The 55,110-nt window shown below is 71.8% G+C and carries 55 protein-coding genes and 1 tRNA gene (1 of these 56 only partly in view); 24 read left to right on the forward strand and 32 right to left on the reverse strand.

Features of this window, described 5'->3' with window-relative positions:
* Positions 1–91 precede the first annotated feature (91 nt).
* The 7 genes from N1F89_RS09610 to N1F89_RS09640 form a co-directional block, all read right to left on the reverse strand.
* Positions 92–973, reverse strand: a complete 882-nt coding sequence (locus N1F89_RS09610; RefSeq protein WP_290083711.1) for a 3-hydroxybutyryl-CoA dehydrogenase — start codon at positions 971–973, stop codon at positions 92–94.
* A 110-nt stretch (positions 974–1,083) separates the two neighbouring features.
* Positions 1,084–2,013 (reverse strand): electron transfer flavoprotein subunit alpha/FixB family protein, encoded by a 930-nt coding sequence (locus N1F89_RS09615; RefSeq protein ID WP_290083712.1) that lies wholly within the window; start codon positions 2,011–2,013, stop codon positions 1,084–1,086.
* Between the two features lie 24 nt (positions 2,014–2,037).
* Positions 2,038–2,787, reverse strand: a complete 750-nt coding sequence (locus N1F89_RS09620; protein WP_290083713.1) for an electron transfer flavoprotein subunit beta/FixA family protein — start codon at positions 2,785–2,787, stop codon at positions 2,038–2,040.
* A 193-nt stretch (positions 2,788–2,980) separates the two neighbouring features.
* A complete protein-coding gene (locus N1F89_RS09625) occupies positions 2,981–3,751 on the reverse strand; it encodes a rhomboid family intramembrane serine protease (RefSeq protein ID WP_290083714.1) in 771 nt (256 codons plus the stop codon).
* Positions 3,752–3,806: 55 nt separating this feature from the next.
* On the reverse strand, positions 3,807–4,385 hold the full coding sequence (locus tag N1F89_RS09630) for a cob(I)yrinic acid a,c-diamide adenosyltransferase (protein ID WP_290083715.1): 579 nt from the start codon (positions 4,383–4,385) through the stop codon (positions 3,807–3,809).
* A gap of 18 nt (positions 4,386–4,403) precedes the next feature.
* Complete coding sequence (locus tag N1F89_RS09635) at positions 4,404–4,595, reverse strand: twin transmembrane helix small protein (protein ID WP_290083716.1); 192 nt, start codon at positions 4,593–4,595, stop codon at positions 4,404–4,406.
* 24 nt (positions 4,596–4,619) lie between these two features.
* Positions 4,620–5,453 (reverse strand): SDR family oxidoreductase, encoded by an 834-nt coding sequence (locus N1F89_RS09640; RefSeq protein WP_290083765.1) that lies wholly within the window; start codon positions 5,451–5,453, stop codon positions 4,620–4,622.
* Positions 5,454–5,542: 89 nt separating this feature from the next.
* Here N1F89_RS09640 and N1F89_RS09645 point away from each other — a divergent pair, with 89 nt between their 5' ends.
* On the forward strand, positions 5,543–6,394 hold the full coding sequence (locus tag N1F89_RS09645; protein WP_290083717.1) for a YihY/virulence factor BrkB family protein: 852 nt from the start codon (positions 5,543–5,545) through the stop codon (positions 6,392–6,394).
* Here the strand turns inward: N1F89_RS09645 and N1F89_RS09650 are convergent.
* Positions 6,361–7,248 (reverse strand): DMT family transporter, encoded by an 888-nt coding sequence (locus N1F89_RS09650; protein WP_290083718.1) that lies wholly within the window; start codon positions 7,246–7,248, stop codon positions 6,361–6,363. The genes N1F89_RS09645 and N1F89_RS09650 overlap by 34 nt on opposite strands.
* Before the next feature lie 251 nt (positions 7,249–7,499).
* Here N1F89_RS09650 and N1F89_RS09655 point away from each other — a divergent pair, with 251 nt between their 5' ends.
* Positions 7,500–7,787, forward strand: coding sequence for a hypothetical protein (locus tag N1F89_RS09655; protein WP_290083719.1), 288 nt, complete (start codon positions 7,500–7,502; stop codon positions 7,785–7,787).
* Positions 7,788–7,790: 3 nt separating this feature from the next.
* Here N1F89_RS09655 and gluQRS read toward each other — a convergent pair whose 3' ends face one another.
* Positions 7,791–8,669 carry a tRNA glutamyl-Q(34) synthetase GluQRS gene (gluQRS, locus tag N1F89_RS09660; RefSeq protein WP_290083720.1) on the reverse strand — a complete coding sequence of 293 codons (879 nt, stop codon included), beginning with the start codon at positions 8,667–8,669 and terminating at the stop codon, positions 7,791–7,793.
* A gap of 87 nt (positions 8,670–8,756) precedes the next feature.
* Here gluQRS and N1F89_RS09665 point away from each other — a divergent pair, with 87 nt between their 5' ends.
* Entirely contained in the window at positions 8,757–9,401 is a 645-nt protein-coding gene (locus tag N1F89_RS09665) for a DNA-3-methyladenine glycosylase 2 family protein (protein WP_290083766.1), read from the forward strand.
* Between the two features lie 221 nt (positions 9,402–9,622).
* Positions 9,623–10,180, forward strand: coding sequence for an HNH endonuclease (locus N1F89_RS09670; protein WP_290083721.1), 558 nt, complete (start codon positions 9,623–9,625; stop codon positions 10,178–10,180).
* Between the two features lie 19 nt (positions 10,181–10,199).
* On the opposite strand, the gene N1F89_RS09675 is transcribed toward N1F89_RS09670, so the two are convergent.
* Positions 10,200–10,724: a disulfide bond formation protein B gene (locus N1F89_RS09675; RefSeq protein WP_290083722.1), complete on the reverse strand. Its 525-nt coding sequence runs from the start codon at positions 10,722–10,724 to the stop codon at positions 10,200–10,202.
* A gap of 7 nt (positions 10,725–10,731) precedes the next feature.
* Entirely contained in the window at positions 10,732–11,313 is a 582-nt protein-coding gene (locus tag N1F89_RS09680) for a YqaA family protein (RefSeq protein WP_290083723.1), read from the reverse strand.
* Between the two features lie 280 nt (positions 11,314–11,593).
* Here N1F89_RS09680 and N1F89_RS09685 point away from each other — a divergent pair.
* Positions 11,594–11,678, forward strand: a tRNA-Leu gene (locus tag N1F89_RS09685).
* Between the two features lie 139 nt (positions 11,679–11,817).
* Here N1F89_RS09685 and N1F89_RS09690 read toward each other — a convergent pair.
* Positions 11,818–13,311 (reverse strand): MFS transporter, encoded by a 1,494-nt coding sequence (locus N1F89_RS09690; RefSeq protein WP_290083724.1) that lies wholly within the window; start codon positions 13,309–13,311, stop codon positions 11,818–11,820.
* Positions 13,312–13,399: 88 nt separating this feature from the next.
* Here N1F89_RS09690 and N1F89_RS09695 point away from each other — a divergent pair, with 88 nt between their 5' ends.
* The gene (locus tag N1F89_RS09695; protein WP_290083725.1) at positions 13,400–13,972 is read left to right on the forward strand and encodes a TetR/AcrR family transcriptional regulator; all 573 of its coding nucleotides are present in this window, start codon (positions 13,400–13,402) and stop codon (positions 13,970–13,972) included.
* A gap of 147 nt (positions 13,973–14,119) precedes the next feature.
* Positions 14,120–15,766, forward strand: coding sequence for an AMP-binding protein (locus N1F89_RS09700; RefSeq protein ID WP_290083726.1), 1,647 nt, complete (start codon positions 14,120–14,122; stop codon positions 15,764–15,766).
* Positions 15,767–15,791: 25 nt separating this feature from the next.
* Here N1F89_RS09700 and N1F89_RS09705 read toward each other — a convergent pair whose 3' ends face one another.
* From N1F89_RS09705 to secA, 4 genes are all read right to left on the reverse strand, one after another.
* Entirely contained in the window at positions 15,792–17,012 is a 1,221-nt protein-coding gene (locus tag N1F89_RS09705) for a PLP-dependent aminotransferase family protein (RefSeq protein WP_290083727.1), read from the reverse strand.
* Between the two features lie 87 nt (positions 17,013–17,099).
* Complete coding sequence (locus N1F89_RS09710; RefSeq protein ID WP_290083728.1) at positions 17,100–18,383, reverse strand: GNAT family N-acetyltransferase; 1,284 nt, start codon at positions 18,381–18,383, stop codon at positions 17,100–17,102.
* Entirely contained in the window at positions 18,383–19,798 is a 1,416-nt protein-coding gene (locus N1F89_RS09715; protein WP_290083729.1) for a lipopolysaccharide biosynthesis protein, read from the reverse strand. Before N1F89_RS09715 ends, N1F89_RS09710 begins: the two co-directional genes overlap by 1 nt.
* 106 nt (positions 19,799–19,904) lie before the next feature.
* Positions 19,905–22,646, reverse strand: a complete 2,742-nt coding sequence (gene secA / locus N1F89_RS09720) for a preprotein translocase subunit SecA (RefSeq protein WP_290083730.1) — start codon at positions 22,644–22,646, stop codon at positions 19,905–19,907.
* Between the two features lie 372 nt (positions 22,647–23,018).
* Between secA and N1F89_RS09725 the strand changes: the two genes are divergently transcribed.
* From N1F89_RS09725 to N1F89_RS09750, 6 genes are all read left to right on the forward strand, one after another.
* Positions 23,019–23,879, forward strand: coding sequence for a peptidylprolyl isomerase (locus N1F89_RS09725; protein WP_290083731.1), 861 nt, complete (start codon positions 23,019–23,021; stop codon positions 23,877–23,879).
* A gap of 257 nt (positions 23,880–24,136) precedes the next feature.
* Positions 24,137–25,333, forward strand: coding sequence for a bifunctional glutamate N-acetyltransferase/amino-acid acetyltransferase ArgJ (gene argJ / locus N1F89_RS09730; RefSeq protein ID WP_290083767.1), 1,197 nt, complete (start codon positions 24,137–24,139; stop codon positions 25,331–25,333).
* A gap of 10 nt (positions 25,334–25,343) precedes the next feature.
* Positions 25,344–26,120 (forward strand): GNAT family N-acetyltransferase, encoded by a 777-nt coding sequence (locus N1F89_RS09735; protein WP_290083732.1) that lies wholly within the window; start codon positions 25,344–25,346, stop codon positions 26,118–26,120.
* Positions 26,121–26,122: 2 nt separating this feature from the next.
* Positions 26,123–26,536, forward strand: coding sequence for a (deoxy)nucleoside triphosphate pyrophosphohydrolase (locus N1F89_RS09740; protein WP_290083733.1), 414 nt, complete (start codon positions 26,123–26,125; stop codon positions 26,534–26,536).
* Between the two features lie 113 nt (positions 26,537–26,649).
* The gene (locus N1F89_RS09745) at positions 26,650–26,976 is read left to right on the forward strand and encodes a hypothetical protein (RefSeq protein WP_290083734.1); all 327 of its coding nucleotides are present in this window, start codon (positions 26,650–26,652) and stop codon (positions 26,974–26,976) included.
* 85 nt (positions 26,977–27,061) lie between these two features.
* Positions 27,062–27,229 (forward strand): Flp family type IVb pilin, encoded by a 168-nt coding sequence (locus N1F89_RS09750; protein ID WP_354670317.1) that lies wholly within the window; start codon positions 27,062–27,064, stop codon positions 27,227–27,229.
* A gap of 31 nt (positions 27,230–27,260) precedes the next feature.
* Here N1F89_RS09750 and N1F89_RS09755 read toward each other — a convergent pair whose 3' ends face one another.
* Entirely contained in the window at positions 27,261–28,136 is an 876-nt protein-coding gene (locus tag N1F89_RS09755; protein WP_290083736.1) for a methyltransferase domain-containing protein, read from the reverse strand.
* Positions 28,137–28,249: 113 nt separating this feature from the next.
* Here N1F89_RS09755 and N1F89_RS09760 point away from each other — a divergent pair, with 113 nt between their 5' ends.
* From N1F89_RS09760 to N1F89_RS09785, 6 genes are all read left to right on the forward strand, one after another.
* Complete coding sequence (locus N1F89_RS09760; RefSeq protein ID WP_290083737.1) at positions 28,250–29,020, forward strand: ComF family protein; 771 nt, start codon at positions 28,250–28,252, stop codon at positions 29,018–29,020.
* Positions 29,021–29,075: 55 nt separating this feature from the next.
* Entirely contained in the window at positions 29,076–29,351 is a 276-nt protein-coding gene (gene grxC, locus N1F89_RS09765; protein ID WP_290083738.1) for a glutaredoxin 3, read from the forward strand.
* Positions 29,348–30,220 (forward strand): carbon-nitrogen hydrolase family protein, encoded by an 873-nt coding sequence (locus N1F89_RS09770; RefSeq protein ID WP_290083739.1) that lies wholly within the window; start codon positions 29,348–29,350, stop codon positions 30,218–30,220. The genes grxC and N1F89_RS09770 overlap by 4 nt, the downstream gene beginning before the upstream one ends.
* Positions 30,217–30,642 (forward strand): DUF1178 family protein, encoded by a 426-nt coding sequence (locus N1F89_RS09775; RefSeq protein WP_290083740.1) that lies wholly within the window; start codon positions 30,217–30,219, stop codon positions 30,640–30,642. Before N1F89_RS09770 ends, N1F89_RS09775 begins: the two co-directional genes overlap by 4 nt.
* A 37-nt stretch (positions 30,643–30,679) precedes the next feature.
* Positions 30,680–32,164 carry a protein adenylyltransferase SelO gene (locus tag N1F89_RS09780; RefSeq protein WP_290083741.1) on the forward strand — a complete coding sequence of 495 codons (1,485 nt, stop codon included), beginning with the start codon at positions 30,680–30,682 and terminating at the stop codon, positions 32,162–32,164.
* A gap of 111 nt (positions 32,165–32,275) precedes the next feature.
* Positions 32,276–33,097, forward strand: a complete 822-nt coding sequence (locus N1F89_RS09785; protein WP_290083742.1) for an IclR family transcriptional regulator — start codon at positions 32,276–32,278, stop codon at positions 33,095–33,097.
* 118 nt (positions 33,098–33,215) lie between these two features.
* Here N1F89_RS09785 and N1F89_RS09790 read toward each other — a convergent pair whose 3' ends face one another.
* The 12 genes from N1F89_RS09790 to acnA all read right to left on the reverse strand — a co-directional run bounded on the left by N1F89_RS09790 (position 33,216) and on the right by acnA (position 46,946).
* Positions 33,216–33,716, reverse strand: coding sequence for a RidA family protein (locus N1F89_RS09790; RefSeq protein WP_290083743.1), 501 nt, complete (start codon positions 33,714–33,716; stop codon positions 33,216–33,218).
* 46 nt (positions 33,717–33,762) lie between these two features.
* Positions 33,763–34,728: an oligopeptide/dipeptide ABC transporter ATP-binding protein gene (locus N1F89_RS09795; RefSeq protein WP_290083744.1), complete on the reverse strand. Its 966-nt coding sequence runs from the start codon at positions 34,726–34,728 to the stop codon at positions 33,763–33,765.
* Positions 34,725–35,723, reverse strand: a complete 999-nt coding sequence (locus N1F89_RS09800; protein ID WP_290083745.1) for an ABC transporter ATP-binding protein — start codon at positions 35,721–35,723, stop codon at positions 34,725–34,727. Before N1F89_RS09800 ends, N1F89_RS09795 begins: the two co-directional genes overlap by 4 nt.
* Entirely contained in the window at positions 35,720–36,847 is a 1,128-nt protein-coding gene (locus N1F89_RS09805; protein ID WP_290083746.1) for an amidohydrolase family protein, read from the reverse strand. The genes N1F89_RS09800 and N1F89_RS09805 overlap by 4 nt, the downstream gene beginning before the upstream one ends.
* Before the next feature lie 17 nt (positions 36,848–36,864).
* Positions 36,865–37,716 (reverse strand): ABC transporter permease, encoded by an 852-nt coding sequence (locus N1F89_RS09810; RefSeq protein WP_290083747.1) that lies wholly within the window; start codon positions 37,714–37,716, stop codon positions 36,865–36,867.
* A complete protein-coding gene (locus N1F89_RS09815) occupies positions 37,709–38,629 on the reverse strand; it encodes an ABC transporter permease (protein WP_290083748.1) in 921 nt (306 codons plus the stop codon). The genes N1F89_RS09810 and N1F89_RS09815 overlap by 8 nt, the downstream gene beginning before the upstream one ends.
* A gap of 37 nt (positions 38,630–38,666) precedes the next feature.
* On the reverse strand, positions 38,667–40,262 hold the full coding sequence (locus N1F89_RS09820) for an ABC transporter substrate-binding protein (RefSeq protein WP_290083749.1): 1,596 nt from the start codon (positions 40,260–40,262) through the stop codon (positions 38,667–38,669).
* Positions 40,263–40,285: 23 nt separating this feature from the next.
* Positions 40,286–41,350, reverse strand: a complete 1,065-nt coding sequence (locus tag N1F89_RS09825; RefSeq protein WP_290083750.1) for a pyridoxal-phosphate dependent enzyme — start codon at positions 41,348–41,350, stop codon at positions 40,286–40,288.
* 244 nt (positions 41,351–41,594) lie between these two features.
* Complete coding sequence (locus N1F89_RS09830; protein WP_290083751.1) at positions 41,595–42,323, reverse strand: isochorismatase family protein; 729 nt, start codon at positions 42,321–42,323, stop codon at positions 41,595–41,597.
* Positions 42,324–42,336: 13 nt separating this feature from the next.
* Complete coding sequence (locus tag N1F89_RS09835; protein WP_290083752.1) at positions 42,337–43,698, reverse strand: amidohydrolase family protein; 1,362 nt, start codon at positions 43,696–43,698, stop codon at positions 42,337–42,339.
* On the reverse strand, positions 43,695–44,093 hold the full coding sequence (locus tag N1F89_RS09840) for a nuclear transport factor 2 family protein (protein WP_290083753.1): 399 nt from the start codon (positions 44,091–44,093) through the stop codon (positions 43,695–43,697). Before N1F89_RS09840 ends, N1F89_RS09835 begins: the two co-directional genes overlap by 4 nt.
* Positions 44,094–44,249: 156 nt before the next feature.
* Positions 44,250–46,946, reverse strand: coding sequence for an aconitate hydratase AcnA (gene acnA, locus N1F89_RS09845; RefSeq protein ID WP_290083754.1), 2,697 nt, complete (start codon positions 46,944–46,946; stop codon positions 44,250–44,252).
* A 174-nt stretch (positions 46,947–47,120) separates the two neighbouring features.
* Between acnA and N1F89_RS09850 the strand changes: the two genes are divergently transcribed.
* Together N1F89_RS09850 and N1F89_RS09855 are read left to right on the forward strand one after the other, a co-directional pair.
* The gene (locus N1F89_RS09850; protein WP_290083755.1) at positions 47,121–47,768 is read left to right on the forward strand and encodes a GntR family transcriptional regulator; all 648 of its coding nucleotides are present in this window, start codon (positions 47,121–47,123) and stop codon (positions 47,766–47,768) included.
* A 23-nt stretch (positions 47,769–47,791) separates the two neighbouring features.
* Entirely contained in the window at positions 47,792–48,730 is a 939-nt protein-coding gene (locus N1F89_RS09855; RefSeq protein ID WP_290083756.1) for an isocitrate lyase/PEP mutase family protein, read from the forward strand.
* Between the two features lie 124 nt (positions 48,731–48,854).
* On the opposite strand, the gene N1F89_RS09860 is transcribed toward N1F89_RS09855, so the two are convergent.
* Positions 48,855–49,811 (reverse strand): tripartite tricarboxylate transporter substrate binding protein, encoded by a 957-nt coding sequence (locus tag N1F89_RS09860; RefSeq protein ID WP_290083757.1) that lies wholly within the window; start codon positions 49,809–49,811, stop codon positions 48,855–48,857.
* 16 nt (positions 49,812–49,827) lie between these two features.
* Positions 49,828–51,243, reverse strand: coding sequence for an FAD-binding protein (locus N1F89_RS09865; protein WP_290083758.1), 1,416 nt, complete (start codon positions 51,241–51,243; stop codon positions 49,828–49,830).
* Between the two features lie 399 nt (positions 51,244–51,642).
* Here N1F89_RS09865 and N1F89_RS09870 point away from each other — a divergent pair, with 399 nt between their 5' ends.
* Genes N1F89_RS09870 through N1F89_RS09880 form a run of 3 tightly spaced genes read left to right on the forward strand, consistent with a single transcriptional unit; the run spans position 51,643 to position 54,349 of the window.
* Positions 51,643–52,404, forward strand: coding sequence for an SDR family oxidoreductase (locus tag N1F89_RS09870; protein WP_290083759.1), 762 nt, complete (start codon positions 51,643–51,645; stop codon positions 52,402–52,404).
* Complete coding sequence (locus N1F89_RS09875; RefSeq protein ID WP_290083760.1) at positions 52,394–52,837, forward strand: tripartite tricarboxylate transporter TctB family protein; 444 nt, start codon at positions 52,394–52,396, stop codon at positions 52,835–52,837. Before N1F89_RS09870 ends, N1F89_RS09875 begins: the two co-directional genes overlap by 11 nt.
* A 6-nt stretch (positions 52,838–52,843) precedes the next feature.
* Positions 52,844–54,349 (forward strand): tripartite tricarboxylate transporter permease, encoded by a 1,506-nt coding sequence (locus N1F89_RS09880; RefSeq protein WP_290083761.1) that lies wholly within the window; start codon positions 52,844–52,846, stop codon positions 54,347–54,349.
* A gap of 520 nt (positions 54,350–54,869) precedes the next feature.
* On the opposite strand, the gene N1F89_RS09885 is transcribed toward N1F89_RS09880, so the two are convergent.
* Positions 54,870–55,110: the 3' end of a hypothetical protein gene (locus tag N1F89_RS09885; RefSeq protein WP_290083762.1), read on the reverse strand. The gene runs 719 nt beyond the window's last position; 241 of the gene's 960 nt are visible here — the last part of the coding sequence; its start codon lies off the right edge, out of view — the gene reads right to left on this strand; the stop codon is at positions 54,870–54,872.

Here is a 55,110-nt window from a genome sequence, read left to right on the forward strand (position 1 = left end):
CCAGGCGAAGTGGAAACCGGTTCGCCGTTCGGAAACGCGGGAAAACAATGAGTTAGAGCCGGTCTGCGATTCCGTGAAACGCAGAACGGCTCTAGCGGGTCGGCACCGGCTTGTCGCCGCGGTAGTCGTAGAAGCCGCGGCCGGTCTTGCGGCCGAGCCAGCCCGCCTCGACATATTTCACCAGCAGCGGGCAGGGGCGGTACTTGGAATCGGCCAGCCCCTCGTAGAGCACCTGCATGATCGACAGGCAGGTGTCGAGGCCGATGAAGTCGGCGAGCTGCAGCGGCCCCATCGGATGGTTGGCGCCGAGCCGCATGGCGGTGTCGATCGCCTCGACCGAGCCGACGCCCTCGTAGAGCGTGTAGATCGCCTCGTTGATCATCGGCAGCAGGATGCGGTTGACGATGAAGGCCGGGAAGTCCTCGGCCACGGTGATCGTCTTGTCGAGCCGCTCGACGAAGCCGCGCGCGGCCTCGAAGGTGAGGTCCTCGGTGGCGATGCCGCGCACCACCTCGACCAGCTTCATCAGCGGCACCGGGTTCATGAAGTGGATGCCGATGAAGCGCTCCGGCCTATCGGTCTGGGCTGCCAGCCGGGTGATCGAGATCGACGAGGTGTTGGAGGCGATGATCGCCTCGGGATTGAGCGTCGGGCAGAGCTGGGCGAAGATCTTGCGCTTGACGGTCTCGTCCTCGGTCGCCGCCTCGATGACGAGGTCGGCACCCGACAGATCCTCCAGCGAGGCGGCGGGGGCGATGCGCGTCAGCGCGTCCTGGCGCGCCGTCTCGTCGAGCTTGTCGGAGGCGACCTGGCGGGCCATGTTGCCGCTCACCGTGGCGATGCCCTCCTCGATGCGCTCGGACGACACGTCGTAGAGCAGCACCTGATAGCCGGCGAGCGCCGTCACATGCGCGATGCCGCTGCCCATCTGGCCGGCGCCGATGATGCCGACCGTCTCGATCTTGCCCGTCATGATCTCTGTCCCGTCGCGCCGCGGCGCTTGATGTTGCGCTGCAAACTATTGGGGCGGGGCGACGTCGTCCACCCCGCCCCGCCAGGATTCTGCGCCCGCACGGGGCAAAGTCAAAGCGCCTTCTCGAGCTCCGGCAGGGCCTCGAACAGGTCGGCGACGAGGCCGTAGTCGGCGACCTGGAAGATCGGCGCCTCCTCGTCCTTGTTGATGGCGACGATGATCTTGGAGTCCTTCATGCCGGCGAGATGCTGGATCGCGCCGGAAATGCCGGCGGCGATGTAGAGGTCGGGCGCGACCACCTTGCCGGTCTGGCCGACCTGCCAGTCGTTCGGCGCGTAGCCGGCGTCGACCGCGGCGCGGCTGGCGCCGACGGCGGCGCCGAGCTTGTCGGCGACCGGCAGCAGCACCTCCTCGAACTTCTCCGCCGAGCCGAGCGCACGGCCGCCGGAGATGATGATCTTGGCCGAGGTCAGCTCGGGGCGGTCGCTCTCGGCGATCTTGTTCTCGACGAAGCTCGACACGCCCGGATCGGCCGGCGCCTCGACGGTCTCGACCGAGCCGGAGCCGCCCTCGCCGGCGGCCTGGAAGGCCGAGGTGCGCACGGTGACGACGCGCGTCGCGTCGCCCGACTCGACCGTCTGGATGGCGTTGCCGGCATAGATCGGCCGCTTGAAGGTCTTGGCGTCGATCACCTCGGTGACGTCGGAGACCTGCATCACGTCGAGCAGCGCGGCGACCCGCGGCATGATGTTCTTGCCCATGGTGGAGGCCGGCGCGATCAGCGTGTCGTAGCCGTCGGCCAGCGACACGACGAGCGCGGCGGTCGGCTCGGCCAGGCGCTGCTCGAGACCGTCGGCCTCGGCCAGCAGCACCTTGCGCACGCCCTCCAGCTTGGCGGCGGCATCGGCGGCCGGCTTGGCGTTCTTGCCGGCGATCAGCACGTCGACGTCCGAACCGATCGCGAGCGCGGCGCTCAGCGTCTTGGCGGTCTGGTCCGACAGCGTCTCGTTGTCGTGTTCGGCGAGAAGAAGGATGGCCATGGTGTTATCTGTCTCCCTTGCGGCTCAAAGCACGCCGGCTTCGTTCTTCAGCTTGTCGACCAGCTCGGCGACGTCCTTGACCTTGACGCCCGCCTTGCGGCCGGCCGGCTCCTCGGTCTTGACGACCTTGAGGCGCGGCGCGGCGTCGACGCCGTAGTCGGAGGGCGCCTTCTCGTCGAGCGGCTTCTTCTTGGCCTTCATGATGTTGGGCAGCGAGGCGTAGCGCGGCTGGTTGAGGCGCAGGTCGGTGGTGACGATCGCCGGCAGCTTGAGGTCGACCACCTGCAGCCCGCCGTCGATCTCGCGCGTCACCTTGGCGCTGCCGTCGCCGAGCTCGACCTTGGAGGCGAAGGTGCCCTGGCTCCAGCCGAGCAGCGCGGCGAGCATCTGGCCGGTCTGGTTGGCGTCGTCGTCGATCGCCTGCTTGCCGAGGATGACCAGCTCCGGCTTCTCCTCCTCGACCACGCCCTTGAGGATCTTGGCCACCGCGAGCGGCTCCACGGCCTCGTCGGTCTTGACCAGGATGCCGCGGTCGGCGCCCATGGCGAGCGCCGTGCGGATGGTCTCCTGCGCCTGGGCCGGGCCGATCGAGACGGCGACGATCTCCTCGACCTTGCCGGCCTCCTTGAGCCGGATCGCCTCCTCGACCGCAATCTCGCAGAACGGGTTCATCGCCATCTTCACGTTGGCGAGCTCGACGCCCGAGCCGTCGGCCTTCACCCGCGGCTTGACGTTGGCGTCGATGACCCGTTTCACCGGTACCAGGACTTTCATGCGCTTTCACCTTTCTGACGGAACTGGACGGCGCCGCGGCGGGCGTGCGGAACGCCCGCGGGTGCCGGGCAAGGCCGGAAACGAGCGGCTCGCATGGCCGTTCGAGACGGGCGGCGGGCCGGGAGCGGCGGGACCGTAGTGAGGCTTCCCGGTGCCGTCAACACGCAATGTGGCCGCGCCGGCCCGGTCCCTCTCATTGCCGGCCCCAGGGCCCGCGTCCGGCTGCCGGGCCGGCGCTGTCGGTGCCGTCCGGCCGCACCTCGGCGGCCTTGGGCGGCACGAGGCGGCGGTCGAGCAGCGGCACGCCGGGCCGGCGCAGGATGAGCACCAGAACCGCGCCGGCGATGATGCCGCCGACATGGGCGGCCCAGGAGACCTGGCCGTCGAGATCGACCGCGAGCATGACGAACTGGAAGCCGATCCACAGCACGAGCGGGATGTAGGCGGGAATGCGCAGCGGCAGCCGCGCCAGCACCAGCACCCACACCTTCACCCGCGGATGCAGCAGCAGATAGGCCGCGACGATGCCGGCCACCGCACCGGAGGCGCCGATCAGCGGCGCCTCCGACTGCGGGATGATGGCGCCGTGCAGGAAGGCGCCGGCCGCCGCGCAGGCGAGATAGAAGACGAGGAAGCGGAAATGGCCGAGCGCGTCCTCCACATTGTCGCCGAAGACCCAGAGAAACAGCATGTTGCCGGCCAGGTGCAGGAAGCTGCCGTGCAGGAAGGCGTAGGTGATGTAGGTCAGCGGCTCCGGCACCAGAACCAGCTCGGGCGGCAGCACCGCGAAGTCGAAGGCGACCGAGGGAATGTAGCCGAGGCCGACGGCCATCGCCTGGGCGAAACCGGTGCCGCCGAGCGCCGTCATCAGGTAGATCAGCGTGTTGACGGCGATCAGGCCGAGCGTGACGTATTGCCGCTCGATGTGCTTGAGCTGGTTGGCGTCGTGCAGCGGAATGAACATCGGCCTGCCCCCGGATCCCCTCCCGCGACCCGGCGCGGCCTTGCCCGCTCCAGCGCTAGCGGTTCTTGCCGGGAACCCATAGCACGTCGGCCGTGCCGTTGGAATTGGCGACGCGGGCGGCGACGAACAGCAGGTCCGACACGCGGTTGACATAGCGCAGCGCGGCGTCGCCGACCGTCTCGTGCGGGCGTTGCGACAGCTCGACCATCAGCCGCTCGGCCCGGCGCGCCACCGTGCGCGCCAGATGCAGCGCGGCGGCGGCCGGCGAGCCGCCCGGCAGCACGAAGGAGCGCAGCGGCTCGAGTCGTTCGTTGAGCGCGTCGATCTCGCGTTCCACGCGCTCGACCTGGGCGGCGGCCACGCGCAGCGGCTCGTAGGACAGCGGCGCGTCGGTCTCCGGCGTGGCGAGGTCGGCGCCGAGGTCGAACAGGTCGTTCTGGACGCGCGCCAGCATGGCGTCGAGCTCGGGCAGGTCGGCGGTGTGCAGCCGCGCCATGCCGATGCAGGCATTGGCCTCGTCGACCGTGCCGTAGGCGGCGACGCGCAGGTCGTGCTTGGGGCGCCGCTCGCCGTTGCCGAGCCCGGTCGTGCCGTCGTCGCCGGTGCGGGTGTAGATCTTGTTCAGCCGGACCATCCGTTCCTCCTCAGCCGCTCAGCCGCGTGTGAAATACATCGCCAGCACCAGAAACACGATGGCGACGAACTGCAGCAGCACGCGCGCCTGCATCAGCTTGTTCGACGTGTTGGCGGAGCCGCCGCGCATCATGTTGACGAGCCCGCGCAGGAGCACGAGGGCGACGGCCACCATGACGAGGATGGCCAGGATGTTGAAGGCGGTGGACATGGGCGGTTCCGTTGCTGGTGGCGATCAGCCCTGGCCGGCGAGGACGCGGTAGAAGGCGCGGGCCGGCAGCAGGCGCTTGAGCAGGACGCCGGCGCGCGCCGGCACGGTGACCACATAGTGCGGCCGCGGGCGCGGGTGAAGAAGCGCGTGTTCGAGCGCGCGGTGAACGGCCTCGGGGCCGAGCTTGAGCCGCGAGCGGCTGCCGCCGGCCCTGAGGCGGGCGAGCTGCGCGGCATAGGCCTGGCGGTGCACCGAGCGCTCGTGGTCGATGTGGCGCTCGAACCAGGCGAGCCCGTTGGCGGCCATGCGCGATTCGATCGGCCCGGGCTCGATCAGCGAGACGTGCACGCCGGAGCCGGCGAGCTCGGCCCGCTGGCACAGCATCAGCGCCTCCAGCGCATGCTTGGAGGCGGCGTAGGCGCCGCGGAAGCGGACCGGCACCAGGCCGAGGATCGAGGAGCAGTGGACGAGGCGGCCGGCCCGCTGGTCGCGCATCACCGGCACGATGCGCTGCGTCAGGTCGTGCCAGCCGAACAGGTTGGCCTCGAACTGCTCGCGCAGCGCGGCGACCGGCAGGTCCTCGACCGCGCCCGCCTGGGCGTAGGCGCCGTTGTTGTAGAGCGCGTCGAGCCGGCCCTCGGTGCGCGACAGCACGGCCTCGACCAGCGCGGCGATCGATCCGGGCTCGCGGTAGTCGAGGTAGAACGCCTCCAGCCCGTCGGCCGCAAGCCGGGCGAGATCGCCGGGCTTGCGCGCGGTGGCGAAGACGCGCCAGCCTTGCGCCGCGAGCGCGCGGGCGCAATAAGCGCCGATGCCCGACGACGCGCCGGTGACGATGATGGTGCGCGGCTGGCGCATGGTCGAAAACCGCATGGTCCGTCGCGGCTTGCCTGCCGCGGCTTTCCCTTCCCATATTCGCGGGCCGTGCACAACGAGAGGGAGGCGGGGTGCGCATACTGGTCGCCGTCCGGCGCGTGCTGCGCGATGCGCTGGGACATTTCGATGCCGACGACGGCTGGTCGATGGCCAGCCACCTGGCGATCACTGCGCTGATGGCGCTGTTTCCCTTCCTGATCTTCGCCACGGCGCTGGCCAGCTTCCTCGGCGCCAAGGCGTTCTCCGACACCGCGGTGCACATCGTCTTCGACACCTGGCCGGACCAGATCGCCGAGCCGATCGCGCGCGAGGTGCTGAGCGTGCTCAGCGTGCCGCGCGGCGACTTCGTCACCTTCGGCGTGGTCGCCGCGGCGGTGTTCGCCTCGAACGGCATCGAGGCGCTCAGGACCTCGCTCAACCGCGCCTACCGGGTGACCGAGACGCGCTCCTTCGTCTTCCGGCGGCTGCAGAGCCTGGCCTTCGTGATGATCGCCACGGTCGGCTTCCTGGCGATCAGCGTGCTGCTCGTCTTCGCGCCGATCCTGGCGCGCATCGCCGAGGCGCAGTTCGCCTGGCTCGGCCCCTACATGGGCACCATCACGATCTGGCGCTACGTCATCGCGTCGGGCGTCATCGTGCTCGGCCTGGTGGCGGTGCACGTGTGGCTGCCGGCCGGCCGGCGCCGGCTGATCGACATCGCGCCGGGCATCGTCTTCACGCTGGTCGCCTGGCTGGTCGGCTCGACGCTGTTCGCCGCCTATCTCGACCGCTTCTCGTCCTACGTGTCGACCTATGCCGGGCTCGCCTCGATCATGGTCGCGGTCGTCTTCCTCTACATCGTGTCGGCGATCTTCATCCTCGGCGGCGAGCTCAACGCGGCGATCCGCCGCTACCGCGAGGCGCGCCGCCGCGTCGAGGGCTGAGCGGTGGCGAGCGCCACGCCGAGGGTGGCGAGCGCCATGCCGAGGACCTGCAGCGGCGTCAGCGTCTCGCCGAACAGCCACCAGGCGAGCAGCGCCGTGACCGCCGGCACCAGGTAGAACAGCGAGGCGACGCGGGCGACCTCGCCCTCGCGGATCAGGTACATCAGCAGGAAGACGGCGCCGATCGACAGCACCAGCACCAGCCAGGCCATGGCGAAGAGGAGCTCGCCCGTCGGCACGAAGCGGCCGGTCTCCAGCGCCAGCGCGGCGAGGCCGGTGACGAGGGCGCCGCCGAGATACTGCCACAGCGTGCCGGTGACGAGGTCGGCGCGCGAGACGAAGCGCTTCTGCCAGACGGTGCCGGCGCTCATGGCGACGACGGCAAGCCCGGTGGCGGCGAGCGTGGCGGCGGTGACGCCGCCGCCGGCCTCGGCCAGGCTCGGCGAGAAGACGATTGCGACGCCGGCCAGGCCGATCGCCAGCCCGGCCCAGTGGCGCGGCAGGATGCGCTCGCCGAGAAAGCTGCCGGCCATCAGCGCGGTGATCAGCGGCTGCAGGCCGATGACGAGCCCCGCGAGCCCGGCCGACATGCCGTGGTCGATCGCCCAGAACACGCCGCCGAGATAGACCCCGTGCATCAGCCCGCCGGCGAGCGCGGCGTGCGCGGCGTCGCGCGGGGCAAGCCGCCGCCGCCGCATCGCGGCGACGAGGGCGGCCAGCAACAGGCCGGTGATGACGAAGCGCGCGGCGAGGAAGGAGAACGGCTCGGCCCACGGCATGGCATAGCGCGCGCCGATGAAGCCGGTCGCCCACAGCAGAACGAACAGGGCGGGGACGAAGCGGGCGGGATGCATCGATCGGGCCTGACGGGCGGGGCGGGACGCCGGTGGCCCGCCCGTGCGACCACGATGCCATCGCGCCGTGATCCATCGCGTTGATCTTGCCGCATGGCTGCGACGCCGGGCGATCCGGCCCGGCTGCGACATCCTCTAATGCGCAAAGGCGCGGCAAGCAAAACGAAAGATTTTCAACCTAGCATCAACGCCGGTGCGGCGAAGGGCGGAGGCCCGCGTCGCCGGCGGTCCGTGCAAGGGGGTGCGCAGCCATGCTGTCCGACCTGTCGACGAGCTGGTTCCTGATGGCCGTCGCCACCGTGGCGATGCTGTCCTACATGTTCGCGCTCGGCCTCGACGCGATCATGCGCCGCGACGGCTTCGGCGCCTTCGGCAACGCCGCCGTCATCACCGTCGGCTTCTTCGTCACCATTTCGGCGGTCAACGCCTACGGCGTGCGTTTCGACGACATGATGGAGGCGATGCTCGCCGGCCTCGGCGGCGCCTTCCTGAGCTTCACCGTGCTGGCCCTGCTCAAGGCGGCCGTCGACCGCATGTAGCGCTCAGGCGAGGCCGACCATGCGGCGGATGTCGGCCGGTGCGGCGCCGGCCGCGCGCAGCGCGGCGATGCCGGTGTCGCCGCGGCTCTTCGACAACTTGTGGCCGCTCGCGTCGAGCACCAGCCGGTGGTGCTCGTAGCGCGGCGCCGGCAGCCCGAGCATCTCCTGCAGCAGGCGGTGGACGGCGGTGGCATGGAACAGGTCGCGGCCGCGCACCACGTCGGTGACGCCCTGCAGCGCGTCGTCGACCACGACGGCCAGGTGATAGCTGGTCGGCGTCTCCTTGCGGGCGAGCACGACGTCGCCCCAGTCCTGCGGCCGGGCGGCGACGACGCCGCTCTCGCCGTGCGGCCCGGCGCCCGCCTCCTGCCAGTCAAGCCCGGCGCCGTAGCGCGCCGTCGCGGCGGCCATGTCGAGGCGCCAGGCGAAGGGCTCGCCGGCGGCCATGCGACGGCGGCGCTCGCCGTCGGCGCGCTGCCGGTCGACCGCCGGGTAGAGCGGCACGCCGTCGGGATCGCGCGGCCAGGGCGTGCCGTCGGCCTCGGCCTCGGCGATGTGGGCGCGCGCCGCGCCGCGGCTCATGAAGGCGGGGTAGACCAGCCCCTCGTCGGCCAGGCTCTCGAGGGCCGCGCGGTGGTCGGCGAGATGCTCCGACTGGCGCCGCACCGGCTCCTCCCAGGCAAGGCCGAGCCAGGCGAGGTCCTCGAAGATGGCGCGCTCGAAGGCCGGCGTGCAGCGCTGCGTGTCGATGTCCTCCAGGCGCAGCAGGAAGCGGCCGCCGGCGGCTTCCGCACGGGCGAAGTTGAGCAGCGCCGAATAGGCGTGGCCGAGATGCAGATGGCCGTTCGGGCTCGGCGCGAAGCGGAAGACCGGCCGGCTCATCGGGGCGCGCGGAATCGGGTTGTGGGCGGCATCGGCCGATTGCTACGGTTTCCCCGTCCCGACCTCAAGCCGCGAGTGGCCACCGCCGTGCAGCGCATCGACAGCGAACAGGACCTGGCGGCCGGCCTCGACGCGCTGGTCGCCGCCGACGCGCGGCTGGCCGCCATGCGCGCGACGGCCGGTCCGGTGGCGCTGCGCCGCGTCGCGCCGGGCTTTGCCAGCCTGGTCTCGGTGATCGTCGCGCAGCAGGTCTCGCGCGCCAGCGCGGCGGCGATCCTCGGCCGGCTGAGCGCGGCCTGCGCGCCGCTCGCGCCCGAGACCGTGCGCGCCGCCGGGCCCGACGGGCTCGGCCGCGCCGGCCTGTCGCGCGGCAAGCAGCGCGCGGTGCTCGCGCTCGCGGCGGCGGTCGCCGACGGCACGCTCGACCTCGACGGGCTGACGGCCCGCGAGGCGGGCGCGGCGATCGCCGCGCTGACCGCGCTGCCGGGGGTCGGACCGTGGACAGCCGAGGTCTATCTGCTGACGGCGGCCGGCCATCCGGACATCTTTCCCGCCGGCGACGTGGCGCTGCGTGCGGCCGCCGCGCACGGGCTGGCGCTCGGCCGCCGTCCGACGGCGCGCGAGCTCGCGGCAATCGCCGAATCATGGGCGCCGTGGCGCTCGGCGGCGGCGCGGCTTTTATGGGCGCATTACCGCACGATCGCCGGCCGCGAGGCGCTCCTCGCGCCCTAACCGTACTGCTTTTCACGGAATCGCAGATCGGCTCGAGCCTGTCGTCTTGACGCGTTTGCCGACGGCGAAGCGGTTTCCACGTCGCCGGGAAACGCTCTAAGTCGGTGAAATGGCCGTCTTTTGCGGCGCGGCAGATGCGCTTTGCCGCTTCACATTGGTGTCATCACCGGCTTACAGTATCCGCATCGTTCGATCCGCCACCGCAGAGGAGCGCCGAGAACGTGACGATCGCTGTCTCGCCAGATGGCATGCCCGCCCTGGTGCTGAACGCCGATTACCGCCCGCTCAGCTACTATCCCTTGTCGCTGTGGTCCTGGCAGGACGCGATCAAGGCGGTGTTCCTCGACCGCGTCAACATCGTGGCCGAATACGAGCACGCGGTCTCCTCGCCATCCTTCTCCATGAAGCTGCCGAGCGTGGTGAGCCTGAAATCCTATGTCAGGCCGTCGCGCTTTCCCGCCTTCACGCGCTTCAACGTCTTCCTGCGCGACCGCTTCGCGTGCCAGTATTGCGGCACGCATGAGGACCTGACCTTCGACCACGTGGTGCCGCGGCGCTGCGGCGGCGTCACCTCGTGGGAGAACGTGGTGGCCGCCTGCTCGTCGTGCAACCTGAAGAAGGGCGGCCAGATGCCGGCCGAGGCGCGCATGTGGCCGCTGCAGAAGCCGTTCCGGCCGTCGGTCCACGAGCTGCACAACAACGGCCGGCTGTTCCCGCCGAACTACCTGCACGAAAGCTGGATGGACTATCTCTACTGGGACGTCGAGCTGGTGCCGTAGCGCCCGATCCAGCCCGCGCTCAGCGGCGGGCGCGGCCGCCGGCCAGCGCGCCGGCCAGCGCGATCGCCGCCAGCGCCAGGCTGGCCAGCACGTTCCAGCCGGCGAAGGACAGGCCGAGGAAGCGGCCGGCCGCCTCGTCGCAGGACGGCGGCACGAAGCGGTCGAGCGCGTCGAGGATGCCCTGGCCGCCGGTGTCGGCCGGGGCGGCGACGGCGCCGCAGTCGGTCGGGCCGGCCCACCAGCCCCACTCGACGCCGGAATGGTAGACGCCGAGCCCGAGGCCCCACAGCATCAGCCCGCCGGCGGCGACAAGCAGCAGCCGGGTCAGCGCACCGGGACCGCCGAAGGCGGCCGAGGCGAGCGCCAGCGCCGCCACCGGCATGCCGACATAGTAGGGCACGCGCTGTTCGAGGCACAGCTTGCACGGGATGAAGCCGCCGATGTGCTGGAAGCCGAGCGCGGTGCCGACGGTCAGCGCCATGCCGACTAGCACGGCGAGGGCGGCGAGAACCTGCATCTGTCCGGTGCGGCCGGTCAGGGTCATGACAACCTCAGAAAACGTAGCGGATGGCGACGAAACCGCCGATCAGCAGCACCATGAAAAGGGTGAAAAGAAGGCCGAGATTGTTCTCGATGAAGTCGCGGATCGGCGGTCCGAAGCGGTACAGCAGGAAGCTGACGAGGAAGAAGCGCAGGCCGCGGCCGATGATCGACACGACGACGAAGACGGCGAGGTCGAGGCCGGTGGCGCCGGAGAAGATGGTCAGCACCTTGTAGGGGAACGGCGTGACGGCGGCGAACAGCACGCCCCAGCCGCCCCAGGTGTTGTACCAGCCGGCGACCTGGTCGAAGGAATCCTGCTTGCCGTAGAAGGCGAGGATCGGCTCGCCCACCGCCTCGTAGAGGAAGGCGCCGATGGCATAGCCGAGCAGCGCGCCGAGCACCGAGGCGAGGGTGCACACGACGGCGTAGCGCAGCCATTTCAGCCGTTCGGCCAGCACCATGGGGATGAGCAGCACGTCGGGCGGGATCGGGAAGAACGAGCTTTCCACGAAGGAGACGGCGGCCAGGCCGCGCTCGGCGTGGCGCGTCGCGGCGAGCGACATGGTCCAGTCGTACAGTCGGCGAAGCATGCGGCTGGCCCTCGGATGGCGCTCCGTCCAGGACCAGGAGGCCGAAAGGCGTGCCGCGGTCCCCGGACGACGTCTCGATCTAACTCGTTGATTTTGCCGCATGACTGCGACGCCCGGTGATTCCATCCGGGTGCATCATGCTCTAGCGCATTCGGCGGGCGAGCGGAATCGCTTTCGCGTCGCATGGTTGATCGGCGGCCGCGCGGCGGGCCGCCGGCGCGCGGTTGACGGCGGCCCGGGCGGCCTTATAGTCCGCAGCCGCCCGGGTCCGCCCGGCGCGGCCCCTGTGGCGGAATTGGTAGACGCGACCGACTCAAAATCGGTTTCCGCAAGGAGTGCCGGTTCGAGTCCGGCCAGGGGCACCATCCCGCATTCTTGTCCGCTGGAGCCGTTCTGCTTTTCGGGGGAACGCAGATCGGCTCCAACTTACTGTCTTGCCGCGTTTGCGGACGGCGGACCGGTGTCCACTTCGCCTGGAAATGCTGTCGCCGCTTCGGGCGGCGCTCACGGTCCGGCCGGTGCGCGCCGGCGCGTCGTGCGCAGCCGCACGGCCGCGGCGGCCAGAAGCAGAACGGCCGTCAGCGTGATGCCGACGGCGAGGAAGGCGAGATCGTAGGCGTGGCGCGCTTCCGCGACGAGCACGGCGGCGGCGTCGGCGCGCATGGTTTCGGCGGCGAGCAGCGCGCCGTCGATGCTGCCATGCGCGGCCGGCGGGACGGTGAGGCCGGCCGGCAGGGCCAGCGACAGGCTGTAGACGGCGGTCAGCATGGAGCCCAGAACGGCGATGCCGAGCGCGCCGCCGAGCTCGTAGGAGACCTCCTCGATGGAGGCGGCCATGCCGGCGCGCTCGCGCGGGGCGTGCAGCATGATGGCGCTCGAGGCCGCGCTCATGGCCGCGCCGAGGCCGAGGCCGAGCAGCACGAAGCCGGCGACGGCGCCGGCCGTGGCGGCCTCGAAGCTGACGAGATAGAGCGCCAGGCCGAGACCGGCCAGGGCGAGCCCGCCGGACAGCACGTTGGTCACCCCGAGGCGCGGCAGCGCGAGGCCGGCGAGCGGGCTGGCGACGACGGCAGCCAGCGGCACCGGCATGATGAGGATGGCGGCGTCGAGCGGCGACAGGCCGACCACCAGCTGCAGGCGCTGCAGCACGGCCAGCTCGACGCCGACCACGGCCAGCGAGGCGACGAGGGCGGCGGCCACGCCGGCGGCGAAGCCGGCGTCGCGGAACAGCGAGAAGTCGATCAGCTTGTGCCGCAGCCGGTTCTGCCGCGCCGCGAAGGCGGCGAGCGCGAGCGCGCCGGCGAGCGCGGCCGCCATGGCGGTCTGCCAGGTGCCCTCGGCGCGCGCCACCTCCTTGATGGCGAAGGCGACGGCGACGAGGCCGACGAGGAGCTGCAGCGAGCCGACGGCATCCCACGGCCGGTCAGCCCGGCCGGGCCGGTGGTCGATGGCGCGCAGCGCCAGGACGAGGGCGACCAGCACCACCGGCACGTTGACCAGGAAGACCGATCCCCACCAGAAGAACTCGAGCAGGACGCCGCCGACGACCGGGCCGAGCGCCGCGCCGCCCGAGGCGATGGCCGCCCACACGCCGATCGCCAGCGCGCGCTCGCGCTCGTCGTCGAAGGTCAGGCGGATGATCGACAGCGTCGCCGGCATCATCATCGCCGCGCCGACGGCGAGCAGCACCCGCGCGCCGATCAGCACCGCCGGCGCCGGCGCGAAGGCGGCGACCAGCGACGCTGTGCCGAACACGGCGAGGCCGCCGACGAACAGCCGCTTGTGGCCGAAGCGGTCGCCCAGCGTGCCGAAGCCGGGCAAGAGGCCGGCCACCACCAGCGGATAGGCGTTGACGATCCACAGTTTCTCGGCCGCCGAGGCGGCGAGATCGTGGGTGAGGCGCGGCAGCGCGGTGTAGAGCACCGTCATGTCGACGGTGATCAGCAGCAGGGCACTGGACAGGATCGCCAGGACGACCCAACGATTGCGCAGTTTCATCGCATCCACCGGAGGCAGGTCATGACCGACAAGCAGGCGCGCGCCGCACCGTTTGCACGACACGGGCGCAGGGTTTAAATACATACGTATGGAAAATAAAGACGACCCGCAAGAGCCGCGCCGCCTCGGCCGGCCGCGCACCATCGACCGCGAGCGGCTGCTCGACGCGGCCGAGGAGATCGTCACCCAGAGCGGCGCGGCGGCGCTGACGATCGATGCCGTGGCGCGCGCCGCCGGCGTCACCAAGGGCGGGGTGCAGTACGCCTTCGGCAGCAAGGAGGCGCTGATCCAGGCGATGTTCGATCGCTGGGACCAGACCTACGAGGCGATCTTCCGCAGCATGGCCGGGCCCGACGCGACGCCGGCGCAGGCGGTGCGCGCGCATGTCGAGGGCATCTACGGCTCCGACGACAACGCGCACGCCAAGGCGGCGAGCCTGCTGGCCGCGCTGATCCGCACGCCGGAGCATCTCGCCGCCACGCGCGCCTGGTATCGCCAGCGCATCGCCGCGCTCGACCTCGACCGGGAGGAGGACCGGCGCGCCCGGCTCGCCTTCCTCGCCGCCGAGGGCGCCTTCATGCTGCGCTTCTTCGGGCTGATGGAGATCGACGAGGCGGAGTGGCGCGACATCTTCGCGGACATCCGCCGCTTCACCGCCTGAGCGCCCGAGCGTGCCGGCGAGGCGGCCCGGCGGCAGGATGACCCGCTGCGGCAAACCCGCTATAAGCGGGCCGCGGCCGCGGCGGCTGCCGGCCCGCCGGCGCCCGGTTCGGTCGCGGGATGATCGTCGGCGGGGAGCGGCAGGGCCATGCTGGAACGGCGCGACAGCTACGCGGCGCTATACCGCGACTTCCGCTGGGACATTCCCGCGCGCTACAACATCGCGCAAAGCGTGTGCGACCGCTGGGCGGCGGCCGAGCCCGAGCGCGTGGCGCTGATCGACCACCGTGTCGACGGCGCGCCCGACACGCTGTCCTACGGGGCGCTGCGCAGCCGCTCGGCGCGGCTGGCGCGCGTTCTGGCGGCGGCCGGGGTGCGGCGCGGCGACCGCGTGGCGCTGCTCCTGCCGCAAGGCTTCGAGACGGCGATCAGCCATGTCGCGATCTACCGGCTCGGCGCCGTGGCGGTGCCGCTGGCGCTGCTGTTCGGCGTCGAGGCGCTGGAATACAGGCTCGCCACCGCCGGCGCGCGCGCGGTGGTGACGACCGCGGCCGGGCTGGCCAAGCTGAAGCCGATTCGCGACCGGCTGCCGGCGCTCGAGACGGCGGTCTCGGTGGACGGCGCGGAGGCCGGCGCGCTCGACTTCCAGGCGGCGGTGGCCGAGGGGCCGGACGACCTGCCGCCGGCCGACACCGGCCCGGACGACCCGGCGCTGATGATCTTCACCTCCGGCACAACCGGCCCGCCCAAGGGGGCGCTGCACGGCCACCGGGTGCTTCTCGGCCATCTGCCCGGCGTGCAGATGCATCACGACTTCCTGCCGCAGGCGGGCGACCGGCTGTGGACGCCGGCCGACTGGGCGTGGGCCGGCGGGCTGCTCAACGTGCTTCTTCCCGGCCTGCATCTCGGCGTGCCGGTGGTGGCCGGCCGGTTCGAGAAGTTCGAGGCCGGCAGCGCGCTGGGGCTGATGGAGAAGACCGGCGTGCGCAACGCCTTCATCCCGCCGACGGCGCTGCGCATGCTCAAGACGGTGGAGGGCATCGGCCGGCGCTTCGCGCTCGACCTGCGCAGCGTCGGCTCGGGCGGCGAGGCGCTCGGCCGCGAGACCTTCGAATGGGCGCGCGCCGAGCTCGGCCTGACGATCAACGAGTTCTACGGCCAGACCGAGTGCAATCTCGTGCTGTCGTCCTGCGCGGCGATCGGGGTGAGCCGCGCCGGGGCGATCGGCCTGCCGGTGCCGGGCCACCGCGTGGCGGTGATCGACCCGGCGGGGCGGCCGCTGCCGGCCGGCGAGGCGGGGCAGATCGCCGTTGCCAGGCCCGACCCGGTGATGTTCCTCGAATACTGGAACAACCCGGAGGCGACGCGCGCCAAGTTCGTCGGCGACTGGATGACGACCGGCGACCAGGGCGTGGCCGACGCCGACGGCTACGTGCACTTCTTCGGCCGCGACGACGACGTCATCACCTCGGCCGGCTACCGCATCGGCCCGGCCGAGGTCGAGGACTGCCTGGTCGGCCACCCGGCCGTGGCGCTGGCGGCGGCCGTCGGCAAGCCCGATCCGGTGCGCACGGAGATCGTCAAGGCCTATGTCGTGCTGCGCGAGGGGCAGGCGCCGAGCGCCGCGCTCGCGGAGGAGATCGGCCGCTGGGTGCGCGAGCGGCTGTCGGCGCACGAATACCCGCGCGAGGTCGACTTCGTCGATTCCATGCCGCTGACGACGACGGGCAAGGTGATCCGCCGCATCTTCCGCGACCGGGCGCGGCGCGAGGCGGAAGGGCGCTCCGGCCCCTGAGCCGTCGCCGACGGTCAGAAACGCCCTATCCGGCGCGCCCGGCGATCAGCCGGCCGAGCCGGGCGATGCCGGTCTCGATGGCGGCCGGGTCGGCGCAGGAGAAGCTGAGGCGCAGCGTGTCGGCGCCGCCGCCGTCGGCATGGAAGGCGCGCCCCGGCACGAAGGCGACGCGCGCCTCGGCGACGGCGCGTTCGAGCAGACGCGCGGCGTCGAGACCGGCCGGCAGGGCGAGCCAGACGAACATGCCGCCCTCCGGCCGCGTCCATTCCACGCCGGCCGGCATGTGGCGGGCGAGGGCGTCGAGCATGGCGTCGCGGCGGGCGCGATAGGCGTCGCGCAGCGTCGCCACCTGGTCGTCGAACAGCCGCTCGGCGACGTGGTGCATGGCCATCTGGTTGATCGTCGGGGTGTGCAGGTCGGCGGCCTGCTTCATCAGCACGAGCTGGCGCACCACCGGCTTCGCCGCGCAGATCCAGCCGAGCCGCAGGCCGGGCGACAGCGTCTTGGAAAAGCTGCCGCACTGGATGGTGCGCGCCGTCTCGAGCGTGCGCCCGCCGGCCAGTTCGAGCGCGAGCAGCGAGGCGACCGGCGCGCCGTCGTAGCGCAGCGCCCGGTAGGCCGTGTCCTCGACCACCGCCAGGTCGAGCGTCTCGGCCAGATCGAGCAGGCGCCGGCGCCCCGCCCGGTCGAGCGTGTGGCCGGTCGGGTTGGCGAAGTCGGGCGTCACATAGGCAAGCTTGGCGCGCCCGCCGGCGGCCGCCGCGGCGGCGCGAAAGCGCTGAGGCGTCGTGTTGCCGCCGTCCGGCGTCAGCGTCTGGTAGGCGGGCTCGTAGGCGTTGAGCGCCTGCAGCGCGCCGAGATAGGTCGGCCGCGCGACGAGCACGGAACCGCCCGGCGACAGGAACAGCTTGCCGAGATAGTCGAGCGCCTGCTGCGAGCCCGAGGTGACGAGGATGTTGTCGCGGTCGCAGGCGATGCCGTCGGCGGCGAGCCGCGCGGCGATCCAGTCGCGCAGCGGCGCATGGCCCTCGCTCGGTGCGTATTGCAGCGCGGCCGCCGCCTGCTGGCCGCAGAGCAGCGCGCCATAGGCCTCGGCGAAGGCCGCGGTGGGAAACAGCGCCGGATCGGGAATGCCGCCGGCAAACGAGATGATGTCCGGCTGGTCGAGCAGCTTGAGCAGCTCGCGGATCTCGGAGGCGCGCATGCGGCCGGCGCGCGCGGCGAAGAGCTGGGCGAGGTCCGCCATGGCGTCGATCCCGTTCGTTGCGGGAACGATGCGCGCGGCGATCAATTATGTCAATAATGCTGACGTATTTTTCCGAATCGGTCGCCCTCAGCGGCGCGACACCAGCCGGCGCCAGCGCTGGCGCAGCAGGCGCGCCATGTTGCGCGTCTCGCGGTACAGGTGGAGCTGCGAGGCGGCCTGGCGCACCGCGCGATCGGCGCCGGAATCGAGGCCGACGATCAGCGTGCCGATCGGCCGGCGCTCGGTCCACAGCCGGCTCAGCACCGGGTGGTCGGGCACCGCGCAGGAATCGGTGGCGACGATGTTGGGGTCGGCGAGATGCGTCTTGGTGACCTCGATCATCAGCAGCGTGCCGGGCGAATAGGCCTGCAGCGTCTCGTCGAAGGCGGTCTTCCAGGTGTAGGCGATGCCGGCCTCGACGAAGACGATCAGGCTGGCGATGGCGCGTCCGTCGAGCCACAGCGTGTGGACGCGGCACAGGTCGCGCTCGGCCAGCCGGTGCACCGCCTCGCGGGCGAAGGCGGCGCGGTAGCGGTCGATCGCCATGGCGGTGCGCGCGCGGCCCTTCCAGCCGGCCGCCTCGAGCGCCAGGAAGGTCTCGACCCCGGCGCGGATCTCGTCCGGCCGGCGCGCCACCGTGTGCTCGAGCCGGCCCACGTCGCCCAGCCGGCGCTTCAGCCGGCGGAACTCGCGGTAGTGGTGCGCGCGCAGCGCCCGGCGCAGATAGGCCTCGCCGTCGAGCTCGCTCTCCAGGAAGGGCCGCTCGACGGCGTTGGCGGTCAGAAGCGGCAGGTCGCGCTCGGCGGCGAACGTCTTGAGCATCGCCGCGAAGGGACCGTCGAGGCGCGTCTCCGGCATGACGAAGACGCGCGGCAGGTCGAGATGCGGCCGCGCCAGGATGGCGAAGAAGTCCTCGACCACGCCGGCCGGGTCGTCGCAGTCGATCAGCGGCGTGCCGAGCGGGCCGAACGGGCTCGACCAGGTGCGCATGACGCGCATGCCGAGCGGGCCGGCCGGCTTTTCCACCGAGAAAGGCACGAGCAGGCGCAGCCGGCTGCGCGTGTCGTCGCCGTCGCGGATGACGGCGAGCCGCACCTCGCGGTCCTCCAGCCGCGGCATCGCCGGGGCGAGGAAGCGCGGGTTGAAGAACACGTTGGGCTCGATCGAGCGGGCGCACAGATGGTCGAGCTCCTCGACCAGGTCGAAGCCGGCGGAGGCCGGGTAGATGGCGAGCTTGCGCAGCGTGCGGTCCTCGCCGGCCAACTCCACCTGGGCGGCGTCGCGGTGCGGCGCGGTCCAGTCGGCGAGCTGGTCGATCATGCCGCCGGACGGGCTGATGGACAGCTCCTCGAGAATCGGCGTGGCAGCCATCAGGCGACCTCCTTTCGCACGAAGCCGGCCGGCAGGACGATCGCCATGCCGATGCCGAGCTTGCGCCACACGGTGACGGCGAGGGCGCTCGCCTCGAAGCACACGGCGATCGCGGTGGCGATCGCCGCGCCCCACAGGCCGAGCACCGGGATGAGCAGCACGTTGAGCCCGACGTTGACGGCGAGCGTGGCGGCATAGACGGCGGCACAGACGTTCTGGTGGCCGCTCATCGTCAGCAGGCTCTCGGCCGGACCGACGGCGGCGCGCACCACCACGCCGGCGACCAGCACGAACAGCAGCGGATAGCCGGCGTCGAAGCCGGGGCCGAACAGCATCAGCATCGGCTTGCCGAGCGCCAGCACCGCCAGCCCCATGGCGAGCGAGGGCCAGAAGGTCCACGACACGGTCTCGCGCGCGAAGGCGGCGAGCCGCATGCGGTCGCCGCCATGGGTGATCGCCGCATAGCGCTGCGCCACGCCGGCCTTGACCGCGAAATAGACGAAATGCACCAGCGCCAGCGTCTTGACCGTGGCGAAGTAGACGGCGACGTCGTCGGGCGCCATGTAGCGGCCGACCATCAGCACGTCGGCGTTGGTGAGCAGGAAGAAGAAGCTCTCGACCAGGAAGATCGGCAGCGACACCACCAGCCAGTGGCCGAGCCGGTAGCGCGCGCGGCCGGCGGGGATGCGCGCCTCGACGCGCGCGGTCACGCTGACGAGCTGGAAGACGGTGGTCGCATAGGTCGCCACGATCGCCGCCAGGATGGCGGTGCGCGCGCTCGCCTCGAAGCCGAGCGCCAGCGCGCCGGCCATCGCCGCCAGGATGAGCACCGGACGCACCAGATAGGTCGGCGCCAGCGCCCAGATCGCCCAGGCGTTGGCGCGGGCGATGCCCTGCAGCACGTCGGACAGGGCGATCATCGGCAGGCAAACCAGGCCGAGGAAGAACGGCACGACGTAGTAGCTCTCGACCCGGTCGGCCAGCAGCCACAGGCCGAGCGCGCCGGCGGCGGCGATCAGGCTGGAGGCGACGAGCACGAACAGCCGGCTGGTCAGAAGCACGCCGCGCAGCGTTTCGAGCGATTGCGTGCCGTTGTACTCGGAATAGAAACGGATGATCGAGGTGTGGAAGCCGAGGCAGGAGATGTTGCCGGCGATCACCATCGTCACCCAGACGAGGACGAAGATGCCGTACTCGAAGCCGCCCATCCAGCGCGCCAGCAAGACCTGGCTGGCGAACGCGATGACGGCGCTGACGATGCGGATGACGAAGGCGATCAGCGACATACGCCCGGCGCGGCCGCGCTCGTCGGCGCCCGAAAGCAGCGCGTCGAGGCCGGCCGCGACCGGCTGGGCGCGCGCGGCAAGACGTTCCGGCAGAAGCCGTTCAGCCGTCGTCGCTGCGGAAAAGCGCAAGCCGTGGTCTCCGTTCTCGGGTCGCGGGCGACCCTAGCGGAGACTGCTTAAGAAACGGTTGGGCGGCGGGCCGGCGCGGCCGGCCCGCGGGCGGCGGCGGCGCCGCTCAGGCGAAGGCGCCGTGGCAGTGCTTGTACTTCTTGCCGGAGCCGCAGGGGCACGGCTCGTTGCGGCCCACCTTGCCCCAGGTCGACGGGTCGGCGGGATCGCGCGCCTCGGCCGGCACGACGCGGTTGTCGGCGCGCGGCGGCAGCGTCATGGTCGCCGCGTCGCCGTCGTCGCCCATCTCGTCCTCGCCGGTGCGCGCGTCGATGTGATGCGCCTCCATCTCCGGCGTCTCGGGCGGCGGCGCGTCGGCCGCCTCGCGCACCAGCTCGACGCGCATGAGCTGCGCGGTGACCGCCTGGCGCAGATTGGCCAGCATCGCCTGGAAGAGCTCGAAGGCCTCCGACTTGTACTCGTTGAGCGGGTCGCGCTGGGCGTAGCCGCGGAAGCCGACGACCGAGCGCAGATGGTCGAGATTGACGAGATGCTCGCGCCACAGATGGTCGAGCGTCTGCAGCACCACCGACTTCTCGACATAGGTCATGATGTCGGGGCCGAAGCGCTCGGCGCGCTCGGCGGCGGCGGCGTCGGCCGCCTCGGAGATGCGCTTGTGGATGTCGTCCTCGGCGACGCCCTCCTCGCGCACCCACTCCTCGATCGGCAGGTCGAGGTTGAGATAGCTGCGCACGCCCTCCTTGAGGCCGGCCGCGTCCCACTGCTCGGCATAGGTCTTCTCGGGGATGTGGCGGGCGACCAGGTCGTCGATCACGTCCTGGCGCATCTCGGCGACCGTCTCGCCGATGTTGTCGCCGTCCATCAGCTCGAGGCGCTGCTCGAAGACCACCTTGCGCTGGTCGTTCATCACGTCGTCGTATTTGAGGACGTTCTTGCGGATGTCGAAGTTGCGCGCCTCGACCTTCTTCTGGGCGCGCTCCAGCGCCTTGTTGATCCACGGATGGACGATCGCCTCGCCCTCCTTGAGGCCGAGCTTCTGCAGCATCCCGTCCATCCGGTCGGAGCCGAAGATGCGCATCAGGTCGTCCTGCAGCGACAGGTAGAACTTGGAGCGCCCCGGGTCGCCCTGGCGGCCGGAGCGGCCGCGAAGCTGGTTGTCGATGCGGCGGCTTTCGTGGCGCTCGGTGGCCAGCACGTAGAGCCCGCCGGCGGCGATCGCCTCGGCCTTGAGCGCCTCGACCTCCTCGCGGATCGCCTTGGCGCGCGCCTCGCGCTCGGGGCCCTCGGGCATGTCGCCCAGCTCCTGGGCGATGCGCATGTCGGGGTTGCCGCCAAGCTGGATGTCGGTGCCGCGGCCGGCCATGTTGGTGGCGATGGTGATGGCGCCGGGCTTGCCGGCCTGGGCGACGATCTGCGCCTCGCGCTCGTGGTGGCGGGCGTTGAGCACCTCGAAGTCGGTGACGCCCTCCTTGCGCAGCCGCTCGGCGAGCAGCTCGGACTTCTCGATCGAGGTGGTGCCGACGAGGATCGGCTGACCCTTGTCGTGCGCGGTGCGGATCTCCTCGACGATGGCCTTGTACTTCTCCTCCGTCGAGCGGTAGACCTCGTCGTCCTCGTCGAGCCGCTTGATCGGCAGGTTGGTGGGAATCTCCGCCACCTCGAGGCCGTAGATGTTGGCGAACTCCTCCGCCTCGGTCGAGGCGGTGCCGGTCATGCCGGCGAGCTTGTCGTACATGCGGAAGTAGTTCTGGAAGGTGACCGAGGCGAGCGTCTGGTTCTCGGGCTGGATCTTGACGTTCTCCTTGGCCTCGAGCGCCTGGTGCAGGCCTTCCGAATAGCGCCGGCCGGGCATCATGCGGCCGGTGAACTCGTCGATGATGACGATCTCGCCGTTGCGCACGATGTAGTCCTTGTCGCGCTGGAACAGGACGTGCGCGCGCAGCGCGTTGTTGACGTGGTGGACGATCGCCACGTTCTCCACGTCGTAGAGCGACTCGCCCTTGAGCAGATCGGCATCGCGCAGCAGCGTCTCGATCTTTTCGGTGCCCTCCTCGGTGAAGGTCGCCGTGCGCTGCTTCTCGTCGACCTCGTAGTCGTCCGGCACCAGGTGCGGCACGAACTTGTCGATCGTCGTGTAGAGGTCGGAGCGGTCCTCCAGCGGACCGGAGATGATGAGCGGCGTGCGCGCCTCGTCGATCAGGATGGAATCGACCTCGTCGACGATGGCGTAGACGTGGCCGCGCTGCGCCATCTGGGCGCGCTCGAACTTCATGTTGTCGCGCAGATAGTCGAAGCCGAGCTCGTTGTTGGTGCCGTAGGTGACGTCGCAGGCATAGGCGGCGCGGCGCTGCTCGTCCGACAGGCCGTGCACGATGACGCCGGTCGACAGGCCGAGGAACTCGTAGACGCGGCCCATCCATTCCGCGTCGCGGCGGGCCAGGTAGTCGTTGACGGTGACCACGTGCACGCCGCGCCCGCCGAGCGCGTTGAGATAGACCGGCAGCGTGGCGACCAGGGTCTTGCCCTCGCCGGTCTTCATCTCGGCGATCTTGCCCTCGTGCAGCACCATGCCGCCGATCAGCTGGACGTCGAAGGGGCGCAGGCCGAGCACGCGGCGCGCCGCCTCGCGCACGGTGGCGAAGGCCGGCGTCAGCAGCTCGTCGAGGGAGGTGCCCTCGGCGACCTGGGCGCGGAAGGCGTCGGTGCGCGCGCGCAGCGCCTCGTCGGACAGCGCCCGCATCTCGTCCTCGAGCGCGTTGATGGCGTCGACGCGCGGCTGCATGCGCTTGACGCGGCGGTCGTTGGAGGAACCGAAGAACTTGCGGGCGAGGCCGCCGAAACTGACCATCAGATGGTCCTTTCCATCGCGAGGCCGCCGGCCGCGCGGGCGGCGTGCCGTTTCATCGTTGCGGGGTCGGTGGGCCGTCTCCGGGCGTCGCTCACGGTTGCTGCCGGATACGAACCAGGGGCTGATCGGCCGTCGTTCAAGACCACGAACGCTCCAAAATCAGACACGCCCTTCTATCCGTCGCGACCGATCCCGGACGGACCGAAAGGCGAGAAAAAACGTCCGGAAACGGTTGTGGACGCAAGGTTGAAGGACAGATAAGAGGGGGCATCGGCGATGTCAACGGCGCGCGTCCGGGCGCCGATGCGCCTATTTCGGCCACATTTGGGCTGATTTCCATCGTTTCCCGCAATCACCCGACCGGAGCTGACCATGTTACACAAGATTCGCCGCCTGCCGCTCGTGCGCGCCGGTCTGGCCTGCGCCGCCCTCGCGCTGGCCGCTCCGGCGCTGGCGCAGGACGGCGGCGCCGAGGCGGTGCTGGCCACGATCAACGGCGAGCCGGTGACCGAGCGCGACCTCGAGATGGCGCTCACCGACCTCGACCCGCAGTTCTCGCGCCTGCCCGACGCGCAGCGCCGCGCGGCGGCGCTTTCGGCGCTGGTCGAGATCAAGCTGCTCGCCGCCGAGGCGCGCGAGCGCGGCCTCGACGAGACCGAGGCCTTCAAGAACCGGATGGCCTTCCTGCGCGAGCGGGCGCTGCATCGCGATTTCGTCGAGACCGAGGTCGCCGAGACGGTCAGCGAGGAGGCCGTGCGCGCGCGCTACGACCAGGAGGTCGCCGACACCGGCGCGAGCAACGAGGTGCGCGCCCGCCACATCCTGGTCGAGACCAGGGAGGAGGCCGAGGCGATCATCGACGAGCTCGACGCGGGCGGCGACTTCGAGGCGCTGGCCAAGGAGCACTCGACCGACGGCGCGGCCGCCCAGGGCGGCGATCTCGGCTATTTCGGCCCCGGCCAGATGGTCGAGCCGTTCGAGAAGGCGGCGATGGCGCTCGAGGTCGGCAGCTACACGGCCGAGCCGGTCGAGACGCAGTTCGGCTGGCACGTCATCAAGGTCGAGGACCGGCGCGTGCAGCAGCCGCCGCCCTTCGAGCAGGTCAAGGACCAGCTCCGCTCGCTGCTGATCCGCGAGAAGTATCTCGAGGCGGTGACCGGCCTGCGCGAGGCGGCCGAGATCGACGTCAAGGATCCCGCGCTCGCCGAGGCGCTCGGCGAGATCACGCGCTAGGCGACGACGCCGCAACGGCGCGCCCGGGTTCCGGCGGGCGCGCCGCGCCACCGTACGATGCCGACGGCGTCTCGGCCCGTGCGCACGGGCGCGCGGCGCCGTCACGGCCTGGCGGCCGGGCGGGTTCCCGTCCGGCCGCAGCCTCTTCGGCGCGGCTTGTCAGGGCGCGCGCGATAGGGCAAACGGGCGCCTTGTCCCGACCGCCGAGGTTTGCCTTGACCACCGTCTCGCCGCTCGCTCCCGCCTCCTTTCCCGACATGCCCGCCATCGAGGGCGTGGCGCTCGCCAGCGCCGCCACCGGCATCAAGTATGCCGGCCGTCCCGACGTGATGATGATGACCTTCGCCGAGGGCACGGCGGCGGCCGGCGTCTTCACGCGCTCGAAGTGTCCGTCGGCGCCGGTCGACTTCTGCCGGCGCAACCTGCCCGGCGGCCGCGGTCGCGTGCTGGTCGTCAATTCGGGCAACGCCAACGCCTTCACCGGGCGCAAGGGGGCGGCGGCGACGGCGGCGACGGCCCGCGCGGCGGCGGCCGCGGCCGGCTGCGGCGAGGAGGCCGTCTTCCTCGCCTCGACCGGCGTGATCGGCGAGCCGCTGCCGGCCGAGCGCTTCACGCCGCACCTGGCCGGCATGGCGGCGGCGGCGCGGCCGGACGGCTGGCTCGAGGCGGCCAGGGCCATCATGACCACCGACACCTATCCCAAGGTCGCCACAGCCCGCGCCCGGCTCGGCGGCACCGAGGTGACGATCAACGGCATCGCCAAGGGCGCCGGCATGATCGCGCCCGACATGGCGACGATGCTCTCCTTCGTGGCGACCGACGCGCCGATCGCCGCGCCGGCGCTGCAGGCGCTGCTCAAGCGCGCCGTCGGCGGCAGCTTCAACGCGATCACCGTCGACAGCGACACCTCGACCAGTGACACGCTGATGCTGTTCGCCACCGGCGCGGCGGCCGCGCGCGGCGCGCCGCGGATCGAGGCGGCCGGCGACCGCCGGCTGGCCGGCTTCCGCCGCGCGCTCGACGCGGTGCTGCGCGACCTGGCGCTGCAGGTGGTGCGCGACGGCGAGGGCGCGCGCAAGCAGATCGCGATCACCGTCACCGGGGCGGCGTCTGCCGGCTCGGCCCGGCGCGTCGCCCGCTCGATCGCCGACTCGCCGCTGGTCAAGACGGCGGTCGCCGGCGAGGACGCCAACTGGGGCCGCGTGGTGATGGCCGTCGGCAAGGCCGGCGAGCCGGCCGACCGCGACCGGCTGGCGATCTGGTTCGGCGACATCCGGGTCGCCGCCGAGGGCGAGCGCGACCCCGCCTATTCCGAAGCCGCGACCTCGGCCTATATGCGCAACGACGAGATCGCCATTCGCGTCGACCTCGGTCTCGGCCGCGGCAAGGCCACGGTGTGGACCTGCGACCTGACCAAGGAGTACGTCGCCATCAACGGCGACTACCGGAGCTGAGCATCGGCCGATGACGAGGAGGGTGTCCGCCCCGGCCGATCTGGCCACCATCCGCCGGTTCGAGGCGGCCGGCTTCCGCGCCTGGCCGGCCACCTCCGTCCACTATGACGGCACCTGGGCGATCCGGCTGACGGCCAGCCACCCGGCGCGCCGGCTCAACTCGGTCAACCCGCTCGACCCGGGCGACGACCGGCGCATCGGCGAGCGCACGCAGCGCGCCGCGCGCCGCTTCGCCACCTACGGCCGGCCGCTCACCTTCCGCCTGTCGCCGCTCGCCTCGCCGGCGATCGCGCGCCATTTCGACGCCGAGGGCTGGTCGACGCTGTCGCACTCGATCGTCATGCGGCTGGCGCTCGACGAGGCGGTGATCGACGAGGCGCTCGACCAGATCCCGCTCAAGGACATGAACCGCTTCATCAACGCCGCGCTCAAGGTGCACGGCCAGAGCGACAGCCTGCGGCCCGGGCTGACCGAGGTGATCAGCTCGATCCGGCCGGAGGCCGGGCTGTTCGCGCTCGAGGAGGACGGCGAGCCGGTGGCGACCGCCGTGTGCGTGCTCGACGGCGAGCTCGCCGGGCTGTTCGAGATCGCCAGCGACCCGGCCTGGCGCGGCCGCGGCTACGGCCGCCGGGTGCTCCTGTCGGCGCTCAAATGGGCGCATCTGCGCGGCGCCCGGCTGGCCTGGCTGCAGGTCAAGGCCGACAACACGGCGGCCTGCGGCCTCTACCGCTCGCTCGGCTTCGCGGAGGTCTACCGCTACCACTATCGCCAGCCGGCCGGGAGCTGACGATGGCGCAGGACGACAGGCGCCTGCTCCTGGTTGCGGCCTGCGCGCTGGTCGACGCCGACGGACGCGTGCTGATCGCCCAGCGCCCGCCGGGCAAGGCGATGGCCGGGCTGTGGGAGTTTCCCGGCGGCAAGCTGGAGCCCGGCGAGAGCCCGGAGGACGCGCTTATCCGCGAGCTCGACGAGGAGCTCGGCGTGACCACGCGCGCCGCCTGCCTGGCGCCGCTCACCTTCGCCAGCCACGCCTATGACGACTTCCACCTGCTGATGCCGCTGTTCGTGTGCCGCCGCTTCTGGGGCGTGCCCGAGGCGCGCGAGCACAGCGCGCTGAAATGGGTGCGCCCGCGCGACCTGCGCGGCGTCGCCATGCCGCCGGCCGACGAGCCGCTGATCGCGACCCTGACCGACCTCTTGTGAGACCGCGGCCGGCCGTCGCCGCAGCGTTAATCGAACGTTCAGCAAAAGCTGAAAACTTGAACCGGGCGAAAGGCCGCAGGCGCGGTCCGGCCGGGGGTTCAGGAGCGGGAACGATGGCGCTTTATCTCGACGAGGACTGGCAGAGCGGACGCAGCGCGGCGTGGTCGCGGCTTGGCGGGGCCGGCATCGGCGCGCTGCGCGTGACGCTGCTGTTCGGCGCGGCGGCGGTGGCGCTGGCGCTCATCGTCGCGCCGATCGCCGACAAGCGCACGCGCGGCTTCGACTATCAGGCGCGCGCGCCGCTCGGTCTCGACAGCATGGCCACCGGCTCGGTGGGCAAGGACGGCAGCGTCTACACCATCCGCCGCAGCGTGCTGCAGCGCTCGCCGAGCTCGGTCTGCATCATCCGCGACAACGGCACGCGCAGCGGCGACTGCTGAGCCCGCCCGGCCGCAAAAAGCCCTGCCCACGCAATCTTAACCTCTGGCGTCCAAGACTGTCGTCCCGGCCCCAGCGGTGAGAGTCATGATCCTTCGCTTCCTGAAAGACGAGACCGGCGCCACGGCGGTGGAATACGCCATCATCGTGGCGGTCCTGTCGCTGGTCGTCGCCGCCGGCATCGGAACGGTGGCGAACTCGCTCCAGTATCTCTGGGGCAACAACAACAGCCGGCTCAACCAGGCCTGGAAATAGCCGGCCGGTCGCGGCGGCGCGCCTGTCCCGGTCAGTCCTCGTCGCGCCGCTCGGCGAGCGCCTCGGCCAGCGAGACCCGGCCGCTGCCGCGCCGCGCCGGCTTCTGCTGGCTTTCGGCCGGCGCCCAGCCCGACAGCCAGACGATGCGGAAGGTGGCCGGAATGCGCCCGTCGGCCTCGGCGAAGCGCTCGGCGTAGATCTCGGCGGCACGCAGGAACAGCGCGCGCGGCGCGAAGCGCCGGCCGCGCTCGGCGAGCGCGCTGGTCGCGCCCATCGCGCGCAGGTCGCGCATCAGGTCGAACATCGTGTCGTAGCGCACCCGGACCGTCTCGACGTCGCTGACGGGCAGGGCGAAGCCGGCGCGCTGCAAAAGGCCGCCGGCGTCGCGCACGTCGGCGAAGGGCAGCACGCGCGGCGTCGCGCCGCCGGCAAGCTCGGCTTCCGCCGCGAGCAGGCTCTCGCGCAGCTCGTCCAGCGTGCCGGCGCCGGCCATCGCGCCGACGAACAGCCCGTCCGGCCGGAGCGCGCGGCGGATCTGCACCAGCAGGCCCGGTACGTCGTTGACCTCGTGCAGGGTGAGCAGGCTGACGGCGAGGTCGAGGCTGCCGGGCGCCAGCGGCACGTGCTCCGGCTGCGCGAGGATGCCGTCGTCCCCCGCCAGCAGCGCCGGGTCGGCCTCGACGCGCGTCACCGCGGCCACCTTGCCGCTGTCGCGCAGCGCCGCGGCGGCGTCGGGCGTCAGGCAGAACAGCGCGGCGGCATCGGCGAAGCGCCGCTCCACCGTCGCCAGCCGCTCGGCCAGGTCCTCGGCCGCGCGCCGCATCAGGAACCAGGCGCCGGCGTCGCCGATGGCGGCGGCGCGCCGCTTGCGGCCGAGAACGGCCGGTGTATCGACCAGGGTCTGCATTGCGCCTATCATCCGGTTTCGCGCCCCTCATCTAGGGCCGACCAGCCTTTAGAGCAAAGCCGCGCCGGATTGAACCGCGCGGCAGCGGGCGCGACGGGAGGGAGGGTGGAGCCATGCCCGCGCATGCGCTCGCGCGGCGGCTTGCCGACTGGCCGAAGCGGCTGCTGTTTCCGCCGGTCTGCCTCGGCTGCCGCAACCTGGTGGCCGAACCGGGAACGCTGTGTCCCGAATGCTGGCCGGCGCTGACCTTTCTCGAACGGCCGTGGTGCGAGGTGCTCGGCACGCCGTTCGCCTACGACATGGGCGACGGCTTCCTGTCGGCCGGCGCCATCGCCGAGCCGCCGCCCTTCGCCCGGGCGCGGGCTGCCGTCGCCTATCGCGGCACCGCGCGGCGCATGGTGCAGGGGCTGAAGTTCCGCGACCGCACCGACCTGGCGCCGTGGATGGCGCGCTGGATGCTGCGCGTCGGCGGCGAGCTGATCGGGCCCGATGCCGTGGTGGTGCCGGTGCCGCTGCACCGCCGGCGCCTGCTGGCGCGCCGCTTCAACCAGTCGGCCGAGCTCGCCCGCGCCGTCGCCGCCCAGGCCGGCCTCGCCTTCGAGCCCGACGTGCTGGTGCGCGTCAGGCCGACGCGCCGGCAGGTCGGGCTCGGCGCGCGCGAGCGGGCGGAGAATGTGCGCGGCGCCTTCCGCGTGCCGCCCGAACACGAGATCGGCGTGCGCGGCCGGCGCGTGATCGCCGTCGACGACGTGCTGACGACCGGCGCCACGGTGGCCGCCGCGGCGCGGGCGCTGAAGCGCGGCGGCGCCACCGCCGTCGACGTGCTGACCTTCGCCCGGGTTCTGCCGGGGGACTTCCGGGCCGACGAGGCAGGCCCTATATAAGGCCGGGCCGGCGGCACCGCGCCGGCGGACGGACGAGGAGAGGCGCGAGCGCCCGATGGTCGAGGTGACGATCTACACCCGCGCGATGTGCGGCTACTGCACGGCGGCCAAGCGCCTGCTGGACGACAAGGGCGTCGCCTATGTCGAGCGCGACGCCAGCCGGGAGCCGGCGCTGCGCCAGGAGATGATCCAGCGCGCCAACGGGCGCATGACCTTCCCGCAGATCTTCATCGGCGAGCGCCATGTCGGCGGCTCCGACGAGCTGCACGCGCTGGAGCGCGCCGGCCGGCTCGACGCGCTGCTCGCCGAGGCGCCGGGAGGCGCGGCATGAGCGGGCTGCGCGTCGCGGCGGTGCAGATGCGCTCGGGCATGGACCCGGCGCGCAACCTGGCCGACTTCGAGGCGCTGGTGCGCCGCGCCGCCGGCGAGGGCGCGGCTTATGTGCAGACGCCGGAGATGACCGGCGCGCTGGTGCGCCGCCGCGCCGACCTGATGCAGCGCATCCACGCGCCCGGCGACGATCCGCTGGTCGCGCGCGCGGGCGCGCTGGCCGGCGAACTCGGCATCCACCTGCATGTCGGCTCGACCGCCGTCGCGCTCGACGGCGGCAAGGTCGCCAACCGCGCCTTCCTGTTCGGCCCCGACGGCGGGCAGATCGCCACCTACGACAAGATCCACATGTTCGACGTCGATCTCGACAATGGCGAGAGCTGGCGCGAATCGGAGACCTACCGGCCGGGCGAGCGCACGGTGGTGGCGCGGCTGCCCTTCGCGACGCTCGGCCTGGCCGTGTGCTACGACGTGCGCTTCCCGCATCTGTTCCGCGACCAGGCGCTGGCCGGGGCCGAGGTGCTGACGGTGCCGGCCGCCTTCACCCGGCAGACCGGCGAGGCGCACTGGCACGTGCTGCTGCGCGCCCGCGCCATCGAGAACGGCGCCTTCGTCGTCGCCGCCGCCCAGGGCGGCCGGCACGAGGACGGCCGCGAGACCTACGGCCATTCGCTGATCGTCGACCCGTGGGGCCGCGTCCTGGCCGAGGCGGCCGGCGACGCGCCGGGCGTGGTGGTCGCCGAGATCGATCCGGCCGCGGCGGCGGCCGCGCGCGGCAAGGTGCCGAACCTGAAGAACGCCAGGCCCTACCGCGTCGAGACGGCGGACGCCGCAAGCGCGCCGGCGGCGGCGCGCCGGGCGGCGTCATGATCCGCTTCTCGCTGGTGTGTGACCGGGAGCACGGCTTCGAGGCGTGGTTCCGCAACGGCGAGGACTACGACACGCAGCGCCGCCGCGGCCTCGTCGCGTGCCCCGAATGCGGCTCGTCGAAGGTCGACAAGGCGCTGATGGCGCCGGCCGTGGCGAGCGGCCGCAAGGAGCAGCGCGTCGCGCTGGCGATGAGCGAGGAGCAGCGCAAGCTGCTCGCCCGGCTGAAGACGGTGACCGACAAGCTGCGCGAAAGCGCCGACTATGTCGGCGACCGGTTCGCCGAGGAGGCGCGCAAGATCCACTTCGGCGAGATCGAGGCGCGCGGCATCTACGGCGAGGCGACGCTCGAGGAGGCCAAGGGGCTGATCGAGGACGGCGTCGCGGTGCTGCCGATGCCGCGGCTGCCCGACGAGCGCAACTGAGCCCGGCCGGGCGCGCCGACGAAAGACGGAGCCCGCAATGACCAGACACGACCCGACCTTCGCCTTCGACAACAGCTATGCGCGCGAGCTGGACGGCCTGTTCGTGCCGTGGCAGGGCGCCGCGGTGCCGCAGCCGCGCATGCTGCGCTTCAACCGGGCGCTGGCCGCCGAGCTCGGCCTCGACGCCGCGGCGCTCGACGGCGACGCCGGCGCGGCCATCTTCGCCGGCTCGGTCAGCCCGGACGGGGCCGCGCCGCTCGCCATGGCCTATGCCGGCCACCAGTTCGGCGGTTTCTCGCCGCAGCTCGGCGACGGCCGCGCCCTCCTCGTCGGCGAGGTGATCGACCGGCACGGCCGGCGCCGCGATATCCATCTGAAGGGCTCGGGCCAGACGCCGTTCTCGCGCGGCGGCGACGGCAAGGCCGTGCTCGGGCCGGTGCTCAGGGAATACCTCGTCGGCGAGGCGATGCACGCGCTCGGGGTGCCGACGACCCGGGCGCTGGCCGCGGTGACGACCGGCGAGGAGGTGCGCCGCGACGGCATGAAGCCGGGCGCCGTGCTCGCCCGCGTCGCCGCCTCGCACCTGCGCGTCGGCACCTTCCAGTTCTTCGCCGTGCGCGACGATCCCGACAAGCTGCGCCGGCTCGCCGACTATGCCATCGCGCGCCATCATCCCGACCTCGCAGGCCGCGACGACCGCTATCTGGCGCTGTTGACGCGCGTGCGCGACGCGCAGGCCGCGCTCGTCGCGCAGTGGATGCTGGTCGGCTTCGTGCACGGCGTGATGAACACCGACAACATGACGATCTCCGGCGAGACCATCGACTACGGCCCCTGCGCCTTCCTCGACGCCTACGATCCTGGCGCCGTGTTCAGCTCGATCGACCAGTTCGGCCGCTACGCCTACGCCAACCAGCCGGCGATCGCGCAGTGGAACCTGGCGCGCTTCGCCGAGACGCTGCTCGGCCTGATCGACGGCGCGGACCGCGAGCGGGCGGTGCGGCTGGCGAGCGAGGCGGTCAACGCCTTCCCGCAGATCTATCGCGAGGCATGGCTCGTGCGGCTGCGCGGCAAGTTCGGCCTGGCCGAGGCGCGCGACGGCGACGCGGCGCTGGCCGACGGCCTGTTCCAGGCGATGGAGGGGCAGGGCGTCGACTTCACCAAGCTCTTCCGCGCGCTCGCCACCGCGGTGCGCGGCGACGCGGCGCCGGCCAGGGCGCTGTTCGCCGATCCGGTGGCCGGTTTCGACGCGTGGCTCGCGCGCTATCGCGCGCGGTTCGCCGAGGAGGCGATGCCGGCGGACGCGCGCGCGGCCGCGATGGACGCGGTCAACCCGCTCTACATTCCGCGCAACCACCTGGTCGAGGAAGCGCTGGAGGCGGCGCTCGCCGGCGACATGGCGCCGTTCGACCGGCTGCTTGCCGCCGTCACCGATCCGTATCGGCCGCGCCCGGGGCTCGAGCGCCATGCCGAGCCGGCGCCGGCCGACTTCGGCCCCTACACGACCTTCTGCGGCACCTGAGGCGAGCGGCGTGACCGGCAGGGCGCAGGAAACGCGGGCGGCGGACGCGCGGATTTTGCGGCGGGCGCGGAAACCCGGCATACTCCGGCGACCGGAATCGACAGGTGCACGATGAACGAGACGGCCGCTCCCGCCCGCCCAGACACCGCCGCGCCCGCGGCGCGCCGCCGGCGCTCGCGCGTCAGCGGCATCGACCGCGTGATGCAGATCCTCGACGAGCTGCAGGAGCGCGGCGCGGCGGCCACCGCCTACGACCTGGCGCGGGCGATCGACGCGCCGCTGTCGACCATCTACACCATCGTCGACGACATGGTGGACAAGTCGCTCTTGACGCGCGACGCCGACGGCGCGGTGTGGTTCGGTCCGCGCCTCTACCATTACGGGCTCGCCTACGAGCGCTCGGTCGACATGCTGACCATCGCCAAGCAGAAGATGGCCGAGCTCAACCGCACGACCGGCGAGACGGTGCAGATCTGCGGCCGCGACGGCGACTACATGGTGGTGCTGGCGATGGCCGAGGGCAACGACCACTTCCAGGTCACCTCGCGCGTGGGATCGCGCGTGCCGCTCAACTGGACGGCTTCGGGACGGCTCCTGGTCGGCCACCTGCCGGATGCCGAGCGCTGCGCCATCTTCGCGCACGGCGCGCGCGTCTCGCCGACCGGACGCGCCGACGTCGATCCGGCCAGCCTGTCGGCGCAGGCGGCGCGGGCGCTGCGCGAGGGCGTGTGCGTGCAGGCCGGCGAATCCGACTATTCCGTCGCCTGCATCGCCGCGCCGATCGTCGACGCGGCGGGCGCCTGCGTGGCGACGATCTCCATCGTGCTGCCGGAGTTCAAGGTGCAGGAGGACCGGGCGCGCTACTTCAAGGCGGTGCGCGAGGCGGCCGCCGAGATCGAGGAGCGTGTCGGCTGGCGGCGCCAGCGCGGCTAGTGCGTTTCCAGGCGACGTGGAAACCGGTTCGCCGTCCGCAAACGCGTCAAGACAACAAGTCGGAGCCGATCTGCGAGTCCGTGAATGGCAGAACGGCTCCAAGCCGGCGGCGCGGCCGTCACTCCACGGCGACGATCGCCTCGATCTCGACCGTGATGTTGCCCGGCAGCGAGCCGAAGCCGACGGCCGAGCGGGCATGGCGCCCGGCGGCGCCGAACACGTCGTTCATCAGGTCGGACGCGCCGTTGATGACGCGCGGGTGCTGCTCGAAGTCGAGATCGGCGTTGACCATGCCGAACAGCTTGACGACGCGGCGCACGCGGCCGAGATCGCCAAGCGCCTCGTGCATGACCGCGATCAGGTTGACGGCGGTCAGCCGGGCGTGGGCGTAGGCCTCGTCCGTGCTCACCTGGCGGCCGACCTTGCCGGTGTGCAGCCGGCCGTCCGCCTCGCGCGGGCCCTGGCCGGACAGGTACAAGAGCGGCCCCTCGCGCACATGGGTGAGGAAGTTGGCCACCGGCGGCGGCGCCGGCGGCAGCGCGATGCCGAGCGCCGCAAGCCGCTCGTAGGGTGTCGCGCGCGTCGGGCTCTCGGCGCCGGTGTCGAATGCCTGGGACAAGACGAAGCTCCTCGTGGATCGGGCGGGGCGGGCGCGGGGCCCGCGGTCAGAAGGCGTTGTGGCAGGCGACCTCGGCGCCGGACGGATGGCGCCGCAGCAGCGGCCGCTCGCGCGTGCAGCGCTCGCTGGCCAGCGGGCAGCGCGGATGGAAGGCGCAGCCCGACGGCGGCGCGAGCGGCGTCGGCACCTCGCCCTTCAGCGTGTCGCGCGGCGCCAGCCGGCGCGCCGGATCGGGCACCGGCACCGCCTCGAGCAGCGCCCGGGTGTAGGGATGCACCGGGCCGGAGAACAGCGTCTCCTTGTCGGCGATCTCGACCAGCCGGCCGAGATACATCACCGCCACCCGGTCGCTGATGTGCTGCACGACGCCGAGGTCGTGGGCGATGAACAGGTAGGCCAGGCCGCGCTCGGCCTTGATCTCGGCCATCAGGTTGATGACCTGGGCCTGGATCGACACGTCGAGCGCGGAGACCGGCTCGTCGGCGACGATCAGCGCCGGATCGAGGGCGAGCGCGCGGGCGATCGCCAGGCGCTGGCGCTGGCCGCCGGAGAACTGCGAGGGCACGTTGGCCATCTGGTCGGGTCGCAGGCCGACGCGCTCGAACAGCTCCGCCACCCGCCGGCGACGCTCGGCGGCATCGCCGATGCCATGCACGACGAGCGGCTCGGTGACGATGTCGCCGGCGCGCTGGCGCGGGTCGAGCGAGCCGTAGGGGTCCTGGAAGACCATCTGGAAGCGGCGGCGCAGCGGCCGCAGCTCGCCATGCGTGGCGTGCGCGATGTCGCGCCCCTCGAAGCGGACCTCGCCGGTGTCCGGCTCGAGAAGCCGCACGATCATCTTGCCGACCGTCGACTTGCCGCAGCCCGATTCGCCGACCAGGCCGAGCGTCTCGCCGGGCGCGATCGCGAAACTGACGTCGTCGACGGCGGTGACCGTCGCCTTGTGGCCGCCCATGCCGGTGGTGACGGCAAAGCGCTTCGACAGCCCCTTCGCTTCGAGCACGAACGTCATGCGGCGTCCTCCCGCTCGACATGCGGATGCCAGCAGGCCGCCCGGCGGCCGCCGTCGAACGGCATCAGCGGCGGCCGTTCGGCGCGGCAGCGCGCGCTGGCGCGCGGGCAGCGCGGCGCGAAGGCGCAGCCCTGCGGCAGGTCCCACGGAGGCGGCACGGTGCCGGGAATCTCGACCAGCCGGCGCGGATGGCCGGCCGCAGGCCCGGTCCGCACCACCGGGATCGAGCGCAGCAGGCCGCGCGTATAGGGATGCAGGGCACCGGCGAACAGCGCCTCGGAGGCGGATTCCTCGACGATGCGCCCGGCATACATCACCGCCACCCGGTGCGCCGTCTCGGCGACGACGGCGAGGTCGTGGGTGATCAGGATGGTGGCCTGGCCGATCTCGCGCTGCAGGTCGCGGAACAGCTCGAGGATCTGCGCCTGGGTGGTGACGTCGAGCGCCGTCGTCGGCTCGTCGGCGATCAGCAGCGCCGGGCGGCAGGCGAGCGCCAGCGCGATCACCACGCGCTGGCGCATGCCGCCCGACATCTGGTGCGGAAAGTCGTCGTAGCGCGCCGCCGGGTCGGGGATGCGCACCAGCGCGAACAGCTCCTCCACCGCGCGCCGCGCGGCGGCCGCGCCGGCGCGCTTGTGCAGCCGCAGCACCTCGGCGACCTGCGGGCCGACGCGCATGGTCGGGTTGAGCGAGGTCATCGGCTCCTGGAAGATCAGCCCGATCCGCGCGCCGCGCACGGCCGCCATCTCCGCCTCGCCGAGGCGGGCGAGGTCGCGGTCCTCGAAGCGGATGGTGCCGGCGGTGATCTCGGCGACCTCCGGCAGCAGCCCCATCACCGCGAGCGCGGTCACGCTCTTGCCCGACCCCGATTCGCCGACCAGCGCCAGCACCTCGCCGCCGTCGAGCGCGAGATCGACCTCGCGCACGGCGTCGAAGCGGCGGCCGCCGGTCTCGAAGCCGACGGTCAGCCCCTCGATGTCGAGGACCCGGCTCACGCCAGGCCCGCGCGCGCCAGCCGCTGCGGCGCGAAGACGTCGAGCGCGTTGTCGCGCAGGATGCGCCGCATGTCGGCGTCTGAGATGAAGCCGCAATGGTCGGTCATGTAGGTGAGCGTCTGGCGGTAGGTGCTCGAGCGCGCCACGTTGGGCATGTCGGAGCCCCACATGAAGCGGCCGCCGCCGAAGCGCTCGTAGAGCTGGCGGATGTGGCCGTGCGCCCGCGCATAGGGGTAGGGCAGGCGGCCGCCCCAGGCGATCGGGTAGAGGATCTCGGCCCACACCTGTCCCTCGCCGAGCAGCGCCTCGATGACGCCCGGCAGCGCGATGCGCTCGTCGTCGTCGGCGTAGAGCGCCGTCGGCAGGCCGTGCACGAGCACGTGGCGCAGCGCCGGAAAACGCTCGACGATCGCCGCGAGATGGCGCATCTCGTCGTCGTAGCCGCCGATCGGCGAGTTCGCCGAATGCACCCAGAAGACCGGCAGGTCGAGCTGCTCGACCAGCGCCCACAGCGGATCGAAGGCGCGGTCAGACGGCAGCGTGCGGTAGCCGTTCCGGAACAGCCCGGTGGTGGTGAAGTAGAGCCCGGCCATGCCGTCCTCCTCGACCTGGCGGGCGAGGCGGGCAAGCTCGTCGTCGCGGAAGGCGAAGGCCTCCTCGACCTGCGCCAGGCCGAGGAAGCGGCCGGGATGCGCCTTGCCGGCGGCGGCGAAGTCGGCCGCCAGGTTGCCGTAGATGTGGTCGTTCTGCAGGATCGCGCCGGCGATGCCGGCATGGTCCATCTCGGCGACCAGCGTGTCGGCGTCGATCGACAGGTCGACCATGTGCGGCGGCAGGAACTGCACGTAGTGGTCCTCGCCGGCATGCGTCCACTCGAAGCGGCCGTTGCGCCCGGCGCGGAAGGAAACGTCGCGCGCCCGGCCGGCCTCGGACGGGTCGTCGGCGTCCCACAGCATGCGCGTGCCGACGACCGCGTGGTCGCGCCGGCGCCGGTAGGGCTGGTTGCCGTGCATGTGCATGGCCCGCTGCTGGTGAAGCCGGTGCGTCGCCACGTCGGGGAAACCGCAGGCGCCGGCAAGCGGCGGGAAGATGTGGGCGTGGCAGTCGATGATGCCGAAATCCATGGCAGGCCCTGTCTGTGCTATCGCTGGATGCCGGGGTCGAAATGGTCGCGCAGGCCGTCCCCGGTCAGGTTGAAGGCGAGCACGAGCAGCGAGATGGCGATGCCCGGCGCGACGACGAGGTGCGGCGCGATGGCGTAGAACTCGCGGCTGGCGCCGAGCATGGCGCCCCATTCGGGGGCCGGCGGCTGCACGCCGAGGCCGAGGAAGCCGAGCGCCGAGCCCACCAGCACCGCCTGGCCGGCGTTGAGGCTCATCTCGATGACGATCACCGTCGAGGCGTTGGGCAGCACGTGGCGCAGCAGGATGCGCGTGTGGCTCATGCCGGTGGTGACGGCGGCGCTGACGAAGTCCTCCTCCTTGAGCTCGATGACCCGGGCGCGCATCAGCCGCGCGATCGGCGGGATGAAGCTCGCGGTGATGGCGACGGTCAGGCCGGTGGCGCTGGCGCCGACCGCGGCGGCGATGGCGATCGCCAGCACCAGGTTGGGCACGGTGAGCAGAAGGTCGACGAAGCCGGTGACGATGCGGTCGGTCAGGCCGCCGAAATAGCCGGCCACCGCGCCGAGCGCGACGCCGCCGAGGCCGGCGGCGAGCGTGGCGACGAGCGCGATCGACAGCGTGTAGCGGGTGCCGACGATGATGCGCGAGAGGATGTCGCGGCCGACATTGTCGGTGCCGAGCAGATGCTCCGCCGAGGGCGGCTGCATCAGCGCGAACAGGTCCTGCGCGGCGGTGTCGTAGGGGGCGATGGCCGGGCCGAACAGCGCGAGCAGGACGAACAGGCCGAGCAGCCCGCCGCCGAGCCACAGATACAGGTTGAAGGACAGGCGGCGCCTGCGGCGGCGCCGGCCGGCAACGGCCTCAGGCATAGCGCAGCCTCGGATTGATGAAACGGTAGAGCACTTCGACGATCAGGTTGATGAGCAGGAAGCCGACGACGAAGACGAGCGTGATGCCCTGCACCAGCGCGAAGTCGCGGTTCGACACGCCGGTGAGCAGCAGGTCGCCGATGCCCGGCCAGGCGCTCAGCCGCTCGATGACGACCGAGCCGCCGAGCAGGTAGCCGGTCTGCAGGCCGATGATGGTGACGGTCGGGATCATCACGTTGCGCAGCACGTGGCGCACCAGGATGGCGCCGCGGCGCATGCCCTTGGCGCGCGCGGTGCGCACATAGTCCTTGCGCAGCTCCTCGATGACGATGCCGCGCGTCATGCGCGCGACGAGCGCGATCAGCCGTGCGGCGAGCGCCAGGGACGGGATGACGAGGGCGAGCGGCCCGGCATTGCCGAAGCTCGGCAGCAGGCCCCACTGCACCGACAGAAAGGCGATCAGCAGCATGCCGATCCAGAAGTTCGGCACCGCCAGAAGGCCGATGACCGTGAGCGAGATGGCGACGTCGGGCCAGCGGTTGTGCGCGGAAGCGGCGGCGATGCCGGCGGGAATGCCGACCAGAATGGTGAGCGCGATCGCCGCGCCGGCCAGCTCGAGCGTCGCCGGAACGCGGGCCAGGATGTGCGGCAGCGGGTTGCCGCGGAAGGTGGTCGAATAGCCGAAGTCGCCGACGAACACGCCGAGCACGTGGTTGACGTACTGGACGACGAGCGGCTGGTCGAGGCCGAGGCGCACGCGCGTCGCCTCGATCTCGGCCTGGGTGGCCGTGGCGCCGGCGGCGAGCGCCGCCGGGTCGCCCGGCACGGCCTTGAAGATGAAGAACAGGATCGTCACCACCCCGAGCGCGACGAACGGGATGGTGACGAGGCGCTGGCCGAGGAAGCGGATCACGCGGCTCGACCCGGCCGGCGGACCGACGGCCCCTGCATCACAGGGCGGCGTTGCGCAGCGAGGTGAAGACGATCGGCAGCACCTCGACGCCGGCCACGCGCTTGCGCGTCGCCGTCACGTTCTCGTTGATCTGCAGCCACAGATAGGGCGCGTCGGCCCAGATCAGCTGCTGCGCCTCGGCCAGCGCGGCGTCGCGGTCGGCCGCCTCCGGCTCGCTGTTGGCGCGGTCGAGCTGCCGGTCCACCTCCGGGTTGGAATAGCGCGCGATGTTCCACACGTCGGGGCGCGCGGTGTCGTCGGCGTTGGAGCGGAACAGCGATTCCAGATGGTAGAGGCCGGAGCCGTTCGACGGGTTGAAGCCGAACATCGCCATGTCCCAGCCGAGCCCCTCGGCGTTCTGCCGGAGCTGGTCCCAGTAGGCGCCGCGCTCGATCTTGCTGATGCGCGCCTCGACGCCGATCTGGGCCAGCGAGGCGGCGACGATCTCGGCCACCGCGATGTCGCCGGGAAACAGCCCCTCGGGCGCGAACATGGTCAGGCTGAGGCGCTCGCCGTCCTTCTGCATGATGCCGTCGGAGCCCGGCTCGTAGCCCGCCTCGGCGAGCAGCGCCCGGGCGGCCTCCGGATCGTGCGGGATCGTGCCGATGGCGGCGTGGCCGACCGTGTCGAAGGCGAGCGGCGAATCCGGCGCCTTGGCGAAGCCGAAGAACACGCGCTCGGCGATGGTCTCGACCGGCACCGCATGGTTGAGCGCCTGGCGCACCTTGAGGTCCTGCAGCGGCGCGCGCGTCAGGTTGAGCGCCAGGCCGATCGGCCGCAGGCCGGGCTGGCGGATGATCGCGATGTCGTCATTGGCGGCGAGCTGCTCGACGAGCTGCACGGGCACCGAATCGATGACGTCGACCGAGCCGGTGGCGAGCGCCGAGATGCGCGTCGCCGGTTCGGCGATGAAGCGGAAGACGACGGCCTCGGCGCCCGGCTTGCCGCCCCAGTAGTCCTCGAAGGCGGTCAGGGTCAGCGTCTGGCCGGCCGCGAAGCTGTCGAGCTTGTAGGGGCCGGCGCCGACCGGGTTCTGGCGGAAGCCGTCCTCGCCGTGCTTTTCCAGGGCCGCCGGCGAGACGATCGCGCCCGAGCCGTGCGCCAGCGTGTTGGGCAGCTGCGCGAACGGCGCCTTGAGCCGGATGACGACGGTGCGCTCGTCCGGCGTCTCGGCGCCGGCGACCGGGTCCCAGAGCGGCCGGTTGGTCGGGTTGCGCTCGGCATCCATCATGCGCTCGATGTTGAGCTTGACGGCGGCCGCGTCGCATGGCGTGCCGTCGTGGAAGGTGACGCCCGGCCTGAGCTTGAGCTCGCACGACATCAGGTCGGGCGCCATCTCGTAGCTTTCGGCGAGCTGCGGGACGATCGCCATCGAGGCGTCGAAGTCGAGCAGCCGGTCGTAGAGGCACAGCGCCGCCTCGTAGCCGGCCGGATAGCCGGTGAAGGCGCCGTGCGCGGGGTCGAGCGTCAGGATGCTGGTGCTCTGCCCGAAGGTGATGGTGCCGGAGCCGGCCTGCGCCAGCGCCCGCACGCCCGTTGCCGAGACGGTGACGGCCGTGGCGGCCATCAGCGTCAAAACCTGCCTGCGATCCATGACGTGCTTCCCCTTTCTGCTTGTCACGACTGTCCGCCTGCGGCCGGCCGATCCTCCTCGCCGGTCCACAGCGTGTTCCATGTGAAGACGGCGGGTGTGCCGCCGGTGTGCACGAAGACCACCACGTCGTCGCGGCCGAGCCGGCCGGTGCGCACGTGGTCGATCAGCCCGGCGGCCGCCTTGCCGGTGTAGATGGGGTCGAGGATGATGCCCTCGGTGCGCGCGAACAGCCGCACCGCCTCGTTGCCGGCCTCGCTCGGCACGCCGTAGCCGGAGCCGACATAGCCGTCGAAGTTGATCACCTCGTCCTCGCAGACCGGCACGTCGAGGCCGAGGGCGTCGAGCGTCTGACGGGCGATGCCGGCGGTGCGCGAGGGCAGGTGGAACTCGTCGGTGGCGGTGACGCCGTGCATGGCGAAGCCGGCGCCGAGCAGCTTGCCGGCGAGCAGGATGCCGGCCTGGCCCTTGCCGCTCGACGACATGTAGACATGGCTCGGCGCGAGCGCGCGCTCGGCGAGCTGGTCGAGCACCTCGAGCGTCGTCTCGATGTAGGCCAGCGCGGAGGCGACGTCGAACATCGGATTGTCGTTGAGGATGTGCGGCCGGCCGCCGGCGGCGCGAACCTCGGCCGCGCGCCGGTCCATGATGGCACGCTGGGCGTCGCGGTCGGCGGCGAAGTGGATCTCGGCGCCGAGCAGGTAGTCGACCAGCAGGTTGCCCTGCACCGCGTTCGGCCGGGCGCCCTCCAGCACCAGGATGGTCTTCAGGCCGAGCCGGTTGCAGGCGCCGACCGTCTGGCGCGCGGAGTTCGATTGCAGGTCGAGACCGACGATCACCGTGTCGGGCTCCTCCTGCATGGTGCAGGCCAGGCGGAACTCAAGGTTGCGCAGCTTGTTGCCGCCGAAGGCGACGCCCGTCAGGTCGTCGCGCTTGACGAAGATGCGCGGTCCGCCGAGATGGCGCGACAGGTTGCGCGCTTCCTCGAGCGGGGTGTTCTTGATGGCGATGTCGAGCCGCGGCACCTTGGCGATCAGGGCGCGGATCGCCGCAGGCGTCAGCGGCAGGCCGGAGGGACGGGCCTCCGTCATGGCTGCACCAAAGGGCGGACGGACGTCGGAAGGGACACGGCTTTATTCCGTAATTGTGGAATACCATCTTCAATTATGGAATATGCGCCTTTTCCGGCAGGCGGTCAAGCGGCACCCGCCGGCGGCACGCCACCGGCGGCGGCGCGGCGGCCATCGTGACTTGTTCTCATATGCGGGGCTCTATGCGTCGTGCGGCATTGCGCCGCGCGACCGGCCCGCAGAGGCGGGCCGGCCGGGGCCGGCATCAGGAAGCGGCCGGCTGGCCGCCGCGCACGGGCAGGCCGTCGATGTAGGTCGCGACCTCGTCGACGGGGATGACGTCGGCATATTTGCAGTTGAGGTCGAACAGGTTGATCGCGTGGCTCGCCTCGAAGCGGTCGAAGGCGGTCTCCTCGGGGATCACCACCTTGAAGTTGAACGAGTAGGCGTCGACCGTTGTCGCCCGCAGGCAGCCCGACGTGGTGCAGCCGGTCAGGATCAGCGTGTCGACGTCGAGAAAGTTCAGGTGGCTCATGAACAGCGTGCCGAAGAAGGCCGACGGCTTGCGCTTGCCGATCAGGATGTCCTGCGGCTGCGGCGCCAGCGGCGCCACGGTCTGCGTGGCGTGGGTGCCCTCGACGCTGGTCTTCTCGCCGCCGCGGTGGTTCTTGCCGACCTGCACGCCGCTGTCGATCATGTCGGGGCGGCGCTCGGACTGGGTGTAGAAGACCGGCAGGTTCTTGGCCCGGGCGAGCCGGAGCAGGCGCTCGATGTGCGGCACCGCCTTCCAACCGGCCTCGCCGCAATGGGTGCGGTACTTCTTCAGCCCCTCCTCGAGCGGCTCGTCCGGCGCGTCGCCGCAGAAATTGTACTGCACGTCGATGATGAACAGCGCCGGCCGGGTGCCGAAGCCGCCGCGCTTGCCATAGCCGGCGAGCTGATAGACCCGCTTGTCCTCGTCGGTCAGGAACCGGTCCCAGATGCGTTCGCTCATGTGCCTTTGTCCTTTACGGTGCGCGATGCAGGTAGCGTCCGCCGGCGGCGCCGTCGTCGGCGAGGCGGCCGTCGTCGACGACGAGCCGGCCGCGCAGGACCGTGTGGGTGACGCGGCCGCGGAAGCGCATGCCCTGATAGGGCGAATAGTCGGAGTGCGAGGGGTAGTCGGCCGCCGCCACCACCGTCTCGGCGGCCGGGTCGACGATGGCGAGGTCGGCGTCGAAGCCGGGCGCCACATGGCCCTTGCCGGGCAGGCTGTAGAGCGCGGCGACGTTGCTGCTGGTCGCCGCGGCGAGCGTCTCCAGCGGCACGCCGCGCCTGTGGTAGCCCTCCTCGAGCAGGATCGGCAGAAGCTGCGCGACGCCGGGAAAGCCGGCGCTCGCCTGCCACAGGTCCGGCCCCTTGGTGGCGTGCTTGCGCGGCACGTGGTCGGAGCCGATGGTCGAGATGTCGCCGCGGCGCACGCCCTCCCACAGACCGTCGACGTCGTCCTGCGCGCGCAGCGGCGGGTTGACCTTGCCGGCCAGGCCGAGCGGCATGTCGCGCGTCAGCGACAGGTAATGGCCGCAGGTCTCGACATGGATCGGCGCGCGGTCCGGCCGGCGCAGCGCGCGCACCACCTCCAGGCTCTCGGCCGCCGACATGTGGACGATGTTGACCGGGCAACCCGCCTTGCCGCCGAAATAGGCGACGCGGAACACGTTCTCGGTCTCCAGGAAGCCGGGCGACTGCTCGTCCCAGGCGGCGAGGTCGTCGCGGCCGGCCGCCTTCAGCGGCTCGCGGAAGACCGGGATCACCTCGGTGTTCTCGCAATGCACGCCGACGACGCCGCCGCGGATGCCGGCGCCGGCCTGCAGGGCGCGGTAGAGCAGCGCGTCGTCGACCTCGGTGAAGCCCTTGGCCGCGCCGGTCGCGCCCTTGTACATCAGGTAGACCTTGACCGAGGTGATGCCGAAACGGCGCGCCAGAGCGGCCAGCTCGTCGACGTGGCGGCGCGAGGTGACGCCGAAATGGAAGCCGAAATCGACCGCCGAGCGCGCCTCGGCCTCCGCCCGCCAGGCCTCGGTGGCCGGGCCGAGGTCGTCGGCGCGCCAGAAGCTCATCAGCGTCGAGACGCCGCCGAGCGCGGCGGTGCGCGATTCGCTCGTCCAGTCGTTCGCCTTGTCGCCGAAGCCGATATGGGTGTGCGGGTCGATCAGGCCGGGAAAGACCAGCCGGCCGGTGCAGTCGATCACGCGGCGCGCGGCGACGCGCTCGGCGGGGTCGAGCAGGCCGGCGATGCGGCCGTCGCGCACCGCCACGGTGGCCTTGCGCACGCCCTGGCCGGGAAAGACGACGTCGCCGCCGGCAAGAACAAGATCGAGCTCGCTCATGTCCGGGCCGCCTCGCGCATCGCCAGCACCCGCTCGCCGGCGTCGTTCCACACGTCCTGGCGCAGGATGCGGCCGTCGACGATGTCGAAGCGGTCGATGAAGCGGATGTTGTCGAACGCCGCGCCGTCGGGCCACTCGCCGTAGAGCGTGCCGCTGACCAGCACGCAGGTCGCGCCGTCGCCCGGCCAGGCGTCGCAGCGCGCGATGCGCTTGCCGACGAAGCGGTAGCGGCCCGACGAGTTCTGCGCGATCTCGGCGGCGCTGCCGAACACGCGACCGCCGGGGAAGGTCAGCGTCGGCGCGTCGGCGAGGCAGGCGGCGGCGGCGTCGAGATCGCGCCGCTCCATCGCCTGCAGATAGTCGAGGGCCAATGTCTTGGCCTTGTCCAGATCCATCGTCTTCTCCCTCGGCCTGGTGCACCGCGTGGCCCGGCCGCGCCGGAACGGATGCCCCGTCTGTTGGTGGTCGCATCGATGGCCGCGGGACGCCGGCGCCCGCTGTCGATCGACCGTCACGGCCGCCGCCGCGGCGACGGCGTTCGCAATCGCGGCCTAGGCCGCGTCCTCGAAGCGGGCGAGCAGCCGGCTGAAGATGCCGCCGGCGGCGAGCAGCCGGCGCTCGTGGTCGCTGGCGACGTCGATCGCCGCGGCGAAGGTCGTGCGGCCGCCGTCCGGCGCCCGGGCGGTGACGGCGACCGGGCTGCCGGTGCGCAGCGCCTCGCGCAGGCCCTCGAAGGTGAAGCGCTCGAAGCCGGTCAGGCCGAGGCTTCGCGCGTCCGCGCCATCGGCGAAGGTCAGCGGCAGGATGCCCATGCCGATCAGGTTGGCCCGGTGGATGCGCTCGAACGACACGGCCAGCACCAGCTCGACGCCGAGCAGCTTGGGTCCCTTGGCGGCCCAGTCGCGGCTCGAGCCCATGCCGTAGTCGCGCCCGGCCAGCACCAGCATCGGCGTGCCGGCGTCGCGATAGCGCGCGGCGGCGTCGTGGATGGTGACGACCGGGCCGTCCGGCTCGGTGCGCGTGAAGCCGCCCTCGGTGCCGGGCACGAGCTGGTTCTTCATGCGCTGGTTGGCGAAGGTGACGCGCGCCATGAACTCGTGGTTGCCGCGCCGCTGGGTCACCGCGTTGAAGGCCTTCGGCTCGACGCCGGCCTCCATCAGGTAGCGGCCGGCCTGGCTGTCGGGCAGGATCTCGCCGCTCGGGGTGATGTGGTCGGTGGTCAGCGAATCGCCGACCTTGACCAGCACGCGGGCGTCGGCGATGCGGTCGTCCGGACCGGCGCCGGCAAGCTCGAAGAAGGGCGGCCGGCGGATATAGGTCGAGGCCTCGCCCCAGGCGAAGGTCGGGCCGGTCGCGGCCGGCAGCGCCTCCCACAGCTTTGAGCCGTCGAACAGCGTCGCGTAGCTCTTGCGGAAGCGCTCCGGCCGCTGGCTCTCGGCGACCAGCGCGGTGAGCTCGTCGCGGTCGGGCCAGATGTCGGCCAGCAAGACGGGCCGGCCCTCGGCGTCGTGGCCGAGCGGCTCGCTCTCGACGTCGATGTCGACGCGGCCGGCCAGCGCGAACGCCACCACCAGCGGCGGCGAGGCGAGATAGCTGGCGCGGCAGGAGCGGTGGATGCGGCCCTCGAAGTTGCGGTTGCCCGACAGCACCGCGGCGGCGACCAGGTCGTTGTCGGCGATCGCCGCGGCGATCTCCGGCGCGATCGGGCCGGACTTGCCCGAACAGGTGGTGCAGCCGAAGCCGACGATGTGGAAGCCGAGCTCCTCGAGCGGCGCGAGCAGCCCGGCCTCGCCGAGATAGTCGCGCACCAGGCGCGAGCCGGGCGCCAGCGAGGTCTTCACCCAGGGCGGCACCTGCAGGCCGCGGCGCCGCGCGTTGCGCGCCAGAAGCCCGGCGCCGATCATCACCGAGGGGTTGGAGGTGTTGGTGCACGAGGTGATGGCGGCGACCGGCACGACGCCGTGGCCGAGCGTCACCGTGCGGCCGTCGAGGGTGACCTCGACCGTCCTGTCGCCTTCCTCGCGCGGGACGCCGAAGCCGCCGTCCTCGACCGACCGGTGCAGCGCGGCGCGGAAGGCGGATTTGGCGTCGGCCAGGCGCAGCCGGTCCTGCGGACGGCGCGGCCCGGCGATGCTCGGGCCGATCGCCGACAGGTCGATCTCGACCGTCTCGCTGACCTCCGGCTCGGCGTCGCCCGGCTCGGCGAACAGGCCGGCGGCGCGCGCATAGGCCTCGACCAGCGCCACATGCTCGGGCTCGCGGCCCGACTGGACGAGATAGTCGATGGTGCGCGCGTCGATCGGGAAGTAGCCGACGGTGGCGCCGTATTCGGGCGCCATGTTGGCGATGGTGGCGCGGTCGGGCACCGACAGGGCCGGCAGGCCGGGGCCGAAGAACTCGACGAAGGCGCCGGTGACGCCGACGTCGCGCAGGCGCTGCGTCACGGTCAGCACCAGGTCGGTGGTGGTGGCGCCGGCGGCGAGCGCGCCGACCAGCCGGACGCCGACGACACGCGGAATGCGCACCTGGTACTCCTGGCCGAGCGCTGCCGCCTCCGCGTCGATGCCGCCGACGCCCCAGGCGAGCAGGCCGAGGCCGTTGACCATCGGCGTGTGGGAATCGCAGCCGAGCACGAATTCCGGCGCGGCGACCTCGCCGATGCCGTCGATCGTCTCGGTGGCGACGACGCGCGCCAGCCGCTCGAGATGCACCTGGTGGATGATGCCGGCGCCGGGCGGCACGATGCGCAGCTTGTCGAAGGCCTGCCGCGCCCATTTGAAGAAGGCGTAGCGTTCGCCGTTGCGCCGATACTCGGCCTCGATGTTGCGCGCCTCGGCGTCCGGCCGGCCGGCGACGTCGACGATCAGCGAATGGTCGACCACCAGGGTGACCGGCACGTCCGGCTCGACGACGCGCGGGTCGCCGCCCGCCGCGGCGACGCGGTCGCGCGCGGCGGCGAGGTCCATCAGCGCCGGCAGGCCGCTGGAATCGGGAAACATCACCCGCGTCACCTTGAGCGGCACGGACAGCTCCGGCGAGGCGGCCGTCCAGCCGGCGACGGCGGCCATCTCGGCCTCGACCGGCGCGCCGCGCAGCCGCTGGCGGGCGACGTTCTCCAGCACGATCATCAGCGCGCGGGGCAGCGGCGTCGACCGGTCGGCCAGCAGTGCTGCGAGATCGATGCCGCGCAGCCGCTTGCCGCCGGCGCCGGCAATCTCCATCAATGGGGTACGCGTTGTCGCGCTCATACCACCTCCAGCGTCGGCACATCGGTACCGTTGGGGCAAAAAAGTGTCAACACTATTGTGGGGCATGCCTTGTAAGCCGGAGCGGGATTGGGTAAACGAGGGCAAACGTCGGATTTTTTCGCGAAAGTGTCGACACAAGGCGGGCGAGCGGTGGAAAGACAGTCGAAGACTTTGGTGGACACCGTGTTCCAGGGCATCTTCGATCTCCTCATCGCCGGCGAGATTCCGCTCGGCGGCGTGGTCAACGAGGCGCTGCTGGCCGAGCGCTTCAAGGTCAGCCGCGGTCCCGTGCGCGAGGCGGTCAAGGCGCTGCAGGGGCGCGGGCTGATCACCAAGGAGCCCTATCTCAAGGCGCGCGTGGTCGACCTCTCGGTCGCCGATATGGTGCAGATCTTCCAGCTTCGCGAGTCCGTCGAGGGCATGGCGGTGCGGCTCGCCACCCGGGCGATGCCGGACGAGGCGCTCGATCAGCTTCTCGCCGAGTTCGCCGATGCCGACCGCAAGCAGAAGCGCCCGGCGCTCGACGTGCATGTGCGCATCGCCGAGGGCTGCGGCAACGGCCGCATCCAGTCGCTGCTGTGCGACGAGCTCTACTATCTGCTGCGGCTTTACCGCGCGCGCTCGGGCGACACGCCGGGGCGGCGCGACGACGCCTTCGCCGAGCACTGGCAGATCCTGCGCGCGATGAAGGCGCGCGATGCCGACCTCGCCGAATCCCTGATGCGCTCGCACATCGCGCGCGCCACCGAATCTCTCCAGGAGCTGCTCGATTCCGAGGGCGGCGCCGAAGCCAGTCCCGCCTCCGGGCAGAAGAGCGCATGACAGCCGAGAAAGGATCGCAGCCGATGAAGCCGACACGCCGCATGAGGGAACTTCTGGCCGCCGACGGCATCCTCGTTTCGCCCGGCGTGTACGACGGCTACAGCGTGCGCGTGGTGGAGAAGATGGGCTTCAAGACCGCCTGCACCACCGGCGCGGGGCTGGCCAATTCGCGCCTCGGCGTGCCGGACATCGGCATCATGGGGCTGACCGACAATCTCGACGCCTGCCGGGTGATCGCGCGCAGCGTCGACATCCCCGTCATGGCCGACGCCGACACCGGCTACGGCAACGCCGTGGCCGTCTATCACACGGTGCAGCGCTTCGAGGAGATCGGCATCGCCGGCATCAACATCGAGGACCAGATCAGCCCCAAGCGCTGCGGCCACATGGAGGGCAAGGACGTCATCGACATGCGCGAGATGGCGCGCAAGATCGAGGCGGCCTGCGAGGCGCGCAAGGACGATGACTTCGTCATCCTGGCGCGCACCGACGCGCTGGCGGTCGAGGGGCTGGACGGGGCGATCCGCCGGGCCAGGCTCTACGCCAAGGCCGGCGCCGACCTGATCTTCGCCGATGCGATCGCCGGCGAGGACCAGATCAAGGCGCTGGTCGACGCGGTGCCGGTGCCGGTGTCGGTCAATATGGGCTTCGGCATCCGCAGCCGGCCGACGACGCCGCTGATCCCGATCAAGCGGCTGGAGGCGCTCGGCGTCAAGCGCATCACCCTGCCGCGCATGCTGCCGGCGGCCGCGCTGATGGCGATGGAGAACGCGCTCACGCTGCTGCGCCAGTCGATGGAGACCGGCGAGGTGATCGACCGGCCGGACCTGCTGGTCGGCATCGACGACATCTGGAGCCTGATGGGCCAGCCGGCGATCCGCGCCATGGAGATGCGCTTCGGCGATCTCGACGGCGTCGAGACCGAGGACGACGCGCCGCGCGCGGCCGGCGGGATGAGCTGACGGCCGCTGCGCCGGCACAGCCGGTGCGCGAGACGAAGAAAGGGCGGGTGCCGCGTGGGCACCCGCCCTTTCTTGTCGGCGGTCGTTGCAGGGGCCTGCCGGCCGGAGCCGGCAGGCCGGCCGGTCACTCCGAAAAGTCGATATTGGCCAGCAGGTCGGCGTAGAAGGCGTCCTCCTTCTCCAGGATGCCGGCGAAGGTCGCCGCGTCGGCATAGTCGATCTCCGTCAGGGTCGTCTCGCCGAACTTGGTGAAGGTCTCGCCCTCGGCCGCCTTGCGCGCGGCGTCCGACAGCCGGTCGATCACGTCCTGCGGCGTGCCGGCCGGCGCCCAGATGCCGATGTTCGGCGGCAGCACCAGGTCGACGCCGCCTTCCTTCAGCGTCGGCAGGTCGGGGGCGACCGAGGCGCGCTCCTCGCTGAGCTGGGCGAGCGCCACGAGCTTGCCGGCATCGGCCTGCGGCATGATCGCCGAGGCGTAGCCGAGCACCAGGTCGACGTCGCCGGCCACCGTGGCGGCCACCGCCGGCGTCACCCCGCCGAAGGGGATGTGGAACAGCTCGACGCCGGCCTCGCGGGCGATCGCCTCGGCGGCGATGTGCGTGGCGCCGCCGGTGCCGGCGCTGCCGTAGCTCACCTTGCCCGGGTTCTCCTTGGCGTAGGCGATCATCTCCTCGGTGGTCGAGAAGGGCGCGTCCTGGCGCGCGGCGATCACGTTGGGGCCGACGGCGATGCGCGCCACCGGCGTCAGGTCGTCGAAGCCGTAGGGCAGCTCGCGCTGGTGCGGCGCCACCGTCTGCACCGAGCTCACCGCGAACAGCAGCGTGTAGCCGTCGGCATCGGCCGAGGCGACCGCCGCGCCGCCGACGGTGCCGCCGGCGCCCGGCCGCGTCTCGACGACCACAGGCTGGCCGAGCTCCTTCGACATGTCCTCGGCGAGCGTGCGCGCCAGCGTGTCGGTGGAGCCCGGCGAATAGGGCACGATCACGGTGATCGGCCGCGTCGGGAAGTCCTGCGCCACCGCGTGGCCCAGCCCGAGCGCGGCGATGGCGCCGGCCAGGATCGTCTTCTTCAGGAAACTCATGGTTCTCTCTCCCTTTCTAGCTCTGGGTTTGAAGTTCGGTTGCGGGGGCGTCGCCCGCTTCGGCGCCGGCCTGGCGGCCGGCCGCGCGGCCGGCCAGGTAGCCGAGGCCGAGCGCGGCCAGAAGGCCGTTGCCGGAGACGTAGCCGGTGCCGCCGCTCAGGCCGGAAATGCCGACCGCGGCGCCGCCGCCGGCATAAAGGCCGCGGATCCAGGTGCCGTCCCGCGCCAGCACGCGCGCGTCGCCGTCGACCATCAGCCCGCCCTGGGTGTGGAACAGCGCCGGTGCGATGCGGGTGGCGCGCAGCGCCGGACGCAGCGCGCCGAGGCCCCATTGCCGACGGCCGAAGGTATCGGTGGCGCCGCCTTCCGCGGCGTCGGCCGCCGCGCGGCAGGTGGCGGCGAAGGTCTCGGCCGGCACGCCGATGCGCGCGGCCAGCGCCGCCGCGTCGTCGGCGGCGAGCGCGCCGCCGGCCGCCGCCAGCTCGGCGAATTCGGGCTGTCCGGCGGCGACGTCGTCGGCGATGCGCGCGTCATAGATCATGTGCAGCGGCGGCGCGGCCGCCAGCGCCGGCGCGGCGAAGGCGGAATAGCCGAGCGTCTCGTCGGCGAAGCGCGCGCCATTGCCGTCGACGATAAAGCCGCCGCGCTCGACCACCGTCCAGGTGACCAGCGCGCCGCTCGGCTCGGCCAGGCCGGCATGCGCCTGGTAGGCGCCGAGATTGCCGGTCGCCGCGCCGAGGGCGGTGCCCCAGCGCAGCGCCTCGCCGGTGCTGCCCGGCGCGCCGGCGTAGCGCGCCCGGGCGGCCTGCGGGCAGTGCGCGGCGACGAGGTCGCGCGCTGCGGCGAAGCCGTTGCTGGCCAGGATGACGGCACCGGCGCCGATGCGCGCCTCGCGGCCCTCCGCGTCGACGGTCAGCGCGCCGCGCACCGCGCCGTCGCGGGTGATCAGCGCGCGCGCCTCCTGGCCGAGCGCCAGCGGAATGTCGCGCGCGGCGACCGCGCGTTCCAGATCGGCGACGAGGTCGGCGCCGCGGCGCGCCGGCGGCGCGTGCAGCCGCGGCACGCCGTGGCCGACATGGCGGTAGGTCTCGACCAGCGTCATGGCGACGCCGGCGCTGTCGACCAGCCATTCGACGAGCTCGGCCGAGATGCCGGCGAGCCGGTCGACCAGCGCGTCGGCATCGTGCGGGCCGGCGATACGGCGCAGGTCGGCGGCATAGCGCGCCGGGCTGTCGGCGATGCCGGCGGCGCGCTGGAAGCGGCTGCCGGCGCCAGGCACGGAGCCCGACGACAGGGCGGTGTTGCCCTGCAGGCGCGGCGCCTTCTCGACGACCGCCACCGTGGCGCCGCGCTCGGCGGCGGCCAGCGCCGCGACGAGGCCGCAGCCGCCCGCGCCGATGACCAGGACGTCGATCTCCGTATCGAATTCCACGTTGTCGCCCATCTCCAAAGTGTCGACACTATCAGCGCACTTGCGCGGGAGTGTCAACTCTTTGCCCGCTGCGGGCGACTGCAGGGCCCGCTGCGAGCGGCCGCGCGGCGTCTTCGGCCGGTCGCTTCCGCTTCCCATAGGTGTCGAATTCGGCTTGTATCATGCACAATGCGGGCCGTCAGGCGCCGCCAAGGCGGCATGGGGCGCAGGACAGGCGTTGCCGGCAATACTGTTGACAGTTTATCGTGGCTTGTCCTATTCGGGCGAGCCATCGGGCCTGCTGCCGCGCGGCCCGGGCATGGGGAGGCGTCAGGTGCGCGAACGTGTCGTCCAGTACAGCCAGACGGTGGCGCGCGGGTCCGGCCGGCGCCGCCTTGCGGCCCGCGCGACGGAGGCCGCGTGACCGGCCGGCCGGAGGCGCCGGCCGCGACGGCGGTCGTCACCGGGGCGTCGTCCGGCATCGGCCGGGCGGTGGCCGAGCGGCTTGTTGCGACCGGCTGGCGCGTCGTCGGCCTCGACCGGGCGGCCGGCGCGCTGCCGCAGACCGCCGTCTACCAGCACCGTATCGTCGATCTCGCCGACGTCGCGCAGGCCGAAGACGCGGCGGCCGCGCTGGCCGGGGGCGGCTGCACCGCCCTCGTGCATGCCGCCGGCATCATGCGCGACGACGCCGACGCGGCGACGCGGCGCACCGCCGGCGCCGCGCTGTGGCAGCTGCATGTCGGCGCGGCCGCCGCCCTGGCCGCCGGGCTGGCGCCGGGCATGCCGGACGGCCGCGGCCGCATCGTCTTCCTGTCGAGCCGGGCGGCCGACGGGCGCGCCGGTCGGGCGCTCTATGCCGCCTCGAAATCGGCGCTCGCCGGCCTGGCGCGCTCGCTCGCCGCCGGGCTCGTGCGGCGCGGCATCACCGTCAACGTGGTCGCGCCGGCGGCCGTCGACACGCCGCAGCTTCGCGATCCCGCGCGGGCGGCGGCGGCCGTGCGCCTGCCGCCGCTCGGCCGGCTGATCGCGCCGTCCGAGGTGGCCGCCACGGTCGCCTTCCTGCTCGAGCCGGAGGCGGGTGCCATCACCGGCCAGACCGTCTATCAATGCGGCGGCGCCTCGCTGGCCGGCGCGCTGCCGGCCGCGGCAAGCCTGGAAAGGGCCGAAGATGAAGCGTGATCTCCCGTCCGGCGAGCTGATCGCCGCGCTCGCCGTGTGCCTTTTCGGGGCGGGCGCGATCTGGATCGCGCGCGACTACTCCATGGGCACGGTGACGCGCATGGGCGCGGGCTACGTGCCGGTGATGCTCGGCATCCTGCTGATCGCCATGGGCGCGGTGCTCGCCTGGCAGGCGCGCGCGGCCGGGCCGGCCGACAGCACGCCGGCGCTCAGGCCCTTCGCGCTCATCATGGGCGGCATCCTGGCCTGGGCGCTCATCGTCGAGCGGCTCGGCTTCGTCGCGGCGACCGTCGTCTTGGTCGTCTGCTGCAGCGCGGCCGAGCCGCGCAGCACCGTCTGGTCGACGCTGGCGCTGGCCGCGGGGCTGACCGTCGGCGGCTATCTCTTGTTCGTGACGGGGCTCAACATCCCCCTGTCGGCCTTTGGAGACTGACGCGCCATGGACCTGATCTCCGGACTCGCGCTCGGCATCGAGACCGCGATCACCTACGAGGCGCTGCTGTTCTGCCTGATCGGCGTGACGGTGGGCATGTTCATCGGCGTGCTGCCGGGCATCGGCCCGCTCGCCGCCGTGGCGATGACGCTGCCGATCACCTATCACCTGCAGCCGATGAGCGCGCTGATCATGCTGGCCGGCATCTTCTACGGCGCGCAGTATGGCGGCTCGACCGCCTCGATCCTGCTCAACCTGCCGGGCACCTCGACGACGGCGGTGACGGCGATCGACGGCTACCCGATGGCCAAGCAGGGGCGCGCCGGCGTGGCGCTGTTCATCACCACGCTGACCTCGTTCTTCGGCGGCTGCGTGGCGATCGTGCTTCTGATGAGCTTTGCGCCGGCGCTCGGCAAGATGGCGCTCGCCTTCTCGTCGGCCGAGTATTTCTCGATCATGCTGCTCGGCCTGATCGCGGCGGCGACCATGGCGCTCGGCTCGCCGCTCAAGGGCATGGTGTCGGTGACGGCGGGCCTGCTTCTGGCCATGGTCGGCATGGACACCACCTCGGGCGAGCTGCGCTACACCTTCGGCATTCTCGAGCTGCAGGACGGGCTCAACCTGGTGGCCATGGCGATGGGGCTGTTCGGCGTCGCCGAGATCCTCAGCAATGTCGGCAAGCCGCGGCCGACCGACGGCCACCTGAAGACGGTGCGCCTGCGCGAGCTGATGCCAACCAGGCAGGACCTGGCGCAGTGCTACAAGCCGGCCATGCGCGGCGCCGGCATCGGCTCCTTCATCGGCATCCTGCCCGGCGCCGGGCCGACGCTCGCCGCCTTCCTCGCCTACGCGATGGAAAAGCGCGTGGCGCGCGACCCCAGCCGCTTCGGCAAGGGCGCCATCGAGGGCATCTCGGCGCCGGAGGCGGCCAACAACGCCTCGACCCAGGCCGCCTTCATCCCGACGCTGGCGCTCGGCATTCCCGGCGACGCCTCGATGGCGGTGCTGCTCGGCGCGATGATGATCCACGGCATCACGCCGCGGCCGGAGTTCTTCTCCTCCAACGCCGACCTGTTCTGGGGCCTGGTGGTCAGCTTCTGGGTCGGCAATTTGATGCTCCTGGTGCTCAACATCCCGCTGATCGGCGTGTGGGTGCGCATCCTGCGCGTGCCGCAGCACCTGCTGTTTCCGGCCATCATCTTCTTCATCTGCGTCGGCGTCTACAGCGTCAACAACAGCACCTTCGACGTCGCCATGGTGATCGTGTTCGGCGCGCTCGGCTACGTGATGAACCTGTTCCAGTATCCGACCGCGCCGCTGCTGATGGGCTTCATCCTCGGGCCGATGCTCGAACAGCACTTCCGTCGCGCGCTGCTGTTCTCGCGCGGCGACCTGACGACCTTCATCGACCGGCCGATCAGCGCCGCCTTCCTGGCCTGCTCGGCAGCGCTGATCCTGCTCATGCTGGCCCCCGCCATCACCCGCCTCGCCCGCCGCCGCCGCGCGGGATGAGGGGCGGGGGGCCGCTGTATCGAGGGTCGCGCGGCAAGGGGGAACGGCGAGCCGGTTTCCACGTCGCCTGGAAACGCTCCGGCGATAGGTGCGCGGGCCGCCAGCGAAGGGCAAGCAGCGGGAGGGGCGCGATACCGTGCTGCCCGATCTGCATGCGTGCGCCGGCCGCGGGCGGCAGGGGGCCGTCATCTCGCCATCGCGCGTCGACGGCCGGATGCTTCGCATCAGGCTCGGTGCGGACCCCGGTTATGTCGCTCTCAGACGCTCGTCAGGGTGAAGTGGGATTCGCCCGTGCTACGCTGGTGTATGGAAAACGTCGTCATCAACACCGACACGGCCGGCAACCGCACGATGCACAAGGGCCGCTCCCGTGACCGTATCGATCTGGCCGTGTGCTATGGATGGCGATTTCCCGGCTCACGCATGAGGAATCGGAAACCTCGTGGTGGGGGAGCGAGGAGGCCGAAGAAGCGGCCGGGCTCTTCGCAGGACGCATACCGGAAGAGATGGCGGAAGACGTCTAGCCGCTGCCGATTTGGGCGAGGGGTTCGAGGTTCTCAAGTATCCGCTGCTCTTTCACCAGTTTCCCATTGCGAAGCGTTCTCACAAACTTAATGCTCGCGCGCACGGGCTTTAAGAGCAGCTGCTCTTTGAACTGGACATCGGCGAGATACTTCGTGACGAGATCATCAGCGACGGCGCCCTTCATTGTCGGATGGTCGCCTTCAATCCTCAGCTCAAATTGGTGGGCATCGGGAAGT

The organism is Aquibium sp. A9E412 (genome assembly GCF_030398335.1).
Lineage (GTDB): Bacteria > Pseudomonadota > Alphaproteobacteria > Rhizobiales > Rhizobiaceae > A9E412.

Excerpts from the sequence above, each read along its gene's own strand:
- N1F89_RS09610 (WP_290083711.1), bottom strand. The coding sequence starts at position 973 with ATGACGGGCAAGATCGAGACGGTCGGCATCATCGGCGCCGGCCAGATG.
- N1F89_RS09615 (WP_290083712.1), bottom strand. The coding sequence starts at position 2,013 with ATGGCCATCCTTCTTCTCGCCGAACACGACAACGAGACGCTGTCGGAC.
- N1F89_RS09620 (WP_290083713.1), bottom strand. The coding sequence starts at position 2,787 with ATGAAAGTCCTGGTACCGGTGAAACGGGTCATCGACGCCAACGTCAAG.
- N1F89_RS09625 (WP_290083714.1), bottom strand. The coding sequence starts at position 3,751 with ATGTTCATTCCGCTGCACGACGCCAACCAGCTCAAGCACATCGAGCGG.
- N1F89_RS09630 (WP_290083715.1), bottom strand. The coding sequence starts at position 4,385 with ATGGTCCGGCTGAACAAGATCTACACCCGCACCGGCGACGACGGCACG.
- N1F89_RS09635 (WP_290083716.1), bottom strand. The coding sequence starts at position 4,595 with ATGTCCACCGCCTTCAACATCCTGGCCATCCTCGTCATGGTGGCCGTC.
- N1F89_RS09640 (WP_290083765.1), bottom strand. The coding sequence starts at position 5,453 with ATGCGCCAGCCGCGCACCATCATCGTCACCGGCGCGTCGTCGGGCATC.
- N1F89_RS09650 (WP_290083718.1), bottom strand. The coding sequence starts at position 7,248 with ATGCATCCCGCCCGCTTCGTCCCCGCCCTGTTCGTTCTGCTGTGGGCG.
- N1F89_RS09655 (WP_290083719.1), top strand. The coding sequence starts at position 7,500 with ATGCTGTCCGACCTGTCGACGAGCTGGTTCCTGATGGCCGTCGCCACC.
- gluQRS (WP_290083720.1), bottom strand. The coding sequence starts at position 8,669 with ATGAGCCGGCCGGTCTTCCGCTTCGCGCCGAGCCCGAACGGCCATCTG.
- N1F89_RS09675 (WP_290083722.1), bottom strand. The coding sequence starts at position 10,724 with ATGACCCTGACCGGCCGCACCGGACAGATGCAGGTTCTCGCCGCCCTC.
- N1F89_RS09680 (WP_290083723.1), bottom strand. The coding sequence starts at position 11,313 with ATGCTTCGCCGACTGTACGACTGGACCATGTCGCTCGCCGCGACGCGC.
- N1F89_RS09690 (WP_290083724.1), bottom strand. The coding sequence starts at position 13,311 with ATGAAACTGCGCAATCGTTGGGTCGTCCTGGCGATCCTGTCCAGTGCC.
- N1F89_RS09695 (WP_290083725.1), top strand. The coding sequence starts at position 13,400 with ATGGAAAATAAAGACGACCCGCAAGAGCCGCGCCGCCTCGGCCGGCCG.
- N1F89_RS09700 (WP_290083726.1), top strand. The coding sequence starts at position 14,120 with ATGCTGGAACGGCGCGACAGCTACGCGGCGCTATACCGCGACTTCCGC.
- N1F89_RS09705 (WP_290083727.1), bottom strand. The coding sequence starts at position 17,012 with ATGGCGGACCTCGCCCAGCTCTTCGCCGCGCGCGCCGGCCGCATGCGC.
- N1F89_RS09710 (WP_290083728.1), bottom strand. The coding sequence starts at position 18,383 with ATGGCTGCCACGCCGATTCTCGAGGAGCTGTCCATCAGCCCGTCCGGC.
- secA (WP_290083730.1), bottom strand. The coding sequence starts at position 22,646 with ATGGTCAGTTTCGGCGGCCTCGCCCGCAAGTTCTTCGGTTCCTCCAAC.
- N1F89_RS09725 (WP_290083731.1), top strand. The coding sequence starts at position 23,019 with ATGTTACACAAGATTCGCCGCCTGCCGCTCGTGCGCGCCGGTCTGGCC.
- argJ (WP_290083767.1), top strand. The coding sequence starts at position 24,137 with ATGCCCGCCATCGAGGGCGTGGCGCTCGCCAGCGCCGCCACCGGCATC.
- N1F89_RS09735 (WP_290083732.1), top strand. The coding sequence starts at position 25,344 with ATGACGAGGAGGGTGTCCGCCCCGGCCGATCTGGCCACCATCCGCCGG.
- N1F89_RS09740 (WP_290083733.1), top strand. The coding sequence starts at position 26,123 with ATGGCGCAGGACGACAGGCGCCTGCTCCTGGTTGCGGCCTGCGCGCTG.
- N1F89_RS09745 (WP_290083734.1), top strand. The coding sequence starts at position 26,650 with ATGGCGCTTTATCTCGACGAGGACTGGCAGAGCGGACGCAGCGCGGCG.
- N1F89_RS09750 (WP_354670317.1), top strand. The coding sequence starts at position 27,062 with ATGATCCTTCGCTTCCTGAAAGACGAGACCGGCGCCACGGCGGTGGAA.
- N1F89_RS09755 (WP_290083736.1), bottom strand. The coding sequence starts at position 28,136 with ATGCAGACCCTGGTCGATACACCGGCCGTTCTCGGCCGCAAGCGGCGC.
- N1F89_RS09760 (WP_290083737.1), top strand. The coding sequence starts at position 28,250 with ATGCCCGCGCATGCGCTCGCGCGGCGGCTTGCCGACTGGCCGAAGCGG.
- grxC (WP_290083738.1), top strand. The coding sequence starts at position 29,076 with ATGGTCGAGGTGACGATCTACACCCGCGCGATGTGCGGCTACTGCACG.
- N1F89_RS09770 (WP_290083739.1), top strand. The coding sequence starts at position 29,348 with ATGAGCGGGCTGCGCGTCGCGGCGGTGCAGATGCGCTCGGGCATGGAC.
- N1F89_RS09775 (WP_290083740.1), top strand. The coding sequence starts at position 30,217 with ATGATCCGCTTCTCGCTGGTGTGTGACCGGGAGCACGGCTTCGAGGCG.
- N1F89_RS09780 (WP_290083741.1), top strand. The coding sequence starts at position 30,680 with ATGACCAGACACGACCCGACCTTCGCCTTCGACAACAGCTATGCGCGC.
- N1F89_RS09785 (WP_290083742.1), top strand. The coding sequence starts at position 32,276 with ATGAACGAGACGGCCGCTCCCGCCCGCCCAGACACCGCCGCGCCCGCG.
- N1F89_RS09795 (WP_290083744.1), bottom strand. The coding sequence starts at position 34,728 with ATGACGTTCGTGCTCGAAGCGAAGGGGCTGTCGAAGCGCTTTGCCGTC.
- N1F89_RS09805 (WP_290083746.1), bottom strand. The coding sequence starts at position 36,847 with ATGGATTTCGGCATCATCGACTGCCACGCCCACATCTTCCCGCCGCTT.
- N1F89_RS09810 (WP_290083747.1), bottom strand. The coding sequence starts at position 37,716 with ATGCCTGAGGCCGTTGCCGGCCGGCGCCGCCGCAGGCGCCGCCTGTCC.
- N1F89_RS09820 (WP_290083749.1), bottom strand. The coding sequence starts at position 40,262 with ATGGATCGCAGGCAGGTTTTGACGCTGATGGCCGCCACGGCCGTCACC.
- N1F89_RS09825 (WP_290083750.1), bottom strand. The coding sequence starts at position 41,350 with ATGACGGAGGCCCGTCCCTCCGGCCTGCCGCTGACGCCTGCGGCGATC.
- N1F89_RS09830 (WP_290083751.1), bottom strand. The coding sequence starts at position 42,323 with ATGAGCGAACGCATCTGGGACCGGTTCCTGACCGACGAGGACAAGCGG.
- N1F89_RS09835 (WP_290083752.1), bottom strand. The coding sequence starts at position 43,698 with ATGAGCGAGCTCGATCTTGTTCTTGCCGGCGGCGACGTCGTCTTTCCC.
- N1F89_RS09840 (WP_290083753.1), bottom strand. The coding sequence starts at position 44,093 with ATGGATCTGGACAAGGCCAAGACATTGGCCCTCGACTATCTGCAGGCG.
- acnA (WP_290083754.1), bottom strand. The coding sequence starts at position 46,946 with ATGAGCGCGACAACGCGTACCCCATTGATGGAGATTGCCGGCGCCGGC.
- N1F89_RS09855 (WP_290083756.1), top strand. The coding sequence starts at position 47,792 with ATGAAGCCGACACGCCGCATGAGGGAACTTCTGGCCGCCGACGGCATC.
- N1F89_RS09860 (WP_290083757.1), bottom strand. The coding sequence starts at position 49,811 with ATGAGTTTCCTGAAGAAGACGATCCTGGCCGGCGCCATCGCCGCGCTC.
- N1F89_RS09875 (WP_290083760.1), top strand. The coding sequence starts at position 52,394 with ATGAAGCGTGATCTCCCGTCCGGCGAGCTGATCGCCGCGCTCGCCGTG.
- N1F89_RS09880 (WP_290083761.1), top strand. The coding sequence starts at position 52,844 with ATGGACCTGATCTCCGGACTCGCGCTCGGCATCGAGACCGCGATCACC.